54 protein-coding genes and 1 pseudogene (1 of these 55 only partly in view) are annotated in these 55,914 nt (G+C 68.9%); 29 read left to right on the top strand and 26 right to left on the bottom strand.

Annotated elements, in window-relative coordinates:
- Together ACLJRL_RS34425 and ACLJRL_RS34420 are read left to right on the top strand one after the other, a co-directional pair.
- Positions 1 to 2,524, top strand: the 3' portion of a protein-coding gene (locus ACLJRL_RS34425) for an SDR family NAD(P)-dependent oxidoreductase (protein ID WP_410660536.1). Its footprint begins 1,238 nt before the window's first position; only the last 2,524 of its 3,762 coding nucleotides appear in the window; its start codon lies off the left edge, out of view; the stop codon is at positions 2,522 to 2,524.
- Between the two features lie 98 nt (positions 2,525 to 2,622).
- Positions 2,623 to 3,162: a DinB family protein gene (locus tag ACLJRL_RS34420; protein WP_410660535.1), complete on the top strand. Its 540-nt coding sequence runs from the start codon at positions 2,623 to 2,625 to the stop codon at positions 3,160 to 3,162.
- Positions 3,163 to 3,413: 251 nt separating this feature from the next.
- On the opposite strand, the gene ACLJRL_RS34415 is transcribed toward ACLJRL_RS34420, so the two are convergent.
- Together ACLJRL_RS34415 and ACLJRL_RS34410 are read right to left on the bottom strand one after the other, a co-directional pair.
- Positions 3,414 to 4,451 carry a DUF222 domain-containing protein gene (locus tag ACLJRL_RS34415; RefSeq protein ID WP_410660534.1) on the bottom strand — a complete coding sequence of 346 codons (1,038 nt, stop codon included), beginning with the start codon at positions 4,449 to 4,451 and terminating at the stop codon, positions 3,414 to 3,416.
- Between the two features lie 212 nt (positions 4,452 to 4,663).
- Positions 4,664 to 5,257, bottom strand: coding sequence for a methyltransferase domain-containing protein (locus tag ACLJRL_RS34410; protein WP_410660533.1), 594 nt, complete (start codon positions 5,255 to 5,257; stop codon positions 4,664 to 4,666).
- On the opposite strand from ACLJRL_RS34410, the gene ACLJRL_RS34405 reads away from it, so the two are divergent.
- Positions 5,176 to 5,595, top strand: a complete 420-nt coding sequence (locus ACLJRL_RS34405) for a MerR family DNA-binding protein (protein ID WP_410660627.1) — start codon at positions 5,176 to 5,178, stop codon at positions 5,593 to 5,595. The two genes, ACLJRL_RS34410 and ACLJRL_RS34405, sit on opposite strands and share 82 nt — an antisense overlap.
- A gap of 22 nt (positions 5,596 to 5,617) precedes the next feature.
- Here the strand turns inward: ACLJRL_RS34405 and ACLJRL_RS34400 are convergent, their stop codons facing one another.
- From ACLJRL_RS34400 to ACLJRL_RS34390, 3 genes are read right to left on the bottom strand one after another with little or no spacing between them, the layout of a single operon-like run.
- On the bottom strand, positions 5,618 to 6,142 hold the full coding sequence (locus ACLJRL_RS34400; RefSeq protein ID WP_410660532.1) for a DUF305 domain-containing protein: 525 nt from the start codon (positions 6,140 to 6,142) through the stop codon (positions 5,618 to 5,620).
- Between the two features lie 50 nt (positions 6,143 to 6,192).
- Complete coding sequence (locus tag ACLJRL_RS34395) at positions 6,193 to 6,573, bottom strand: hypothetical protein (protein ID WP_410660531.1); 381 nt, start codon at positions 6,571 to 6,573, stop codon at positions 6,193 to 6,195.
- 19 nt (positions 6,574 to 6,592) lie between these two features.
- Positions 6,593 to 6,964, bottom strand: a complete 372-nt coding sequence (locus ACLJRL_RS34390; protein WP_410660530.1) for an ArsR/SmtB family transcription factor — start codon at positions 6,962 to 6,964, stop codon at positions 6,593 to 6,595.
- An 85-nt stretch (positions 6,965 to 7,049) separates the two neighbouring features.
- Here ACLJRL_RS34390 and ACLJRL_RS34385 point away from each other — a divergent pair, with 85 nt between their 5' ends.
- Both ACLJRL_RS34385 and ACLJRL_RS34380 read left to right on the top strand, forming a co-directional pair.
- Positions 7,050 to 8,042, top strand: coding sequence for a cation diffusion facilitator family transporter (locus ACLJRL_RS34385; protein ID WP_410660529.1), 993 nt, complete (start codon positions 7,050 to 7,052; stop codon positions 8,040 to 8,042).
- Positions 8,039 to 9,082: a winged helix DNA-binding domain-containing protein gene (locus ACLJRL_RS34380; RefSeq protein WP_410660528.1), complete on the top strand. Its 1,044-nt coding sequence runs from the start codon at positions 8,039 to 8,041 to the stop codon at positions 9,080 to 9,082. Before ACLJRL_RS34385 ends, ACLJRL_RS34380 begins: the two co-directional genes overlap by 4 nt.
- Here the strand turns inward: ACLJRL_RS34380 and ACLJRL_RS34375 are convergent.
- Positions 9,075 to 10,232 carry an epoxide hydrolase family protein gene (locus tag ACLJRL_RS34375; RefSeq protein WP_410660527.1) on the bottom strand — a complete coding sequence of 386 codons (1,158 nt, stop codon included), beginning with the start codon at positions 10,230 to 10,232 and terminating at the stop codon, positions 9,075 to 9,077. The two genes, ACLJRL_RS34380 and ACLJRL_RS34375, sit on opposite strands and share 8 nt — an antisense overlap.
- 78 nt (positions 10,233 to 10,310) lie before the next feature.
- Between ACLJRL_RS34375 and ACLJRL_RS34370 the strand changes: the two genes are divergently transcribed.
- Positions 10,311 to 10,703 (top strand): NUDIX hydrolase, encoded by a 393-nt coding sequence (locus ACLJRL_RS34370; RefSeq protein ID WP_410660526.1) that lies wholly within the window; start codon positions 10,311 to 10,313, stop codon positions 10,701 to 10,703.
- 41 nt (positions 10,704 to 10,744) lie between these two features.
- On the top strand, positions 10,745 to 11,233 hold the full coding sequence (locus ACLJRL_RS34365) for a hypothetical protein (protein WP_410660525.1): 489 nt from the start codon (positions 10,745 to 10,747) through the stop codon (positions 11,231 to 11,233).
- Here the strand turns inward: ACLJRL_RS34365 and ACLJRL_RS34360 are convergent.
- Positions 11,214 to 12,443, bottom strand: a complete 1,230-nt coding sequence (locus tag ACLJRL_RS34360) for an MFS transporter (RefSeq protein ID WP_410660524.1) — start codon at positions 12,441 to 12,443, stop codon at positions 11,214 to 11,216. The two genes, ACLJRL_RS34365 and ACLJRL_RS34360, sit on opposite strands and share 20 nt — an antisense overlap.
- 80 nt (positions 12,444 to 12,523) lie before the next feature.
- On the opposite strand from ACLJRL_RS34360, the pseudogene ACLJRL_RS34355 reads away from it, so the two are divergent.
- From ACLJRL_RS34355 to ACLJRL_RS34335, 5 genes and pseudogenes are all read left to right on the top strand, one after another.
- Positions 12,524 to 13,917 (top strand): annotated as a pseudogene (locus ACLJRL_RS34355) (PLP-dependent aminotransferase family protein).
- A gap of 156 nt (positions 13,918 to 14,073) precedes the next feature.
- A complete protein-coding gene (locus ACLJRL_RS34350; RefSeq protein WP_410660523.1) occupies positions 14,074 to 14,517 on the top strand; it encodes a single-stranded DNA-binding protein in 444 nt (147 codons plus the stop codon).
- A gap of 88 nt (positions 14,518 to 14,605) precedes the next feature.
- Positions 14,606 to 15,634 (top strand): polyprenyl synthetase family protein, encoded by a 1,029-nt coding sequence (locus ACLJRL_RS34345; RefSeq protein WP_410660522.1) that lies wholly within the window; start codon positions 14,606 to 14,608, stop codon positions 15,632 to 15,634.
- Between the two features lie 36 nt (positions 15,635 to 15,670).
- On the top strand, positions 15,671 to 15,979 hold the full coding sequence (locus ACLJRL_RS34340; protein ID WP_410660521.1) for a cupin domain-containing protein: 309 nt from the start codon (positions 15,671 to 15,673) through the stop codon (positions 15,977 to 15,979).
- A gap of 92 nt (positions 15,980 to 16,071) precedes the next feature.
- Entirely contained in the window at positions 16,072 to 16,671 is a 600-nt protein-coding gene (locus tag ACLJRL_RS34335) for a TetR/AcrR family transcriptional regulator (RefSeq protein ID WP_410660520.1), read from the top strand.
- On the opposite strand, the gene ACLJRL_RS34330 is transcribed toward ACLJRL_RS34335, so the two are convergent.
- The 3 genes from ACLJRL_RS34330 to ACLJRL_RS34320 form a co-directional block, all read right to left on the bottom strand.
- On the bottom strand, positions 16,661 to 17,611 hold the full coding sequence (locus ACLJRL_RS34330; RefSeq protein WP_410660519.1) for a hypothetical protein: 951 nt from the start codon (positions 17,609 to 17,611) through the stop codon (positions 16,661 to 16,663). The two genes, ACLJRL_RS34335 and ACLJRL_RS34330, sit on opposite strands and share 11 nt — an antisense overlap.
- A gap of 364 nt (positions 17,612 to 17,975) precedes the next feature.
- Entirely contained in the window at positions 17,976 to 18,845 is an 870-nt protein-coding gene (locus tag ACLJRL_RS34325) for a hypothetical protein (protein ID WP_410660518.1), read from the bottom strand.
- A 17-nt stretch (positions 18,846 to 18,862) separates the two neighbouring features.
- Positions 18,863 to 20,029: an OmpA family protein gene (locus ACLJRL_RS34320; protein WP_410660517.1), complete on the bottom strand. Its 1,167-nt coding sequence runs from the start codon at positions 20,027 to 20,029 to the stop codon at positions 18,863 to 18,865.
- A 289-nt stretch (positions 20,030 to 20,318) separates the two neighbouring features.
- Here ACLJRL_RS34320 and ACLJRL_RS34315 point away from each other — a divergent pair, with 289 nt between their 5' ends.
- Genes ACLJRL_RS34315 through ACLJRL_RS34305 form a run of 3 tightly spaced genes read left to right on the top strand, consistent with a single transcriptional unit; the run spans position 20,319 to position 23,292 of the window.
- On the top strand, positions 20,319 to 21,803 hold the full coding sequence (locus ACLJRL_RS34315) for a PfkB family carbohydrate kinase (protein ID WP_410660516.1): 1,485 nt from the start codon (positions 20,319 to 20,321) through the stop codon (positions 21,801 to 21,803).
- Positions 21,800 to 22,399 (top strand): GTP cyclohydrolase II, encoded by a 600-nt coding sequence (locus tag ACLJRL_RS34310; protein ID WP_410660515.1) that lies wholly within the window; start codon positions 21,800 to 21,802, stop codon positions 22,397 to 22,399. Before ACLJRL_RS34315 ends, ACLJRL_RS34310 begins: the two co-directional genes overlap by 4 nt.
- Positions 22,400 to 22,419: 20 nt before the next feature.
- Positions 22,420 to 23,292: a hypothetical protein gene (locus tag ACLJRL_RS34305; protein ID WP_410660514.1), complete on the top strand. Its 873-nt coding sequence runs from the start codon at positions 22,420 to 22,422 to the stop codon at positions 23,290 to 23,292.
- A 3-nt stretch (positions 23,293 to 23,295) separates the two neighbouring features.
- Here the strand turns inward: ACLJRL_RS34305 and ACLJRL_RS34300 are convergent, their stop codons facing one another.
- Positions 23,296 to 23,856 (bottom strand): hypothetical protein, encoded by a 561-nt coding sequence (locus ACLJRL_RS34300; protein WP_410660513.1) that lies wholly within the window; start codon positions 23,854 to 23,856, stop codon positions 23,296 to 23,298.
- A 57-nt stretch (positions 23,857 to 23,913) separates the two neighbouring features.
- Positions 23,914 to 24,426, bottom strand: a complete 513-nt coding sequence (locus ACLJRL_RS34295) for a mycothiol transferase (protein WP_410660512.1) — start codon at positions 24,424 to 24,426, stop codon at positions 23,914 to 23,916.
- A 131-nt stretch (positions 24,427 to 24,557) separates the two neighbouring features.
- Between ACLJRL_RS34295 and ACLJRL_RS34290 the strand changes: the two genes are divergently transcribed.
- Both ACLJRL_RS34290 and recQ read left to right on the top strand, forming a co-directional pair.
- A complete protein-coding gene (locus tag ACLJRL_RS34290; RefSeq protein ID WP_410660511.1) occupies positions 24,558 to 24,914 on the top strand; it encodes an ArsR/SmtB family transcription factor in 357 nt (118 codons plus the stop codon).
- A 30-nt stretch (positions 24,915 to 24,944) separates the two neighbouring features.
- On the top strand, positions 24,945 to 26,780 hold the full coding sequence (gene recQ, locus ACLJRL_RS34285; protein WP_410660510.1) for a DNA helicase RecQ: 1,836 nt from the start codon (positions 24,945 to 24,947) through the stop codon (positions 26,778 to 26,780).
- Between the two features lie 9 nt (positions 26,781 to 26,789).
- Here the strand turns inward: recQ and ACLJRL_RS34280 are convergent, their stop codons facing one another.
- A complete protein-coding gene (locus tag ACLJRL_RS34280) occupies positions 26,790 to 27,005 on the bottom strand; it encodes an antitoxin (protein ID WP_410660509.1) in 216 nt (71 codons plus the stop codon).
- Positions 27,006 to 27,170: 165 nt separating this feature from the next.
- On the opposite strand from ACLJRL_RS34280, the gene add reads away from it, so the two are divergent.
- Positions 27,171 to 28,145 (top strand): adenosine deaminase, encoded by a 975-nt coding sequence (add, locus tag ACLJRL_RS34275; protein WP_410660508.1) that lies wholly within the window; start codon positions 27,171 to 27,173, stop codon positions 28,143 to 28,145.
- A 133-nt stretch (positions 28,146 to 28,278) separates the two neighbouring features.
- Positions 28,279 to 29,100: a lytic transglycosylase domain-containing protein gene (locus tag ACLJRL_RS34270; RefSeq protein WP_410660507.1), complete on the top strand. Its 822-nt coding sequence runs from the start codon at positions 28,279 to 28,281 to the stop codon at positions 29,098 to 29,100.
- Here ACLJRL_RS34270 and ACLJRL_RS34265 read toward each other — a convergent pair.
- Genes ACLJRL_RS34265 through ACLJRL_RS34255 form a run of 3 tightly spaced genes read right to left on the bottom strand, consistent with a single transcriptional unit; the run spans position 29,097 to position 32,806 of the window.
- The gene (locus ACLJRL_RS34265; RefSeq protein WP_410660506.1) at positions 29,097 to 30,446 is read right to left on the bottom strand and encodes a vWA domain-containing protein; all 1,350 of its coding nucleotides are present in this window, start codon (positions 30,444 to 30,446) and stop codon (positions 29,097 to 29,099) included. The genes ACLJRL_RS34270 and ACLJRL_RS34265 overlap by 4 nt on opposite strands.
- Positions 30,443 to 31,324 (bottom strand): AAA family ATPase, encoded by an 882-nt coding sequence (locus ACLJRL_RS34260; RefSeq protein WP_410660505.1) that lies wholly within the window; start codon positions 31,322 to 31,324, stop codon positions 30,443 to 30,445. The genes ACLJRL_RS34265 and ACLJRL_RS34260 overlap by 4 nt, the downstream gene beginning before the upstream one ends.
- A 21-nt stretch (positions 31,325 to 31,345) precedes the next feature.
- Positions 31,346 to 32,806 (bottom strand): MFS transporter, encoded by a 1,461-nt coding sequence (locus tag ACLJRL_RS34255; protein ID WP_410660504.1) that lies wholly within the window; start codon positions 32,804 to 32,806, stop codon positions 31,346 to 31,348.
- Between the two features lie 62 nt (positions 32,807 to 32,868).
- On the opposite strand from ACLJRL_RS34255, the gene ACLJRL_RS34250 reads away from it, so the two are divergent.
- From ACLJRL_RS34250 to ACLJRL_RS34240, 3 genes are all read left to right on the top strand, one after another.
- The gene (locus tag ACLJRL_RS34250; RefSeq protein WP_410660503.1) at positions 32,869 to 33,825 is read left to right on the top strand and encodes a helix-turn-helix transcriptional regulator; all 957 of its coding nucleotides are present in this window, start codon (positions 32,869 to 32,871) and stop codon (positions 33,823 to 33,825) included.
- Between the two features lie 10 nt (positions 33,826 to 33,835).
- Positions 33,836 to 34,870, top strand: coding sequence for an L-glyceraldehyde 3-phosphate reductase (gene mgrA, locus ACLJRL_RS34245; protein ID WP_410660502.1), 1,035 nt, complete (start codon positions 33,836 to 33,838; stop codon positions 34,868 to 34,870).
- Between the two features lie 112 nt (positions 34,871 to 34,982).
- On the top strand, positions 34,983 to 35,729 hold the full coding sequence (locus ACLJRL_RS34240; protein ID WP_410660501.1) for a class I SAM-dependent methyltransferase: 747 nt from the start codon (positions 34,983 to 34,985) through the stop codon (positions 35,727 to 35,729).
- A gap of 214 nt (positions 35,730 to 35,943) precedes the next feature.
- Here ACLJRL_RS34240 and ACLJRL_RS34235 read toward each other — a convergent pair whose 3' ends face one another.
- From ACLJRL_RS34235 to sigC, 5 genes are all read right to left on the bottom strand, one after another.
- Entirely contained in the window at positions 35,944 to 36,753 is an 810-nt protein-coding gene (locus ACLJRL_RS34235) for an aldo/keto reductase (protein ID WP_410660500.1), read from the bottom strand.
- Positions 36,754 to 37,026: 273 nt separating this feature from the next.
- Entirely contained in the window at positions 37,027 to 38,268 is a 1,242-nt protein-coding gene (locus tag ACLJRL_RS34230) for a PucR family transcriptional regulator (RefSeq protein ID WP_410660499.1), read from the bottom strand.
- 139 nt (positions 38,269 to 38,407) lie between these two features.
- Positions 38,408 to 38,863: a (2Fe-2S)-binding protein gene (locus ACLJRL_RS34225; protein WP_410660498.1), complete on the bottom strand. Its 456-nt coding sequence runs from the start codon at positions 38,861 to 38,863 to the stop codon at positions 38,408 to 38,410.
- Positions 38,864 to 38,889: 26 nt separating this feature from the next.
- Positions 38,890 to 41,145 carry a molybdopterin cofactor-binding domain-containing protein gene (locus ACLJRL_RS34220; RefSeq protein WP_410660497.1) on the bottom strand — a complete coding sequence of 752 codons (2,256 nt, stop codon included), beginning with the start codon at positions 41,143 to 41,145 and terminating at the stop codon, positions 38,890 to 38,892.
- Positions 41,146 to 41,336: 191 nt separating this feature from the next.
- Positions 41,337 to 41,906 carry an RNA polymerase sigma factor SigC gene (gene sigC, locus ACLJRL_RS34215; RefSeq protein WP_410660496.1) on the bottom strand — a complete coding sequence of 190 codons (570 nt, stop codon included), beginning with the start codon at positions 41,904 to 41,906 and terminating at the stop codon, positions 41,337 to 41,339.
- 58 nt (positions 41,907 to 41,964) lie between these two features.
- Between sigC and ACLJRL_RS34210 the strand changes: the two genes are divergently transcribed.
- Positions 41,965 to 42,693 (top strand): zf-HC2 domain-containing protein, encoded by a 729-nt coding sequence (locus ACLJRL_RS34210; RefSeq protein WP_410660495.1) that lies wholly within the window; start codon positions 41,965 to 41,967, stop codon positions 42,691 to 42,693.
- A gap of 233 nt (positions 42,694 to 42,926) precedes the next feature.
- Complete coding sequence (locus ACLJRL_RS34205) at positions 42,927 to 44,129, top strand: ROK family protein (RefSeq protein WP_410660494.1); 1,203 nt, start codon at positions 42,927 to 42,929, stop codon at positions 44,127 to 44,129.
- 28 nt (positions 44,130 to 44,157) lie between these two features.
- On the opposite strand, the gene ACLJRL_RS34200 is transcribed toward ACLJRL_RS34205, so the two are convergent.
- Positions 44,158 to 44,664: a PaaI family thioesterase gene (locus ACLJRL_RS34200; RefSeq protein ID WP_410660493.1), complete on the bottom strand. Its 507-nt coding sequence runs from the start codon at positions 44,662 to 44,664 to the stop codon at positions 44,158 to 44,160.
- Between the two features lie 80 nt (positions 44,665 to 44,744).
- On the opposite strand from ACLJRL_RS34200, the gene ACLJRL_RS34195 reads away from it, so the two are divergent.
- Genes ACLJRL_RS34195 through ACLJRL_RS34180 form a run of 4 tightly spaced genes read left to right on the top strand, consistent with a single transcriptional unit; the run spans position 44,745 to position 48,785 of the window.
- Positions 44,745 to 45,308, top strand: coding sequence for a TetR/AcrR family transcriptional regulator (locus ACLJRL_RS34195; protein WP_410660492.1), 564 nt, complete (start codon positions 44,745 to 44,747; stop codon positions 45,306 to 45,308).
- Between the two features lie 51 nt (positions 45,309 to 45,359).
- Complete coding sequence (locus ACLJRL_RS34190; protein WP_410660626.1) at positions 45,360 to 45,647, top strand: ArsR/SmtB family transcription factor; 288 nt, start codon at positions 45,360 to 45,362, stop codon at positions 45,645 to 45,647.
- A 46-nt stretch (positions 45,648 to 45,693) separates the two neighbouring features.
- Positions 45,694 to 46,428 carry an HAD family hydrolase gene (locus ACLJRL_RS34185; protein WP_410660491.1) on the top strand — a complete coding sequence of 245 codons (735 nt, stop codon included), beginning with the start codon at positions 45,694 to 45,696 and terminating at the stop codon, positions 46,426 to 46,428.
- A 56-nt stretch (positions 46,429 to 46,484) separates the two neighbouring features.
- Positions 46,485 to 48,785: a glycoside hydrolase family 65 protein gene (locus ACLJRL_RS34180; RefSeq protein WP_410660625.1), complete on the top strand. Its 2,301-nt coding sequence runs from the start codon at positions 46,485 to 46,487 to the stop codon at positions 48,783 to 48,785.
- A 13-nt stretch (positions 48,786 to 48,798) separates the two neighbouring features.
- On the opposite strand, the gene ACLJRL_RS34175 is transcribed toward ACLJRL_RS34180, so the two are convergent.
- The 4 genes from ACLJRL_RS34175 to ACLJRL_RS34160 all read right to left on the bottom strand — a co-directional run bounded on the left by ACLJRL_RS34175 (position 48,799) and on the right by ACLJRL_RS34160 (position 54,631).
- Positions 48,799 to 48,978, bottom strand: coding sequence for a hypothetical protein (locus ACLJRL_RS34175; RefSeq protein ID WP_410660490.1), 180 nt, complete (start codon positions 48,976 to 48,978; stop codon positions 48,799 to 48,801).
- Positions 48,979 to 49,017: 39 nt separating this feature from the next.
- Positions 49,018 to 49,974, bottom strand: coding sequence for a Ppx/GppA phosphatase family protein (locus ACLJRL_RS34170; protein WP_410660489.1), 957 nt, complete (start codon positions 49,972 to 49,974; stop codon positions 49,018 to 49,020).
- A gap of 210 nt (positions 49,975 to 50,184) precedes the next feature.
- Positions 50,185 to 51,225, bottom strand: a complete 1,041-nt coding sequence (locus ACLJRL_RS34165; protein WP_410660488.1) for an LLM class F420-dependent oxidoreductase — start codon at positions 51,223 to 51,225, stop codon at positions 50,185 to 50,187.
- A gap of 94 nt (positions 51,226 to 51,319) precedes the next feature.
- Positions 51,320 to 54,631 carry a DUF885 domain-containing protein gene (locus tag ACLJRL_RS34160; protein WP_410660487.1) on the bottom strand — a complete coding sequence of 1,104 codons (3,312 nt, stop codon included), beginning with the start codon at positions 54,629 to 54,631 and terminating at the stop codon, positions 51,320 to 51,322.
- Between the two features lie 134 nt (positions 54,632 to 54,765).
- On the opposite strand from ACLJRL_RS34160, the gene ACLJRL_RS34155 reads away from it, so the two are divergent.
- Positions 54,766 to 55,797: an AsnC family protein gene (locus tag ACLJRL_RS34155; protein WP_410660486.1), complete on the top strand. Its 1,032-nt coding sequence runs from the start codon at positions 54,766 to 54,768 to the stop codon at positions 55,795 to 55,797.
- Positions 55,798 to 55,914: the final 117 nt, after the last annotated feature.

Raw genomic sequence — 55,914 nt, 5'->3', positions numbered from 1 at the left:
GATGGTCGTCGTCGCGCCGTCGTCGATGACCGGCGAGATCCGGTACGTCGAGGCGAGCGAGCAGGACGCCGTGCCGTTTTCCGAAGTGGGACCGCCGATCCCCGGGTTCGGGGTGCGCATCGTCGACGACGCCGGCGCGACGCTGCCCCAGGACCGGATGGGCGAACTGGAGGTCCGCGGTGGCGCGATGATGAGCGGCTACCACAACAACCCGGACGCCAACCGCGATTCCTACACCGGCGACGGCTGGTTCCGTACCGGCGATCTCGCGTTCGTCCACAATGGATCGGTGGTGATCTGCGGGCGCAAGAAGGACCAGATCGTGGTGCGCGGGATCAACTTCATCGCGCACGAGATCGAAGCCGTGGTCGAGCAGGCCGACGGCGTGCGCGTCACCTTCAGCGCGGCCGCGGGGATTCGCGAACCCGGTGAGGGTTCGGACCAGCTGGTCATCTTCTACGTCCCGACGAGCTGGGACGCCGACGCGCTCGCCAAGACCACGCAGGAGGTCCGGGCCGCGCTGGTGCGCGAGATCGGTATCGGGCCGGACCTTCTGGTCCCGGTGACCGACGCCGAGTTCCCCAAGACCGGCAGCGGAAAGATCCAGCGGGGTCAGCTGGTCGGCGAACTCAAGGCCGGCCGGTTCGCCGACCGGATCGCCGACGAGGCCTCCGGCGAAGACGACACCTGGTTCTTCCGCCGCCAGTGGTCTCCCCTGCCCGGCGTGAGCGAGTCCACTGAGGACGGTGTCCGCCTGGTCTTCGCCGAAGATCGGCAACTGCTGCAGCTGGGTCTCGAAGGCCCGGTCGTCGCGGTGCGCAAGGGCGACGAGTTCGCGGAAGAGGCACCGGACCGGTTCCGTGCGACGCCGGCTGACTTCCGGCAGGTCCTGGAGAAGGTGACCTCGCACCACGGCGCGATCTCGACCGTCGTGTTCGCCTGGCCTCTCGACACCTCGTTGCCCGACCCGGCGGCCCGGCTCTCGGCGGTGACGGAGCAGCTCACGGCACTGCTGAAGGCGTTGACGGACTTCGGCGGGCCACGTCTGCTGGTGCTCACCTCGGGTGCGGTGCACGCGCGGCCCGGGGACAAGGTCGATCTCGGCACCTGCGCGCTGCCCGGCCTGATCCGCACGGCGGTGACCGAGGCTCCGCTGCCGGTGATCCGGCAGGTGGACCTGCCCGGGGACAAGTCGGGCTGGTCGGCCGTGCTCCGCACCGAACTGGCCGACCGCGTCAGCACCGGCGTCGTCGCGGCGCGGAACGGAGAGCGGCTGCGAGCCCGCTTGCGTCCCGTGCAGGAATCCGAGGCAGACGGTGCCGGTGCTCCGGTGGTCCCGGGCGGGCTGTACCTGGTGACCGGCGGGCTGGGCGGGATCGCCTACGACCTCGCCGGATATCTGGTCGCGACCTATGGTGTCCGCCTGCTGCTGGTCGGCCGTTCGGCGGCCACCGGCGAGAAGGCCGAGCGCCTCGAGGATCTCTCGCTGTTCGGCGGGGTGACCTACGCGCAGCTCGACATCACCGACGAGCAGGCTCTGCGCGAGGCTGCCGAGGCCGCCGAGACCCGGTGGGGCCGGCCGTTGGACGGTGTCCTGCATCTGGCGGGCGCGGACCCGACCGGGCAGTGGCAGAACCTCGAAGAGCACACCCTGGTGCGCGAGACGTCGTCGGTGTTCGAGGAGCTGTACAGCGCCAAGGTCTCGGGCACACTGGCGATCGCCGGGATGCTGGAGGACCGCCCGGAGGCGTCGCTGGTGCTGTTCGGCTCGGTCAACGGCGAGTTCGGCGGGCACTCGTTCGGGGCCTACTCGGCGGCGAACACGTTCCTGGTGGGCTTCGCGGACCACTGGCGGCATGACCGCGGGCGTGCTGTGCGGTGTCTCGCGTGGAGTATGTGGACCGGTGTCGGCATGAACCGGAGCCAGCCTTCCGGGCCCGCGAAACACCGCGGCTTCCGCTCGATCGAACCGGCGGAGGGGCTGCGTTCGTTCCTGACCGCGACCGCGGTGCCGTATCACTACGTCATCATCGGGCTGGACCTGGCGAACCCACTGATCCTGTCCGAAATGGACTCGGATGAGCTGCAAGCCCACGAGATCCTCGTGGCTTATACGACGGAGGACACGGACGCCGCGACCGTCCACAAGGCACTGGAACCGGTGCTCCGGTCGTGCCCGGTGCCGGTCCGGTTCCTGGCCGTGCCGCGGATCCCGACGGATGTCCACGGCGCCGTCGACACGGCCCAGCTCCTGCTGGACGCGGCACCGAAACGGCCGAGCCGCAAGGAATCCACGCCGCCCGCCACGGATCTGGAGCGGCGGATCGCGGTGATCTGGTCCGATGTGCTCAACCGGCCGTCCATCGGGCGGGACGACTCGTTCTTCGAACTGGGCGGCAACTCGCTGCGCGCGACGCGGCTGCTGGCCATGGTCGGGGACGTGCTGGAAGTGCGGCTGACGACGCACGAGCTGTATCAGAACCCGACCGTCGCCGGCCTGGCCGCGGCGATTTCGGAGGGCTGAGCTCTGACCGGGTGGCGGTGAGATGCCCCCGCCACCCGGTCAGGTCCACTTCGCCTAAATCGTTTGGTGCCGCAGGCGCGGCCACCCATGATGACCCGATGTCGATCGCACTGTTCACCACCGAGAACAAAGACCGCCGCACCGAGCCGCCCGGCCAAGCCGACGAACGCGCGACCCTCTCCGCGTTCCTGCGCTGGCAACGGGACACGATGGCCCTGAAATGCGAGGGCCTCGACCCCGAAGCCCTGTCTCGGCGATCCGTGCCGCCGTCCTCGCTGTCGCTGCTCGGGATGATCCGGCATCTCGCCGAGGTCGAGCACATGTGGTTCCGGCAAGTACTGGCCGGACAAGACGTGCCCCCACTCTATTACTCCGATACCGACCCCGACGGCGATTTCGACGGCGCCGTAGCGGACGCCGAAGTGGTCGCCGAGGCGTGGAAGACGTGGCGCGACGAGGTCGCTTTCGCGGAGTCTTTCGTTGCCGCCGCGCCCGATCTGGAAGTCAGCGGGAACGAGGCGCGGCGTGGCCCGATCTCGCTGCGATGGGTACTCGTGCACATGATCGAGGAGTACGCGCGGCACAACGGTCATATCGATCTGTTGCGTGAACAGATCGACGGGGCTGTCGGGCAGTAGTTCGCGCTCTTGCAGGCGCTGTGGGCGGCCGTTTGGTGAACGTGACAGACCACGGAGTGGTCGGCCCTCCCCAGGCGAAGCTCGCCCTGCATCCGCGGAGCACCGTCAGTGCCCCAGAACGGCCATGGACCTCAGTGATCACCCCGGTCAGCCACTGCCCGCTCGACAGCCTTCAGTCGAAGCGTCGAGACGTGTTTCTGCCGTCCCGCAGCCATAAACGGCTGCGGGGCCACGGTTTGGCGGCATCCGGATCAGAAGGGCGGTGGCTCTTCGTTGGACTCGGGTCGTGGGTCGTGCAGCGGTTCGGGTGTCGCGTCGTAGTTGTGGCCGCTGGGAGTCGTGATCGTCATCCCGCCGTTCCCGGTCGGCTCTGCGGACCAGCCGGGTTCGTTGCGGAGCAGGTTGTGGATCTTGCAATAGCCGTGACAGTTGTGGTGGTTGGTCTTCCCGTTCTGCGCCCACGTCACGATGTGATCGATCTCCGAGAACTCCGCCGGACGATGACAACCGGGCTGAGTGCACTCACGATCCCGTGCCTTGATCAACCGTGTCAGCGAGGCCGGTGATCGATACTTGTCGGCGCCCGCCTCCAAGACCTGACCAGTGGCGGGATCAGTGATCAACCGCGACCACGTCGACTTAGGGTCGGAGGCGATCTCCCGGACCAGCCAGTCGGGAATGTGCCCATATCCGGCGAGGAACGCCGGGTCGTTACGGGCGTCGGTCAGGGTCAGGAAATCGACATACACGTGGATGTGGGCCTTCGGCTTGCCGTGTCCGTCTTCGGCGAGGAGACGTTCGGCGAACAGATCGGCCCGATGCTGATCCAACGTCTTGGACTTGTCAGTGTCCCGCCGAGTGTGTGCTCCGCGGTCGAGCGAGGCATAGACGGAACTGGCGACTTCCGAGGGGAGATACCCGGAGATCGTGGACATGGTCTCGCCCTCATGCTGCAGGGACACATGCCGCAATGCGCGTTTCTTCTTGGCCCGGTCGCGATAGCCGTCGGGGTCGTACTTCTTGACCGCCCAATCGACCGAACTACGAATCGCACCCGGGTCCCGGTCGGCCAGGCGAGACGACATGTGCTCATCGACCAGCCCGGCGACCTCGTCGGAGACTTCGCGCGTCAGCTGCGTGACCTTGGATGCCTTGAACAGGTCAATGTCTCCACAGTCCAACGCCGCCAACGTCTTCGGCAACCGCGACACCAGCGCACAGGAGATTTCGAGCAACAGGAACGCTTGATTACGAGAGACCGAGAAGCGCAAAGCGACCTCCTCGGTCACCGATCTTCGCGACCCACCGATTCCAGCGAACTCCGCTAACGCACGCACCTGACGACCCTGCGCCCGCCGAAGCACCAACTCCTCGGCAAACGAGGCCTCAAGGAAACGCGCGGCCTGAGTTTGATAGACAAGCTTAAGGTTCATAGCAATGATCATACTCGAACTTACGTTCGACTTCCAGACCTCTTCTTATCGAATCAGAGGTCAGTTCATTACGCGAGCCTGACTACCGAATCTGGACCGATGCCCCACTCACCCCACCTCAAACCACCCTGCAAGCCAAGAACTGCGGCACAGCAAAAACCATCCCACCCCCGGCCTGCTCCTCCAGCCAGACCTCCCCCTCCTCCACCGAAGAACCCGACGACCGCCTCAACCGAAACCTCACACAACCCGCAACGGGAAAGCAACCGCCGAAATCCCCGAGCCGCCCGTGGCGCGGTGACCACCGAAGCCCGCGCCCGCACGATCTCCCGCGTCAACGCCGGATACGAAGAATCGATCACCAGCGCTTCCCAGTCATGCCCTGCCAGCACGACCCGCCCGCCCGGAACCAGAATCCGCCGCGCCTCCGAAACGGCACGCTCCGGCTCGGCCAGTTCATGGAACACCTTATCCACCCGATACCCGGAAAACCCACCCGGGACAGCCAACTCGTAGGCATCACCGACCAGGAACTCCGTCCCGGGCGACCGCCGGCGAGCCTCCTCGATCATCTCCGGCGATATGTCGACACCGACGGCGCGGAACCCCGAGGACGACAACTCCGAGACGGCCCGCCCGGAACCGCAGCCGACGTCGATCACCGACGAACCGGGTTCGAGGCGGAGCAACTCATAGGTCCGGGCACGAAACTCGGCGGCACCGGGCAGAGCATCGGCGTCGCTACGCCGAAGCCGACCTGACCCGGATCGCGATCATCCTGCGCGCCAAGGAAGCGGGCCTCAGCCTCAACGGGATCCGTGAGATGTTCCGGAAACCCGGCGAACGCGACGCCGTTCTCCGTCACCACAAGGAAGAACTCACCCGACATATCGCGGCCGAGCAGGCCTCACTCGCGCTCATCGACTGTGCTCTCGGCTGCGAGCACGACGATTTCACCCAGTGCGCGCATTTCCGGGCGGCGGTCGCGCGGGCCGGGTGACCTGGCCCGCGCGACCAAGGGCTCAGCCGAGCAGCGTCCGCATCTCGGTGATCTCGGCCTGCTGACCGTCGATCACCTTCTGCGCCAGCGCTTTCGCCTCGGCGTTCTGCCCCTGCTGCAACTCGGTCTTCGCCATCGCGAGGGCGCCCTCGTGGTGCTTGACCATCATCTCGAGCCACTGCCGGTCGAAGGCCGCGTCCTTGGCCTGACCGAGTTTCCCGAGGTCGTCATCGGTCATCATCCCGTGCGCGGAGTGCTCACTCGACGGCGTCGCTCCCCATTTCTCGAGCAACCCGGTGAGCTGCTGGATCTCCGGGTTCTGGGCCCGCTCGACCCGCGCGGCGAGGTCGACGACCTTCACGTCGGCGGTGCGGCCGTCGACGAGTTTCGCCATCGCGAGCGCCTGTTCGTGATGCGGGATCATGCCTTGCGCGAACGTGACGTCGGCCTGGTTGTGGTCATCGCCGCCGGAGCCGGAGCAGCCGGCGAGCACGGCGAAGGAGGTCAGGACGGCAAGCGCCGCCCTGACCAGTTTCTTGCTGGTCATGGGTCTTCCTCAGATCGGTTTCGGGTATGACGGCGAAGGGCGTACGCCCGTCACACCCGCAACACGCAGAGAGAAGCCAATCGCTCCGGAACCGGTCTCCAGCGCGGTGGATCACGTCCGGAAGGCGAACCGCTTCCGGGAGAAGACTTCCACGCCACCGTGAACCGTCCACTTCGGACAAGCAGCCAGGTGACGATCAGCAGGAACGCCGCCGCGAGGACCGCGAGACACAGGTGCAGCGCGTCATGCGCGGGCGCGGGAGTGTCCGAAGGGGACTCCTGGCAGCACGGGGCTTCCACGGAAACCGAGGCGACCTCGTGCGTCCCGCCGTGACCGGACTCGGCGGTGACGTGGTGCATGCCGACCAGACCCAGTGCCACCACGCACAACAACAGCCACCGCGCGGCGGCCGGGTACGAGGACTGGGTCACGGCTCCACCGTAGCCGGAATCAGCGAGCCGCCGGATGGTGGGGTTTCGCCCCCGAATGGAGCGCCGGAATGTCGCGATCGATGTGGTCGGCGTGGAACAACGCCTGCGCGAGCAGCCCGCGGACGTGGTCGTTGGCCGCCGAGTAGTAGACGAACGTCCCCTCGCGACGCCCCTTGACGAGCCCGGCGAGCCGCAGTTTCGCCAGATGCTGACTGACGGCCGTCGGAGCCGCACCCGCCAGATCCGCGAGACAGGCGACCGAGGACTCGCCCTGCAGGAGCGCCCAGAGGACCTTGATCCGCGTCGGGTCGGCGAGCAGCCGGAACGTCTCCGCGGCCAGGTGGACCTGCTCCTCGGTGGGCATCTCGAACTCCGGAACCGACTCGTGCATACCGCGAGAATACCCGCTATCCTCCTACCTGCGTATCTGCATGACTGCGCAGATACTACTACAGCCACCACCAGTGAGGCGGGCGATGACCGGACACGGGCATGGACACGGCCACGGACACCAGCGGGGCAAGAGCCGGATCCGGCACCTTCTGACCCCGCACAGCCACGACAGCGCCGACCGGGTGGACACCGCGCTGGAGACCAGCAAACGCGGTGTCCGCACGCTGATCTGGTCGTTCACCGCCCTGTTCGTCACCGCGGTCGCCCAGCTCGCGCTCGTGCTGATCACCGGATCGGTGGCTCTGCTCGGCGACACGATCCACAACTTCGCCGACGCGCTGACGGCGGTCCCGCTCGGCATCGCCTTCGTGCTCGGCCGCCGCGCCGCCACTCGCCGCTACACCTATGGTCTCGGCCGCGCCGAAGATCTCGCCGGCGTCCTCGTGGTGGTGCTCATCGCCGCGTCGGCCTTCCTCGCCGGATACGAGTCGGTCGAGCGGCTGCTCGATCCGCGCCCGGTCCAGCATCTCTGGGCGGTCGCGGCGGCGGGGGTCATCGGCTTCGCGGGCAACGAACTCGTGGCCCGCTACCGGATCACCGTCGGCCGTGAGATCGGGTCGGCCGCGCTGGTCGCCGACGGCCTGCACGCGCGCACGGACGGCTTCACCTCGCTCGCGGTCGTCCTCGGCGCCGCCGGCGTCGCGTTCGGCTTCCCCTTGGCCGACCCGATCATCGGCCTCGCCATCACGGTCGCGATCCTGTTCGTCCTGCGTGACGCCGCCAGGGAGGTCTTCCGCCGGTTGATGGACGCCGTCGACCCGGCCGACGTCGATCGCGCCGAACTCGCGGCCGCCGAGGTGCCCGGGGTACTCGGCACGCGGGACCTGCGGATCCGCTGGATCGGGCACAGTCAGCGCGCGGAACTCGCGGTGTCGGTCGAGCCCGGTCTCACCGTCACCGAAGCACACCACTTGGCCCACCGCGTCGAACAACGGCTGCGTCAGGTCCTGCCGCGGCTCGCGGAAGCGGTCGTCCACACGGAACCGGCGAACGCCCATGAGATCGTCAGCGGGTGACACTGTCCGACAACGACATCCGCGCCGTCCGCGCCCGCGCCCAGCTCCTCGGTGCTGCTGGGTCCACCGACGTGCTCACCGTGGCCCGCTCCGTCGCCGCGATCCAGGCGCAGTCGAGCCCCGCCGCCCGGCTCGCGGTCCGGGTTCGCAGCCGCGGGCTGACCGCGCAGGACGTCGACTCGTCCCGAGTCGTGGTGCGCACCTGGCTGATGCGCAAGACGCTCCATCTGGTCCCCACGGCCGATCTCCGGTGGCTGAACCGGCTGTTCGGCCCGCGCAACGCCCAGGCCGGTCAGGGACGTCGTAGGCAGTTGGACCTCACCGACGACCTCTGCGAACGAGCGCTGACCCACCTCCAGGACCTCCTGCCCGGCAAGGCACTCACCCGGCACGAGATCCTGGAAGGCCTGGCGGGCAACGGGATCGCGCTCGACGCGGGATCGCAAGCCCCGGCCCACCTGCTGGCGTACGCGGCGAACCGAGGCCTCATCTGCCGAGGCCCGGACGACGGACCGGAGCCGACCTACGTTCTGCTCGACGAGTGGGCCACCGAGCAGAACGAACCGGACGACCCGCACGCGGAGCTCGCCCACCGGTATCTGACCGCGTACGGCATCGCGACGACCGAAGACTTCAGCGCCTGGTCCGGGCTCCCGCTCGGCGCCTGTCGCAAGGCTTTCGACGCACTGGATCTCACGACCGTCGGCACCGGGTTCGCCCTCGCGGCAACGGATCTGACCGCGCCGCCCTGCCCGCCGCGTCTGCTCGGCGCCTTCGACACCTATCTGCTCGGCTACCGCGACCGCGATCTGCTCCTCGATCCCGCGCACGCGAAGCGGGTCAATTCCGGCGGCGGCATGATCGCGCCCACGGTGCTGGTGGACGGCCGGATCGCCGGAACCTGGCACACCAAGCGGACCGCGAAGCAGACGAAGGTCGTCATCGAACCCTTCACGACACTCCCCCGCGCCGGTCTGGAGTCCGAAGTGGACGATTACGGCCGCTTCCTCGGGGAAGCGGCCGTCCTCGTGATCACTTGAGGGAGCGGAAGAACTCCCGGACGTCGGCGACCAGGGTCTCGGGCTCCTCCAGCGCGGCGAAGTGCCCACCGCGGTCGACGTCGGTCCACCGCACGATCGTGTGGGCCTCCTCCGAATACCGCCGGATCCCGACGTCGTGCGCGAAGATCAGCGCAGCCGTCGGCACCCCGGAGTTCTTCTCCACCGCGCCCCAAGTCTCCGCCTGCGCGTACCCGACGTACGCGGACGAAGCCGCCGTTCCGGTGAGCCAGGTGAACATGACGTTGGTGAGCAGCGTGTCGCGGTCGATGATCTCGTCCGGCAGCGTCGGGCGCGGATGCGTCCACTCGCGGAACTTGTCCATGATCCAGGCCAGCTGCGCGACCGGGGAGTCGATCAGCCCGTAGCCCAGTGTCTGCGGCCGCGTCGACTGGATCGAGATGTACCCGAACTCCTCCTGCATGAACGCCCCGATCCGCTGGATGCGGTCGCGTTCGAGGTCGGTCAGCGAGGCAAGCTCCTCTTCGGACATCGACATCGGGGGCATCGGCGTCAGACCACCGTTGACGTGCACGCCGATCACCTTGTCCGGTGCGAAGCGACCCACCTCCGGCGACACCGAAGCGCCGAGATCGCCGCCCTGCACGCCGTAGCGCTCGTAGCCGAGCCGGTTCATGAGCTCCGCCCAAGCCCTGGCGATCCGCTGCATCGTCCAGCCGGAATCCGAGACGGGGCCCGAGAAACCGAATCCGGGCAGCGACGGGATGACGACGTGGAACGCGTCCGCGGCGTCTCCGCCATACGCCTTCGGGTCGGTCAGAGGGCCGATGACGTCGAGGAATTCGACCACCGATCCGGGCCAGCCGTGCGTGAGCATCAGCGGGGTCGCGCCGGCTTCCGCCGAGCGGATATGCAGGAAGTGAATGTTCTGCCCGTCGATTTCCGTGGTGAACTGCGGGAAGCGGTTGATTTCACGCTCGACGGCGCGCCAGTCGTAGCCGTCGCGCCAGTACTCGGCGAGACCGCGCAGCCACGCCACCGGCACGCCGGTGTCCCACCCGTCACCGGGAAGCGGAGCGGGCCAGCGCACGCTGTCGAGCTTCGCGTGCAGCTCGTCCAGCTGCTCCTGGGGGATGTCGAGGCGGAAGGGGCGGATCTCGGTGTTCGTCATGATGCTCACGCTATTCAGGATTGCGGACAGTTTCGGTCCTCAATCGGAAAAGATCGCCGAGTACGGGAAGATGCGCTCGTGACCGACAAGTACTTGGCCTACGGCAGGCTCACCCGCGACGGCAAGGTCCTGTTCGTCCGGAGGCGGCCTGGCTCGTTCCTCGGCGGGCACTGGGAGATGCCGGGCGGGACGGTCGAACCGGGCGAGGCACCGGAGGAGACGGTGGTGCGCGAGGTCGCCGAAGAAACCGGGCTGACCGTGCGGGTCGCGAAGGAATGCGGCAGCCACAGCTGGGACGACGTCGCCGGACGGCCGATGCGGATTCACGCCGTCGTGTACTCGATCACCGAAGGCGGGCCGGGCGCCGTCGTGCTCAACCCGGACGAGCACGACGAATTCGCCTGGTACCGGCCGGAAGAGACCACCGTGCTCGACCTCGCCGAGCACTTCCGCCAAGCACTCGAGCCGTGATCCGGGACCAGTCCCGAATGGACCTCCCTACCCTCTGCGCCATGTTCCGACGTGTGCTCGTCCCGCTCGCCGCCCTCGTCCTCGCGGCCGGTTGCAGTTCCGGCGAAGGCAAGACTGCCGACCCGCAGGCTCCCGCGCCGCCTGCGTCGTCGTCGGCTCCGTCGACATCGGCAGCGTCGCCGAGCGAGGAGGCTCCGAAGGCCGCGGACGGCACGGATCTCGCGGCCTGCTCCGACGGCACCTGCGAAGTGAGCGCGCCGGCGGGCGCGAAGATGACCTTCCCCGCCAAGACCCGCGTCGAGTACTTCACCGTGCAGTCGATCGACGCCGACACTGTCGTGCTGGCCGGCCGAGGCATCGGAAGCCGGCAGGGCGGCAGCTGTACCGGGAAGAAGTGCGAGTCCTCGGGCAGCGGCAAGGACTACAAGGTCACCTTGGGCCCGAGCAGCACAGCCACCTTCAACGACCTGTCGATCACGCTGCGGGCGATCACCGGCGGCGCCGCCGTCCTCAAGATCGAACCCCGGTAGCTCCCAACGCGGGCAGAGGCGCGCGGCGGGTCCGTTCCGCCCAGCGGACCGCGGGCAGGGTGAGCGAACCGGCCAGCAGGAACAGGCCGCCCAGCACGATCCAGCCCACCGCGCCGCCCACCAGGATCAGGCCGGTCAGCAACACCGGGCCGAGCATCCGGGCGATGGCCGTCCCGGCGCCGAAAAGTCCTTGGTACTGCCCCTGTTTGCCGTCGGGAGCGAGGCCGAACCCGATCTCCCACGAACCCGCCGCCTGCGCCATCTCCCCGGCCACCTGCAGCGCGGCCCCCGCGAGCAGGACCAGTGCCGCGAGCCACGCCGAGTCGCTCAGGGCGGAGAACGAGAAGATCAGGCAGGAGACGAACAGCAGCATCCCCGCGTACCGGGCGTAGCGGGAGGCGCTGCGCAGACCGGTCACCCCGCGGGCGACCCGCACCTGGAAGACCACGACACTCGCCGTGTTGAGCACCAGCATCGCCGAAACCAGCCAGCTCGGGGCCGCGGTCCGGGTCGAGATCCACAGCGGCAGCACCAGGCTGAACAGCGGCATGTAGAGCAGCATGATCATGTTGAGCAGCGCCAAAAGCGCGTACGGGCGGTCGCGGAGGACAGCGACCGACGGCTCGCCGGTCCGGACGGGTAACGCCGCCACCGAAGGAGCCTGACGGAGCACGAGTGCGGCGACGGCGAAGCTGAGCGCGTCGATGACGAAGACGGTCAGGAAGGCCTCTCGCGTACCGAGGGCCAGCGCGATCCCGCCGAGTGCCGCGCCGACCGCGATACCCGCGTTGGACATCGCCTGCAGGCGGGCCCGGAACGTCGTGCGCCCGGCGGGGTCGATCAGCCCGGCGAGCAGCGCCTGCCTGGCCGCGCCGAGACCGCACTGGAAGCAGGCGTAGACGCAGGCCGCGATCACGAACGCGACGACCGTGCTGACGAAGAGGAACGCCGAGACGGCCACGGCCGTCCCGAGGGCCAGCAGCACCGCCGTCCCCTTCGGCCCGCGACGGTCGGCCAGATGCCCCAGCGCGATCCCGGCCACCGAACCCACCGCCCAGCCGACGGTCAGGCCGAGACCGACCTGCGCGGGTGAGAGCCCGACGATCAGTGTGAAGTAGAGGGCCGAGCTGACGTAGTAGGCGCCGTCGCCGACGGAGCTGATCAGCTGCGCCAGGGTCAGCACCCGTGCCGAGGCGTTCGTGAACTCCATGGACTCAAGTTAGGCGGCAGATTGGCCGCGTCCCAGTTCCAATTTCCGACACTTTGATCGGGCCAATGTAAGCTCGGCGGGTGCCGTTCCACATCAGCCTCGACGGCCACACCGACCTGGCCGCGCGGATCTACCGCCAGCTCCGCGACGGGATCCTCGACGGGCGCCTGCGGTCCGGCGAGCGCCTGCCGCCGACCAGGGAACTGGCCCGCGAACTCGACGTCTCGCGCAACACCGTCGCGGTCGCCTACGAACGGCTCACCGCGGAAGGTTTCCTCAGCGGTCACGTCGGGCGCGGCACTTTCGTCAGCACCGGCCCGGTAGGCCGGGCGGATCGCGCCGCGCCCGCCGGGGCCGGGCTGCGGCCTGTGGAGCGCTGGCGTTCGCTTCCCGCTCCGCTCGGCGCCGAGAAGTCCGCGCCCGCCTTCGACTTCCGCGTCGGCGTCCCGGACCCGGGCCTGTTCCCGCTGCGGACGTGGCGTCGACTGGTGAGCCAGGCGCTGCGGCCCGCACTGCTGCCACTATCGGGGTACGCCGATCCCGCCGGGCTCGAGGAACTGCGGGTGGCGATCGCCCGGCATGTCGGCGCCGCCCGTTCGGTGCGAGCCAGTGCGGAAGACATCCTTGTCACCCAAGGGGCGCAACAGGCCCTCGACCTGATCGGCCGGGTCCTGATCGAACCCGGCACGCGCGTCGCCGTCGAGGATCCCGGCTATCCCCCGGCCGCAAGGCTTTTCGCTTCCCTCGGCGCGCGGGTCACGAAAGTGCCGGTGGACGCCGAAGGCCTGGACGTCACGGCGCTCGCGAAGGGCACCCGATTGATCTATACGACGCCGTCCCATCAGTTCCCGCTCGGCACGCCGATGTCACTCGCGAGGAGGACGGCGTTGCTGGCGTGGGCGGAGCGGAACGACGCGGTGATCGTCGAGGACGACTACGACAGCGAGTACCGGTTCTCCGACCGGCCGCTGGAACCGCTTCAAAGCCTGGACCGCGGTGGGCGGGTGCTCTACGTCGGCTCGTTCTCGAAGACGTTGCTTCCCTTGCTGCGTCTTGGTTTTCTCGTCGCGCCCGCTTCACTCCGCCCGGCGCTGCGGCAGGCGAAGCAGCTGATGGACTGGCATGGCGACCTCGTCACCCAAGCGGCGTTGGCGAGCTTCATCGACGAGGGTCTGCTCGCGCGGCACGTCCGCAAGGCGACCCGTTCGTGCGCGAAGAACTCCAGGACGTGCTGGAAATCGTCCCTTCGAGCGCCGGGCTTCACCTGTGCGCACCGGTCGCTCCCCATGCGACGGTCACTGTGGACGGTGCCATCGAGGCCGCGGCGCGGGCCGGGGTCGCCGTCGAAAGCCTGACCACGTACGGAGGAACACGCGGCGGGCTGGTGATCGGTTACGGGCTGGTCGGCGCCGACCGGATCGACGATGGGCTCGCGCGGCTCGGCGAGTGCGTTTCGGCCTCTCGGGTGTCATGAAAGGGTCTTTCAAGACGAAAAGTGTCTTGAAAGACCCTTTCATGACACCCCCTGTGCCGCGGGGCGACCGAAATTGTCGTACCCCGGTGTTCTCCTCTTTCTCAGGCGACAGCGGGCCCGGACGGGGCCCGCGCGCAGGAATGAGGAGGAAGTCCCATGGCCGGCGAAACGGTGCTCACGGTGATCGGCAACCTGACGACCGATCCGGAGCTGAGGTTCACCCCGTCGGGGGCCGCGGTCGCGAACTTCACGGTCGCGTCGACGCCGCGTGTATTGGACCGGGAAAGCGGGGAATGGCGCGACGGCGACCCGCTGTTCCTGCGCTGCTCACTGTGGAAGCAGGCGGCGGAGAACCTGACCGAGTCACTCACCCGGGGTACGAGGGTGATCGTGCAGGGCAGGCTCAAACAGCGGTCGTACGAGACCAAGGAAGGCGAGAAACGCACGGTGGTGGAACTGGACGTCGACGAGATCGGTCCCTCGCTCCGGTATGCCACGGCCAAGGTGAACAAGGCGGGCCGAAGTGCGAACGGCGCCCCGTCGGACAGCACGTGGGAGCGAACGCCGGTGGCCGCCGGCGTCCCGGAGCCGCCCTTCTGAGCCATCCCCCGGTTTCCCTCCTGGGAGGGAGCGATCTCCCCCTCCGGCCCCATGCGGAACCCGGGCCGCTGCTCGGATGCTGGAGGTCGTGAACACGACCACGATCGTCACGGAACTCGGGCTGGACCCGGCCGACGAACGGCACGCGGCGTTCGCCGCCGAACTCCGCACCGGCCTCGCCGAGGTCGAAGACAGACTCCAGGAGGTGCTGCACAACCCCGGCTACCCGGAACTCACCGAGGCCGCCACCCACCTCGTGCGGGCGGGCGGGAAACGGCTCAGACCGCTGATGGCCCTGACCGGAGCAGCGTTCGGCACTCGCTCGGACGCGGCGGTTTCGGCCGCCGTGATCGTCGAGCTCGTCCATGTCGCGACGCTGTATCACGACGACGTCATGGACGAGGCCCCGATACGGCACGGTGTGGCGAGCGCGAATTCCTTGTGGGGCAACAAGAAGGCCATCCTGATCGGCGACTACGTCCTCGCGTGCGCGGCGCGGGTCGGAGCCGAACTCGGTGACTACGCGTTGCGGCTGCAGGCGAAGACGTTCAGCAGGCTCGTCCGGGGCCAGTTCCTCGAAACCACCGGGCCGTTCGAAGACTGCGGGAAACACGCGCCCTACGAACACCACATCCAGGTGATGGCCGACAAATCCGCGTCGCTGATCGCCATGGCGGGCCGGCTCGGCGCGCAGGTCTCGGGCGCGGATGAGCGGATCATCGAAACATTGGGCCACTACGGGGAACTGATCGGCGTCGCGTTCCAGATCTCCGACGACGTCCTCGACATCTCCGCCTCCACCACGGATCTGGGCAAATCGGCCGGTACCGATCTCCGGGAAGGCATCGTCACGCTGCCGATGCTCCACGCGCTCGACGATCCGGGACCCGGCGCCGCGCGGTTGCGCGAAATCATCGGCCACGGCCCGGTTTCCGATCCGGCGTCGCTGGACGAAGCACTCGAGATCCTTCGAGCCGCACCCGGTACCGAACGCGCTCTCGCCGAGGCTCACAGCTACGCGGCCAAAGCCCTGGACCTCGCGCTCAGCCTCCCCGAGTGCCCGGCGAGGGCACTGCTGGCCGGCTTGACGGCGTTCGTGGTCGACCGTGGCCAATAGCCCCACGACGCCCGCTGCCGGGGTTAGGGTGGCGCCATGACCGCCGAAGCCCTGGAAACCTTCGAAGGCCGCGACACCGGCTCCGGGATCTCGATCATCCGCGAACGGACCGACGTTGACGGCTCCGGACCGAGGCTGCATCAGCACCCGTACCGCGAAACGTTCGTGATCACCCGCGGCCGGGCCAGGTTCACCATCGGTGACGGCGAACGCGAAGGCGGCGCGGGCGATGTCCTGGTCGTGCCCGCGAACACTCCGCACAAGTTCGCCGTGATCGGGCCGGAAATCTACGAGGCCGTCCACATCCACGAAAGCGACCACTTCATCACCGAGTGGCTCGAATAGATTCTGTCCAGCGCTCGAAAACCCTTCCTGGGGCTAGAATCCGACGACGTGCCGGTGCCGGGCGGGCACCCGAGGCGACGGGAACGGCGACGGTGACCGACGTGGCGGTGGACAGATTCGACCAGCGGCGCGCGCAACTGGCGATGTCGGCGCTGGTGACGTTGTCCGAGCTGGGCTATGCCCGCACGAGCCTGCGGGAGATCGCGCAGAACTCCGAGTTCTCCCACGGGGTGCTGCACTACTACTTCCGGAACAAGGTCGAGCTGATCACCTACTGCGTCAAGCAGTACAAGACCGAATGCGTCACCCGGTACGACCGGATAGTCGAAACCGCGGAGACCGCCGAAGAACTGCGGCTGGCTTTCGGCGCCGCGATGGCGACCACCTTGAGCGAAGACGCGCGGCTGCACCGGCTCTGGTACGACCTGCGCAACCAGAGCCTGTTCGAGAAGGCGTTCCGGGCCGACGTCCTCGCCATCGACGAGACACTGGAACTGATGATCTGGCGGATCGTGTGCCGGTACGCGGAACTGCTCGGCAAACCACCGGACATGGCCTCGTCGACGGCGTACGCGCTCTTCGATGGGCTGTTCCAGCAAGGCCTGCTGAGATACCTCGCCGGTCAGGACGACGCGGCGAGGCACCTTCAGAGTTCGGTCGAGCAGGTCTTGGCGCGGATCTTCACCACTTGATGGTCGGGTACCAGATGATCCCGGTCCGCCCGAGCACCCGCAGATCCCAGTACAGCAGCGTGAAAGTGCCCGCGACCAGGAGCGCGGCACCGGTCACCACGGCGATCCTGGCCGGTTTGGCGAGCATCCACCGCTGCAGTCTGCCGCCCGTCCCGTTCGTGAGGACGAGGAACAGCAGGGCCATCACCAGGATGTTGCCGACCGACTGCAGCGCGAACGCGGCCGCGCCGTAGAAGACGTTGTGGCTTTCGGCCGCGCTGCGGAACATCATCCGGAACAGCGGGAACGGCCGGCCGATCAGGAAACCGCCGATGAGCACGCCCATCAGCACCAGCGGGGCCGGCGGGAAACGGCGGGCCAGGCCGGCGATCGGATTGGGGATCAGACCGACGGAAGCCAGCCCCAGCACGATGAACACGATGCCGATCACGCCGTAGACGATCATCGACTGGATGCTCCGCGGCGAAAGCCCGCCGCCGCTGGCCGCGGTCGAGAACTGCGGCATCCGTGTGCCGACGAGCGCGACGATCACGCCGTACACCAAGGAAACGGTCAGCATGCCCGCCGAGATCCACGCCAGCGGCTTCAGGGTGTTGACGAACTTCGGCCGTCCCGCGGTCTCGCCACCGACCAGTGGAGCGACGGCGCCGAAAGCGGCGATGTTGCACGCGGTGAACGTCCCGGCGAGGCCCGAGACGAACGCGAAGAACGTCCCGGCGAGCACGCCGTCGATCGGCGTCTCCTTGGCGTTGTGGCCCAACAGGGTATTGGCCACGCTGTCGCCGATGACACTGTCCACAAAGGGCGCGGACCAGATCACCGTCAGGGCGAACCCGGCGATGACGGACCAGACGACCACCCGCCACTTGTGTTCGGGATACGGCCCCGAACCGAGATAATTCGCTTGCGGGGAAACGGGAACGCGTTCGGAGACGGACATCGGCCCTCCAGTGGTTGATGATCCCCTGGGACTCGCGGCCGAGATCCCTAGGTGCTCATCGTTGTTCCCGGAACGGGGGTGCGCCACCTCCAAAGTGCCGATCTTGCCTTGGGCCGGACGGCCCCGGGTAGTCCCGGGTTCACCGGTCCGGCGGGTGCCGCCGAGCGGCCAGATGCGCTACGGCGGCCCCAGGGCGGGCTAGGCGCTGCCGGAGTAAGTCTGCTCGATGGGCTTCGTGATCCAGGTGGTTCCTGACGGTGCGGGCGGGTCACCCTCGTACCGGGTCGTACTCGGGTGATCCCGCCCGTGCCGTCAGGGACCACCTGGGCGCGAAGACCGCGAGCACGACTTACTCCGGCAGCGGCTAGATATCCGCTGTGGCACGGAAACCCGGGTGCTCTCCTTCGAGGCGCTGCAGTTGCGACGTCAGCTCACCGATGCGGACCTCGTGCTCCCGGTGCAGCGATTCGTAGCGCAGGATGATCGCGCTGTAGACCCGCAGATCTTCCTGTTCGAGCGAGCCGTCACGGAAGGCCGTCCAGAACACCAGCGCGGCCGAAATGAGCATCACGAAGGCGACCAGCACCGCCAGCAGGAAGGCGAGGCTGGTCAGTCCGCTCAGTTCGCCTTCGGTGTAGACCCGGACGAACATCACCGCCGCGATCAGCCCCACCAGGATCACCGCGGCCAGCATGCTCAGTTTCGAGCCGCGGGACAACGTGCGCCAGGTGAGCCGTCGCCGGTCGTCCTTGTTCTCCCGCTGGTCGTGCCCGAGGTGGTACAGCGCCGCCGCCGCGCCGCCGGTGGCCAGCACCGAGATCACGACGCTGATCACCAGTTGCAGCCCGAGCGGGTTCGTCCAGTCGACGTTGAACACCGAGCCGGCCAGCCACAGCATCACCGGGAAGTCGATCACCACCAGCCCGAGGAGGGTGAGCACCTTCGCCGACCGCGACACGCGGTAGTGCCGCAGGCTGCCGCGCAGTTCGTCGGTGTCGATCCGCTCCGTCAGCATCTCCGCGCGGTGTTTGGCCTCGTGCACGGTCATGAACTGCCCGCGAGGACCGATCACCGGGGTGCGCGGCACGCGGTCCGCGGCGAGCTTCAGTTCCGCGATCCGCGCGCCCAGCCTGCCTCGCGTCCCGGCGGCGGCCCGGTGATAGTCGTCGTGGTACTCCTCCGTCACCGTCCGCTGCAGGGGCAGACGGGGCGTGATCCGATCCAAGCCGTCCATGACCTTCCTCCCTCGTTTCAGTACGTGATGTCCACCCGGCGCATCTTCACGGCGACGCCCTCGTCGAAGACGCCGCCGGACATCGCCGTCATCCCTGGCGCGGTCCCTCCTCCACTCGATTCGATCGGGACGGCCACTCCGGCCGCCTTGAGCGCACCGGCCACCGCACCGGCCCTCGCCGCCGACAGGTCCGCCCTGCCCTGTCCGGTCGAGCCGGGCGGGTCCGCCGTGAAGCCGCGGACGACGACCCTCGCCGCGGGTCTTGCCGCGATCCTCAGGGCCAGCTCCGCCAGGACACCCTGTGCCGCGGGGGAAAGCGCGGCGGAGTCCCCGGCGAACCCGAGGACGTCGTTGGTCAAGGTCGTCTTGGTGGTCCCGTCCGGTCCGCTGACCGAGACGATCCCCGGCACCGGGACGTCGGGGGTGGCAACGTTCCCGTTCGGCGGCCGCGGGTCGAGCCTGGCCTCGTCGAAGAGGCATTCGGCGGCGCCGGCCGCGCGGCAGATCTCCCGCCAGTACGCGACGAGCCGTTCCCTGGTCGGCAGCGAGAGCGGCGGCTGCGTGCCCGCGGTGGCGCCGATCCCGCTCAGCACGACCCGCCAGCCGTCGAGCTCGGGCAGCAGGCCGCGTGTCTTCAGTTCCGCGGCGAGCGCCGCCGGTTCGACCTGCCATCCCGCGCGCCGCAGGTCGAGCCCGCCCGCTGTCGAGAGCCCGCTGCTCAGCACGACGAGGGTCCCGGGACCGACGCCGCGGACAGCGTTATCGATACCCGACAGCAGGTCGACTCCCGGGCGGATGGCGGCCAGTCCGCCGACCGCGTCGGAGACCCGTTGGACGTTGGCGTCGATGAGGTTTTCACGCTGCAACCCGTGCTCGACGGCTCCGTTGGCCCGGCGCGGCGTCAGCGGGAGGGTCCGCGCGGTCACCCCGTCGGCCGAGGTCACGATCGCGAGGCTGCCCTTGCCGTTCTTCCCGTCGGTGGCGTTCTCGCTGTGAGCGGCCTCCGCGAGGCGGCTTTCGATCCCCGGAGGCAGTGAAGGACGGGGCTCGTTGGTGCTGGCGGAAGCGAGGACGACGATCCGCTCGCCGTCGCCTCCCGCCGCTCCGGCGTGCGCACCACAGGCGCTGACCAGCACCGCGACGGCCAGAAAGAGGATCGGTGGTGCGGCTTGCGAACGCTTCATGGTGACCTCCCCGACTTGAAGGCAAGCCAAGTGTGGCAGTTGCCGCCAGTTCACGTCAATTGCCACACTGCAACGGCAGTTGGCAGTGATGAACTTGGGATATACCCACCCAATCCCGAGGTCACACTGGTTCGAATGAGTGAATGACCCCTGCAGGGAGTCGTGACCGGGCCACGAGGGCGCGGAGGTATGCTCCCGCCAAGAATTACCTGGAGTAACGTGCGGCAATAGCCACACGAAAGACCCAGCGCGATGGCAACTGCCGATGCGAACGGAGTAATCTATTCCGATGAGTGGTCCGGTTCCCGGCGTGGACGGTGTCCGCAGTGCTCTGGTGAGACTGCGGACGCGTACCGGACTGAGCGCCGAGAGGTTGCGCTCCACCGAGGTGGGTGTCCGGCCGATCCTGGATCTCCCCGTGGTCCGGCAGATCGTGAGCACCACGAACCACTCCGAGCCGGAAGCCGCGCTCGAGGCCGTCCGGCGGATCGCCGGCCAGCTGCCGACCGAGGAACTCGTGATCGTCGACATGGCGCTCTCCCTCGGGCTCCTCGCCGAACGGTTCCCCGACGAACCCGAGATCGAGACCCTGTACGCGGCCGACGTCGGTGAACGCCGCGAGCGTCTCGTGGAGCTCTGGGAACCGATCCACCGGTTACTCGGCGTGAAGGTTCCGGAGCGGCCGCTGACCGTCCGGGCCCTCCGGTCCGCCTTGGAAAGCACCGCCATCACCAAGCTGGCCGAACTCTGCGTCAGCAGTTCCGTTCTCGACGTCGCCGACCCCGAACCCGGTACGGCGAAGGACGCGGCGACCCGCGCGGCGACGGTGAGCGTGATCGGCTCCGCCGTGGTCGACCACATCTACGTCGTCGACCACATCCCGTCCCCGGGATCGTCGACCCCGCTCATCTCCTTCGAGACCCACCCCGGCGGGAAAGGGCTCAACCACGCGGTGGCCAACGCCCGGCTGGGCATGGACGTGCACATGGTCACCGCGGTCGGCGACGATCTGCCCGGCCAGACGCTGCTGGACTACATGGCCTCCCAGGGACTCCGGCTGAACCTGGTCAAGGTGGTCCCGAACGCCAAGACGCCGGTGGTCGGGGTGTTCATGACCCGCAACGGCGGCGCGGTCCTGCTGCCGTGGATGAACGAAGGCGAGATCCGGCTCGACCCGGCCGACTTCCACACCCATTCGCTGCGAAACGTGCTCGAAGCGTCGGACGCGATCGTCATCACCTTCGAACAGCCCATGGCCGCGACCCGCGAGATGCTGCGCGTGGTGAGCACCTTGAAGAACCGGCCGCTGGTCGTGGTCCGGCCTTCCCCGCCGATCGCCAGCCCACAGTTCCTCTATGAGCATTTCGCCAACATCGACTATCTGATCGGTACGCAGTGGGAGCTGCGGGAACTGCTGGCGGGAGCCACCGACGAGATCACGATGGAGGCGCTGGCGTCGAGCCTGCTCGTGCTCGGCGTCCACGGGGTGTGCATCACCGAAGAATTCGGCTGCATGCTGCGCTCGGAGCACCTCCAAGCGGATATCGCCCGCTTCCCGACGGCTTTGCGTGACACGCCCGGGGCCCGAGAGGCGTTCAGTGCCGCGCTGATCCACCGTCTGCTGCTGAAGAACCGCAAGATCGACCACTCCGACCTCGAATGGGCGACCGCGGCGATGACCGCCGCGCAGTCCTTCGGCGGTGTCGCCGAGTCGATGCCGAAGGCCCAGCAGGTCGACCGCGTTCTGGAAGTCACTCCGGAGCACAGACCATGACCGAGCAACTTTTCGTCGAACACTCGCTCAGCCGGATCGGCGGGACCGGGTTCCGTGTCCGGGTCCTGGACGACGCGCTGAGCACCGGCAATCCCCCGGTCGCCGCCATCTACGGCGAACCGGCCGACGACTGCCTGGTCCGGATCCATTCGCGCTGCGTCTATTCCGAGGTCCTCGGGTCGGTGGACTGCGACTGTCACGACCAGTTGCGCCAGGCCAAGGAACTGATCCTCGAAGAAGGCGCCGGGGTGATCGTCTATCTCGATCAGGAGGGCCGCGGCGCCGGGCTTTTGGCCAAGGCCCGCGGATACGTCTACAGCCAGGAGAACCAGGCGGACACCTTCGCCAGCTACCGGGCCCTGCATCTGCCCGACGACTCTCGTGACTACGCCTCCGCCGCCGACCTGCTCGAAGGCCTCGGCCTGACCCGCCTCAAACTGCTGACCAACAACCCCGAAAAGATGAAGGCCCTGGAACTTCGTGGGATCGTGGTCAAGCGAGTGGCTTCGATCGTCCCGGTGAGTGAGGCGGCCGAGGCGTATCTCGAGGCGAAACGACGGCGTGGCCACATGATCCCGACGCTGGACGATCACTGACCTTCGGCCGGTGGAGGACGATGGACTTCGACGACGTCGCGGACGAGCTCTATGCCGGCGATCCGGCGGAGTTCGTCTCGCTGCGCAACCAGCGGGCGAAAGAGGCCAAGGCGTCCGGTGACGCCGCGCTGGCCGAACGTATCCGCGCGCTCCGGAAACCCACCCTCGCGGCCACGATCATCAACCGGCGGGCCGGTTCCCCCGAACTGGAGGAACTGGCCCGGCTGGGCGAAGACCTGCGCAAGGCCCACTCCGCGCTGGCAGGCCCGGAACTGCGCAAACTCACCAAGCGGCGCCAGGAACTGGTGAACCAGGTGCTGCAGGCCGAACGTTCGACGAGCGAGTCCATCGCCCGCGAAGTCGAGGCGACCCTCGAGGCCGTCGCGGCCGATCCGGAGGTGGCTGCGCTCGCGCTGGCCGGGCGGCTCAGCACCGGCGCGGACAGCGCGGGCGACCAGTGGCTCACGAGCGGGTTCACGCCGCCGCTGCCGAAGCGGAAACCCGCTGTCGAGCAGGAAAAGGCCGCCACCGTGTCGCATTTGGACGATCGGCGGAAGGCGAAGAAGAAGGCCGCGGAGGACGCCGACCAGGAGCGGTTCGCCAAGGCCCGCGAAGAGGCCGAGCGCGAGCAGGAGCGGTTGGCGGAGTTCAACCGGCTCCGGCGCGAGGCGGCCGACCTGGCGAAGGCCTGCAAGCAGGCGGAAATCGACGTCTCCCGCGCCGAACGCAAAGCCGAGAAGGCCACGGAGAAGGCGAACGATCTCCGCCGGAGGCTCGCCGACGCCGAACTCGAAGAGGAGGCGGCGAACGGTGAGACCATCGCCGCCCAAGCCACCCTCGACGATCTGCGCGGCGAAGCGGAGCGCGTCGACGAAGACCTCGAGCAGTACTGAGTCCTAGGGCGTGCGCTCACGGACCCGGGTGGCCGTCACCCGGCGTCCGTACCGGGTCTTACCGCCCGGTTTGTACACCGACAGCACCGTCATCGTCAGGTACATCGACGTCGAAACGACGATCGGATAGAACCCGTCCGCGCTCCGGCCCGCCTCCACGAAGACGCCGTCCACAGTGGACTCGACGGCCGCGGCCAGTTCCCGGATCCCCGGCAGCAGGATGAACCACGTCAGCCCGGTCGCGATCAGGGTCAGCACGAGTTTGATCGCGACCCATTTGTAGCGCACCAGCCCCCATTTCGTGCCGACACTGAGCACCAGCCCGCTGACCAGGGCGAGCAGGCTGACCGGCAGCAGCAGGTACCCGCCGATCTGGTCCATCATCAGGATGGCCGCGTGCTGGCGCCGGGGATCGTCGGTGAACACGGAGGTGAAGGTCAGGACCGCGTTCACCAGGGTGATCCCGAGCCAGCCGAGGGACGACACGATATGGACGACGAGCACGAGTTTCCGCCACCTCGGGGTGAGCGTCTTCGGAGGTCGCCGCACTGGGGAAGTACTCATGCGACCAGTGTTTCCGCGGGCGGCGCTCCCGTCGTCCGGCGTGGAGCGGCACTCGGCCTACGTAGCCCGGAGTACGAGACCTCGCACGTAGGCCGCCTGCCCGGCGTGCTGAAGATCGTCGGAAAGCACGCTGACCAGGCGTACGCCGAGGGTGACCGGCGGATCCCAGGCCTCGTCGACGATACGGTCGAGAGCGGCCTCGTCGAGACCGGCGGCCCACGCCGTGGTCGCCTCGTGCACCGCGTCGTGGTACCCGGTCAGCAGATCGGCTGAATCGACCCGGACGGCGACGACGTCCTCGGGCCGGTGCCCGTACCCGATGTCCGACGCCGGGAAGGGCAGTTCGAACCGGTCGAGCCAGCCCTGCGCGGTCCAGATCTGCTCGGTGTCCCTGAGGCCGGCGATGTGGTCGTCCTGGACCCTGGTCAGATGCCAGACCAGCCAGGCGATCGTGTTCGCCTCCGGCGCCGGGCTCGCGGCCAGCTGTTCGGGACTCAGGCCTTCGACTGCCTCGTGCACGACCTCACGGATGCGGTCGAACCCGTCGACCACCACTTCGGCCAGTTTCATCGCACGCCCTTCCGACGGTTGCCTTCCGGTGCGGACTACCCGCGAGCCGCTCACCGGAAACGATGCCACCACCCGGTGAGCCGGGCCTGGCAACCTTGACTTATATAAGCCCAGGCCTTGATAGTTGCCGGATGCACGCGTTCGACGTCCTGGGGGATCCGGTACGCCGCCGGATCCTGGAGCTGCTGGCGGGCGGGGAACAGAGCTCCGGCGACGTGACCACCGTGGTCCGCGCGGAGTTCGGGATCTCGCAGCCCGCGGTCTCCCAGCATCTGCGCGTACTGCGCGAGAACGGCTTCACCACCGTCCGCGCCGAAGGTGCGCGCCGCCTCTACTCGGTGGATCCCGGGCCGCTCAAGGAGATCGATGGCTGGCTGGAGCAGTACCGGCGGTTCTGGACGGGCCCGCTCGACGCCCTTGCCACCGAGATCGCTCGCGGCCGCCGCGAACGCCGCCGGGTCGCCGAGGAAGAGGCCGCCGAAAAATAGCTGTCGGACCCCGCCCCTAGAATCGGCCGGGTGGCAGCCCCCGACATCGGTACCTCGGAAGCCCTCGAAACGCTGAACCGCGTTTTCGGCTACGACAGTTTCCGCGGCGAACAGCACGCGATCGTCGAACACGTCATCTCCGGCGGTGACGCGCTCGTCCTCATGCCCACCGGTGGCGGCAAATCGCTGTGCTACCAGATCCCCGCGCTGGTGCGGCCCGGTGTCGGCGTGGTCATCTCGCCGCTGATCGCGTTGATGCAGGACCAGGTCGACGCGCTGCGCAACGTCGGCGTGCGGGCGGGGTACCTCAACTCGACGCAGGACTACGCCGAGCGCAACCGGATCGAGGCCGCGTTCCTCGCCGGCGACCTGGACCTGCTGTACCTGGCGCCGGAACGGCTGTCGGTCGAATCGACCGTGCGGCTGCTGGACCGCGGCAAGATCTCGCTGTTCGCGATCGACGAGGCGCACTGTGTCTCCCAGTGGGGCCACGACTTCCGACCCGACTACCTCATGCTGTCCGCGGTGCACGAGCGCTGGCCGGACGTGCCGCGGATCGCGCTCACCGCGACGGCCACCGAGACGACGCACGCCGAGATCGCGTCCCGGCTGAATCTCGAGGACGCGCGGCACTTCGTCGCGAGTTTCGACCGTCCGAACATCCAGTACCGGATCGTCGGGAAGAACTCGCCGCAGCGCCAGTTGCTCGAACTGCTGCGCACCGAGCACAAGGGCGACGCGGGCATCGTCTACTGCCTGTCGAGGAACTCGGTCGAGAAGACCGCGGACTTCCTGGTGGAGAACGGGATCCCGGCGGTGCCCTACCACGCGGGGCTGGACGCGCGGACGCGGGCGAAACACCAGTCGCGGTTCCTGCGCGAGGACGGGCTGACCGTCGTCGCCACCATCGCGTTCGGCATGGGCATCGACAAACCGGACGTGCGGTTCGTCGCGCATCTGGACCTGCCGAAGTCCGTCGAGGGCTACTACCAGGAGACCGGCCGCGCGGGCCGCGACGGGCTGCCGTCGACGGCGTGGCTGGCCTATGGGCTGCAGGACGTCGTCCAGCAGCGCAAGATGATCGACACGTCGGAGGGCTCCGAGGCCCACAAGCGGCAGCTGAGTGCCCACCTCAACGCGATGCTGGCGCTGTGCGAGACGGTGTCATGCCGTCGCGTGCAGGTCCTGAGCTACTTCGGGCAGCCGAGTGCGCCGTGCGGCAACTGCGACACCTGCCTGTCGCCGCCGGAGACCTGGGACGGCACGATCCCGGCGCAGAAGTTCCTCTCCACCATCGTCCGGCTGCAGAACGAGCGGCGGCAGAAGTTCGGCGCCGGGCAGATCGTCGACATCCTGCTCGGGAAGTCGACGCCGAAGGTGACCCAGCATCGCCACGACTCGCTGAAGGTCTTCGGGATCGGCACGGAACTGAAGGAGCCCGAGTGGCGGGCCGTGGTCCGGCAACTGCTGGCGCAGGGGCTCGCCGCCGTCGAGGGCGACTACGGGTCGCTCGTGCTCACCGAGGCCAGCGCCGAGGTGCTGAACGGGGCGCGGAAGGTCCAGCTACGGCGTGAGCCCGAGCGCGCGGCCAAGGCGGCGGCGCGGTCCAGCGCGAAGAAGGCGGCTGTCGCCGACATGCCCGCGGAGGCGGCGCCGATGTTCGAACTGCTGCGTTCGTGGCGCGCCGCGGCGGCGAAGGAGCAGGGAGTGCCCGCGTACGTGATCTTCCACGACGCGACCCTGCGCCAGATCGCCACCCGGCGGCCTTCCACGCTGGCGGAACTGGGAACCGTCAGCGGCGTCGGCGAGAACAAGCTGGCCAAGTACGGCGAGCAGATCCTCGAGACGCTCGCTGAACAGTCCTGATCAGCGGCTTCAGTGCTCGTGGGGGCGGCGGGGCTTCCCGGTCATCCCGTCGACCTTGCGCACGGCGCCGCCGATCTGGTTGTGGTACTTGCCCTTCGTCTTGTGGTCGACGAAGGTCGCGGCCTTGTTCACCGCCTTCGAAACCTTCTCAGGGTTCTTCCGCACGTAGGCGCGCACGGCCCCGGCGGTGCCGGCCAGGGCGGTCAACTTCCGCAGTAGAGCCACGGTGGGTCCCTTTCCTCGGGGTCGTCTGGTTGTCCTGCTCAACGACCGATGACACCGACCTGGTTCCCCGTAGCGCGCCAAATCACTCATTCCGGATATCGGCGCTGCTCAGGCCACCGGAAAACCGGGAGCGCCCGGTGGTGCCGGGCCGCTAGGTTCGGGCTCATGCGGGATCTGTCACTACTGCCGAAGGCTCATCTGCACGTCCACCTGGAGAGCACCATCCGGCCGGACACGCTCCGTGAGCTCGGCGAGGCGAACGGCATCGCCGTACCCGCCGAGCAGCCCGTGTTCGACGGATTCCGGGCGTTCGGTGACTACAACGGGCTGATCCGCTCCTGCCTGCGCCGGCCGGAGGACTTCGAACGGGTGGCGCGCGAGTTCTGCGAGGACGAAGTCGCCCAGGGCACCCGCTACGCCGAAGTCACCTTCACGGCGGCATCGCACGGCGAGCGGCTCGGTGAGCCGGACATGCCACTGGAGTCCGTCCTCAAAGGACTTTCCGCGGGCGCTGCCGAGCACGGTCTCACCTGGCGGGTGATCCTGGACCACTCGCGCCGCCGGTCCGTCGAGCGGGCCCGGCTGACCCTCGACCTCGCCCGCCGTCACGCGCCGGACGGGGTGATCGCGATCGGCCTGGCCGGCGAGGAGAAGTACCCGCTCGCGCCGTTCGCGGGGATCTGCGACGAGGCCGAAGAGGCCGGTCTGCACCTCATCCACCACGCGGGTGAGGACGCCGGACCGGACAGCATCCGCGAGGCGCTCGACCTCGGTCACGCCGAACGGATCGGGCACGGCATCCGGATCCTGGAGGACGTCGCCCTCGTCGCCGAGGTACGCGAACGCGGTATCGCGCTGGAGGTCTGCCCGTCGTCGAACGTGACGCTCGGGCTGGTGCCGTCCTTCGAGGAGCACCCGCTCCCCCGGCTGGTCGACGCCGGGCTGGTGGTCACCCTCAGCACCGACGTCCCGTCGATCACCGGCACGACGTTGCCCGACGAGTTCCTGCGCGCCCGGGAGGCGTTCGCCTACGACGACGTCGCGCTCGCCGGCCTGGCGCGGGCGTCCGTGGACGCCTCCTTCGCGCCCGCTGATCTGAAACGCTCCATCCACCAGGAGATCGACGCCTGGCTCACCTGACGCAATTCGTCCTCTAGTTGCGGTAGTTGCGCACGCAAGGACCGCCCGTAGAGGACGAATTGCGTCAGGGCAGGGTGGCACCTCGGGCACCGGCTCCACATCTTCTCCACAACCGTCACGTACCGTGGAACCGGTGACCGCTTCGTCCCCTTCGACCCTGGACCTGATGGGCCAGTGGCAGCCCCCGCCCCCCAAGCGCGGCCCTCGCGGCTGCGTGATGCTCGCGTTGCTGGTGGTGGGCGCTTTGGTGGCTGGTGCGGTGTGGGTGGTGGTCAGCCTCAACGACCGCGAATCGGTGCCGGTCAAACCGGAGTTCACCGTCCCCGCGCTCCAGCCCGCCCCGCGTTCGGCGATCCCCGGCGACGCCGGAGCGGTGCCCGCGGAGGCTGCGAAGGCCGCCTGGATCGCGAAGGTGTCGGAGAACACGGACATCCCGTCACGCACGTTGCGCGCCTACGTGAACGCGGCCGCGAAGACCGCCTCGACCTCTCCTCGCTGCAACATCACCTGGGCGACCATCGCCGGGATCGGCCGGACCGAATCCCAGCACGCCCGGCACGACGGCTCCCGGGCCGGTGAAGACGGCGTCGTGACGCCGCCGATCATCGGTATCCCGCTCGACGGCTCCCCCGGTGTGCTGGCGGTCATCGACACCGACAAGGGCGTGCTGGACGGCGACACGAAATGGGATCGCGCCGTCGGGCCGATGCAGTTCCTGCCCGCCACGTGGAAGCGGTACGGCGTCCGCGCGAGCGGTGACGGCGTCGCGCCGAACCCCCAGAACATCGACGACGCCGCGATGACCACGGCGCGCTACATGTGCGCGCGGGGCGGCGACCTCGGCAAGCCCGCCGGGTGGTGGACCGCGGTGCTGACCTACAACAACTCCACCGAGTACGGGCAGGAAGTGTTCAGCAACGCCGACGCCTATGGCAAGGCCGCGCTGAAGCCTTAAGCAGGCAAGAGCCGGGTGACCAGGCGGGTCAGCTGGTGCACGTTCCGGCATTCGTGCATCTCGACGACTTCCGCGTAGGCGTGCGCCTCGGAGTCCCCGGTGGACCACAGAGCCGTTCGCTCCGGGTTGAGCCAGTACGTATGCCTTGCGGCGGAAGCGATTCCGCGCACCGCGGCGAGGTTCGGGTCGCCGCCGTTGGTCCTGGCGTCGCCGAGGATGAGCATAGAGGTCTTGGGGCCCACGGCATCCGAGTACCGCTCGACGAATTCGCCGAGCGCGTGGCCGTAGTCGCTGTGCCCGTCCCACCGCGTCAGTTCCGCGTCGGCGAGGATGCGAGCGCCGAGGTCTTCGGGATCGGCGGCGCCGGTGTCGACGAGGTGGGTGATCTCGTCGCAGGCGTCGATGAACGCGAACACCCGCACCTTGCTGAACTGGTCGCGCAGGGCCTGCACGAGCAGCATGGTGAAGTTCGCGAACCCGGCCACGGAGCCCGACATGTCGCACAGCAGAACGATTTCCGGTCTGCCCGGCCGGTGGCGGCGGAACGACGGCCGCATCGGCACGCCGCCGGTGGACAGCGAACGCCGCAAGGTCCGGCGCAGGTCGATCTGGCCGCGGGCGTGCCGGCGACGGCGGGCGGCGAGCCGGGTGGCGAGCTTGCGCGACAACGGTTGCACGACCCGGCGGAGTTCGGCGAGTTGCGCGCGGCTCGCCAGCAGGAAGTCGACACGGTCCGCGGCGGGCGGGACGGCGTGCCGCGAAACCCTTTCCCTGCCACGGACTTCCGCCACCCGACGTCGTGCTTCGGTGCGGACGAGCCCGCGGAACCCTTCAACCCGGCGGCGGACGTCGTCACGGTCGAGCCGATCGGTGAAGTCCTCCTGCACGCCCGCGCGGATCGCTTCGAGCACCCGTACGACCAGCGTCTGCGGCTGAAGGCGTTCCAGCGTCTGGTGCGCCGACCAGCCGCCGGTGCCCGCCGTCCCGCCGTATTCCCCCAGCATGTCGACGGCGAGCCCGGCCAGCTGCGTCAAATCCGTCTGGTCGTTGGCCGCCAGCGCCGAGGCGAGCCGGTCGCGCAGGGTCGCGAGGTCGTCGACCGGGTCCTGTGAGGGGGCGCCGACGCCGAGCGGGAAGTAAATGTCGAAGGTCGCGTCGAATACCGCGCGCTGCCCGCCGCGCCGGACCAGCGCCGCCGCGAGGCCCTCCCGCATCTGCTCGCGCGAAGCCAGGCCCAGGACTTCGAGTGCCGCGGCGGCGTCGACAGTCTCGCTGGGACCACACGGGATCCCGTGTTCCCGCAACGCTTCCACGAACTCGACGAGCCTGCCCGGCACCCCGGTCACGGTTCGAGGACCTTGCCGAGTTCCAGCCGCGCGTCCGCCTTCACGACGTCGTCCTGGTGCTTGAGGATGACGCCGAGGCTGGCGCGGACGACGTCTTCGCTGAGGCTGTCGGCGCCGAGCGCGAGCAGCGTGTGGGCCCAGTCGATGGTCTCGGCGACCGAAGGCGCCTTTCGCAGTTCCATCGCCCGCAGCGCGGTGATCACCTTGATCACGGACGCGGCGAGCGCGTCGTCGACGCCCGGCACCTTGAGCCGCACGATGCGCTGTTCCAGTGCCGCGTCGGGGAAATCGATGTGCAGGAACAGGCATCGCCGCCGCAGCGCTTCCGAAAGCTCCCGTGTGGCGTTGGAAGTGAGGACCACGAACGGTTTCCGCTCGGCGGTGATGGTGCCGAGTTCCGGGACGGTGATCTGGAAGTCGCCGAGGACCTCCAGCAGCAGGCCCTCGATCTCGACGTCGGCCTTGTCGGTCTCGTCGATGAGCAGGACCGTCGGCTCTTCGCCCTTGATCGCCGTCAGCAGCGGCCGGGCCAGCAGGAACTCTTCGCCGAAGATGTCGTTGCGGGCTTCGTCCCACGTCTCGTCTCGGCCGGCGGTGATGCGCAGAAGCTGCTTCGCGTGGTTCCACTCGTACAGCGCGCGGGACTCGTCGACGCCTTCGTAGCACTGCAGCCGCACAAGCCGGGAGCCGCTCGCCTGCGCGACCGCCTTCGCCAGTTCGGTCTTACCGACCCCCGCGGGGCCCTCGATCAGCAACGGCTTGCCGAGGGCGTCCGCGAGGAACACCGTGGTGGCGACGGCCGCGGAGGCCAGGTAGCCGGTGTCGGCGAGTTTCGCCGTCACGTCTTCCACCGATGTGAAGTACCCGGTCCCAGCCACGCGGCCTCCCAGCTCGATCGCCTACCCGGCCGACTCTACGTCGCGCACCGGCTTGGGCAGCAGGAACCCGGCCGCGAAGGTCAACACGACCATCACCGCGACCACCCAGAACGTGCGCTGGGCGGCGGCCGTCGGATCGGCGGTGCTCGCGTCGAAGAACACGGTGCCGAGCAGTGCCAGCCCGAGCGCGCCGCCGACCTGCTGCAACGAGGTCAGCGCACCCGACGCCGACCCGGCCTCCGACGGCTCCACACCGGACAGTGCGATCTCGAAGTACGGCCCCATGATCAGGCCGGAGCCGATCCCGACCACCAGCAGCGCCGGGGCGAGCTGCCACGGACCGGCCTCCGGGCCGAGGATCAGCAGCAGGGCGACCACTCCGGCGGCCATGATCAGCGCGCCGGTGTGCAGGACCCGGCGGCCGTGTTTGCGGACGGCCTGCACCAGACCCATCCCGACGATCATGCCCAGCGACATCGGCACCCCGGAAAGCCCGGCCTTGAGCGGCGAGAAACCGAGCCCGAGCTGCAGGTACAACGCGAACACGAAGCCGAAGCCGGAGAACGCCGCGAAGTAGATCGTCCCGGTCGCCATCCCGGCGAGGAAGCTGCGCTTGCGGAACAGGCCGGGCTCCACCAGCGGGTCGCCGCCGAGACGGCTCTTGCGCTTCTCGAACCAGGCGAAGACGACGAACACCACGACAGCGGCGGCCATCATCGCGAACGCCCACAGCGGCCAGCCGTACTCGCGGCCCTGGACCAGCGGGAAGACGATCAGCAGCGCACCGGTGGTGGCGAGCAGCGCGCCCGGGATGTCGAGCGTGAGCGAGCCGCCGGGGCGGGACTCGGGCAGGAACTTCAGCGCCGCCAGCACGGCGAGCGCGCCGATCGGGAGGTTGATCAGGAAGATCATCCGCCAGCCGGTGCCGAAGAGGTCGGCGTCGACCAGCGAGCCGGCGAGGATCGGGCCGCCGATCGCGGCGAGCCCCATCACCGGGCCGAACATGCCGAACGCGGACTGCAGTTCCTTGCCGGTGAACATCTCCTTCATCATCCCGAGGCCCTGCGGGACCATCGCGGCGCCGAAGAGGCCCTGCACCACCCGCGCGGTGATGATCATTTCCGGGCTCACCGCGATCGCGCAGAACAGCGAACCGACGACGAAGCCGATCGCGCCGATCAGGAACATGCGTTTGCGGCCGAAGATGTCACCGAGCCGCCCGCCGGTGAGCAGGCCGGACACCATCGCGAGGGTGTAGGCGACGCCGAGCCACTGGATCATCGACGTGCTGCCGCCGAGCGAGGCCTGCATGACCGGGCCGGCGATGCTCGTGACCGTCATGTCGAGCAGTTCCATCACCGAACCGGTCAGGATCACGAACAGCGCGGGCCAGCGCCAGCGGTACGGCGTCCCGGCGAGCTGCTCGGCGTTTTCCGCGGCCGCCGCGGTCTCGGTGCCCGGGTTTTCCAGTGTCGTCGTCATGAGAACAACGCTAAAGTCCATTCCGGCCACTTTCTGACCGGAATAGGAGCGAATCTGGATTCATGGCGAATACGAGTGCGCGGATGCTGCGGCTGCTGTCCCTGCTGCAGACACACCGCTTCTGGGCGGGGATCGAACTGAGCGACCGGCTCGAGGTCAGCGAGCGGACGCTGCGGCGCGACGTCGAGCGCCTGCGTGAACTGGGTTATCCGGTCAACGCGAGCCGAGGCGTCGCGGGCGGCTACCAGCTGCGGTCGGGGACGGTCATGCCGCCGCTGCTGCTGGACGACGAGGAGGCCGTGGCGATCGCGGTCGGCCTGCGGACGGCGGCGGGCGGCTCGGTGGAGGGGATCGAGGAGACCTCGGTCCGGGCGCTGACCAAGGTCGTCCAGGTGATGCCGCCGCGGCTGCGCAGGCGCGTCGACGCTCTCCAGGCGTACACGACGCCGGCGGCCGTCACCGGTCCGAGGGTGAACGCCGCCAGCCTGACGGTGATCGCGCAGGCCTGCCGGGACGACGAGCGGCTCAAGTTCGACTACGCGGCGCGTGGCGGCGAGGAGTCCGCGCGGCTGGTCGAACCCCATCGGCTCGTTTCGCTCGGCCGCCGCTGGTACCTGGTGGCCTGGGATCTCGACCGCGTCGACTGGCGCACCTTCCGTGTCGACAGGCTGAGCGCGCCGCGGCCCACCGGTGCCCGCTACCGGCCGCGGGAGGTCCCGGGCGGCGACGCCGTCGAGTTCGTCCAGGCCCAGATCAAGGCCCGGCCGACCACGCACACGCTCGTCGTCCGGATCAGCGCGCCGAAGTCGCAGGTCGAGTCCGCGGTGCGGTACGTCGGCGGCGGGCTCGAAACGATCGACGAGGGATCCTGCCGGCTGACGATGAACGTCGACACCTTCGACTGGCCCGTGCTGATCCTCGCCGCGATCGGCGCGCCCTTCGAGGTCGAGGCGCCCTCGTCGTTCAAAGATCACCTCGCGTCCGTCGCCACCCTCTTCACCGCGGCTTCCGGCGGCTAGCATCGGCCCGGTGAGCACCTATGTCGCGGCCGAGGGCCGATACGAGAGCATCCCCTACCGCCGCACCGGGCGCAGCGGACTGAAGCTGCCCGCGATCTCGCTGGGCCTGTGGCACAACTTCGGGCACGACAAGCCGCTGGGCACGCAGCGGGCGATCGCGCGGCGGGCGTTCGACCTGGGCATCACCCATTTCGACCTCGCCAACAACTACGGGCCGCCCTACGGCTCGGCCGAGGAGAACTTCGGCAGGCTGCTGGCCACGGACTTCAAGCCGTACCGCGACGAACTGGTCGTTTCGACCAAGGCGGGCTACGACATGTGGCCGGGTCCGTACGGCGAGTGGGGTTCGCGCAAGTACCTGCTGTCCTCTTTGGACCAGTCGCTCGGCCGGATGGGCCTGGATTACGTCGACATCTTCTACTCGCACCGCTTCGACCCGGAGACCCCGCTCGAAGAGACCGTCGGCGCGCTCGACACCGCCGTCCGCTCCGGTAAGGCACTGTACGTCGGCATCTCGTCGTACTCCTCGGAGAAGACCGCCGAAGCGGCCCGGCTGCTGAGGGAACTCGGCACGCCCCTGCTGATCCACCAGCCGTCGTACTCGATGTTCAACCGGTGGCTCGAAGGCGACAAGCTGCTCGACACCCTCGAAACCGAAGGCGCGGGCTGCATCGCGTTCTCACCGCTGGCGCAGGGGCTGCTCACCAGCCGCTACCTCGACGGCGTCCCGGAGAATTCCCGTGCCGCGCAAGGAAAGTCGCTCAACCCGGACACGATCACCGAGAACACCCTCGGCAAGATCCGGGCGCTGAACGAGATCGCGCGGCGTCGCGGACAGACACTGGCCCAGCTCGCGCTGGCATGGGGACTGCGTGACCCGCGGATGACGTCGGTGCTGATCGGCGCGAGCAGTGTCGCGCAGCTGGAGGACAACGTCGGCGCGCTGAAGAACCTGCACTTCACCAACCAAGAACTGGCCGAGATCGACCGCTACGCCACCGAGGCCCACATCAATCTGTGGAAGCGCTCGACTGACGGCGCCTGACCGCGCGCAGGACGAGGAAACCGACGTAAAGCGGGAAACGGAAGCCGCCACGTTCGGGGACGGGTCCCGAAAACGCGTTGCCCCGCCGGGCGGGTGGGCCGAGACTGCGGACATGACGTTCGAAGATCTGCTCGCCGAAGGAGAGGCCGTCCCGGTCGAAGGCTGGGACTTCTCGTGGTTCGAAGGCCGCGCCACCGAGGAACGGCCGCCGTGGGGCTACTCGCGGCTGCTCGGCGAACGCATGGCGGCGGCCTCGGCGGGGCTGGATCTGCAGACCGGCGGTGGTGAGGTGCTCGCGGGCATCCCGAAACCGCCGCCGGTCCTCGCCGCCACCGAAGGCTGGCCGCCGAATGTCGAGGTCGCCCGCAAGAACCTCGCTCCGGTCGGCGGCGAAGTGGTCGAGGCGGAACACGACGCGCCGTTGCCCTACCCCGACGAGTCCTTCGATGTGGTGAGCAGCCGCCATCCGATCGAGAACCCGTGGCGCGAGATCGCCCGGGTGCTCCGTCCGGACGGAACCTTTCTGTCGCAACAGATCGGCGCCGGCACCGTCCGTGAGCTGAAGGAGTTCTTCCTCGGCCCACAGGACTACGGCGACTGGACGCCCGAGGTGCTGCGCGGCGAGGCGGAAGCCGTCGGGCTGACGATCCGACGGCTCGAACCCGCGAAGCTGCGGATGGAGTTCTTCGACCTCGCCGCGGTGGTGCACTTCCTCCGCAAGGTGATCTGGATCGTCCCCGGCTTCGAAGTGGAGAAGTACCGGGACAAGCTCGCGGAACTCCATCGGATGATCGAGGCCGAGGGCAAGTTCGTCGCGCACTCCCGGCGGGTGCTCGTGGAGGCCGTCAAGCCGTCGTGACTGATTCGGGTCGTTCTAACCGATCCAGATTCGAATACCCACCGGGACGGTCCTCGCACGATGCGGAAAGCGGCGTCGCACCCGGCTCGAGGCCCTGAGCGGGGAAGATTCCCCTGGTTGTCGCGTGATCTTAGGCGGACACGCGTGACTGGATGGAGATCACGCGTGTCCAGCCGGAGAACTTGCGTGATTGGACGCGGAACACTGACGTTACTCACCCCAGCCGCTTCAGGTGTTCAGCCGTCAGCTCGACGGCACCGGCCGCGAAGTTCTCCTCCAGGTGCGCGATGTTCGCCGTCCCCGGGATCGGCAGGATCACCGGTGACCGGGCGAGCAGCCACGCGAGCCCGACCTGCGCCGTCGTCACCCCGAGTTCGCCCGCGACGGCGGTGATCTCGGCGGTGGCGTTCGACGCGGAACCGAGCACCGGACGCCAAGGCAGGAAAGCGATCCCGGCCGCTTCACAGGCGTCCAGGACGGCTTCGTACTCGCGGTCGACGAGGCTGTAGCGGTTCTGCACGCTGGCGATGTCGACGATCTCGCGAGCCCGCGCCAGTTCGTCGACGGTGACCTCGGACAGCCCGATCCGGCCGATCTTGCCCTCGTCACGCAGGTCCCGCAGCGCGCCGAGCTGGTCGGCCAGCGGGGTCTCCGGATCGAGACGGTGCAACTGAAGCAGCTCGACACGCTCGACGCGGAGACGCCGCAATCCGTCGTCCACCTGGACGCGCAGGGACTCCGGCCGTGCGTCGTACTTCCAGTCGTCCCCGGTCCGGACGACGCCGACCTTGGTGGTGACCACCAGATCGTCCGGATACGGATACAACGCCTCGGCGAGGAGTTCCTCGTTGGCTCCCCAGCCGTACAAATGTGCGGTGTCGATCAGCGTGATGCCGAGTTCGACGGCCCTTCGCGCGACCGCGATCGACGCTTCACGGTCGGGCCCGGCTTCGGTCGGCAGCCGCATCGCGCCGAACCCGAGCCGGTGCACGGTCAAGTCTCCGCCGACGGCGAACGTGTTCATCGGATTTCCCCTCGGTCAAGGAAACCCTAGCAGCGTTCAGCGTTGCGGATCCCGAGGGGAAGGAAGGCCCTCGCCTTCGCCGAGAAGCTCAAGCCCGTCTTTCGAGACCGCTGACCCCAGACTCGCGTGATTGAACGCGTAACTCGCGTGATCAGACGGACGACACAGTGATGCCCGTCTGGACACGCGTGTCGTCCGTTCAATCACGCGTGATCGCCGTTCAATCACGCGAGTTCTGCTTCGGGGACGCGGTGACCGGCCTAGTGGCAGCGTTCAGCGTTGCGGGTCCCGAGGCGAAGGAAGGTGCGAGGTGTCCGGGAACAGGTGAAGCGCCCGCAGGGCCGCGCCGAGTTCGGCGATGTCGGCCGGGTCGGTCAGCGAACGGCCCAGTTCCTCGCTGATCCGCTTCAAGCGGTGCCGGATCGTGTTGGGGTGGCAGAACATCCGCTCGGACGTCAGTTTCGTGGAGCCCTGGCATTCGAACCACGCCCGCAACGTCAGCAGGAGCACGTTCCGGTCGTCGCCGGACAGGTCGAGGATGGGCCGCAGCACGTGGTGCGCGAGCTGCACCGATGCCTCGGGCGCGCTGGCGACCAGTCCGGCGAGCGGGGATTCGTTGAACTGCACCATTCCCGAGGTCCCCGGCGACATACTGGAGAGCGCGACCCTGGCCAGATGCAGTGCCCGGGCGGTGTTCCCGAGTCCGGTGAACACCGGGCTGACGCCGATGCGGCCGATCGAGTTCTCCCGCAACAGCTCGATGATCACCTGTGACGCCAAGGGATCCCGCATCGAGACGACGCCGACCTGGAGGTCAGGCGTGAGCCGCCAGGCCGAAGCGTGATGGCGGTCGCGGAGCCGGTTTTCTATCTGCGGCAACGGTTCGTGCCCGACGCGCGGGGTTTCCGCGGCGACGACCACGTAGGTGCCGTCGAGCGAGAGTTCGAGCACGCGCGCGATGTCCCACAGCGTGCCCTCGGTGGCGGCGCCGCCGGCGAACAACGCCTCGACGAGCGCCGAGCGTCTGCTTTGGTGCGCCAGCATGACTTCGGCCGTGGTGTCGCGGTAGGTCGTCGTCAGCGCCTCGGCGTAGTCGTCGACCAGCGCCCAGATGGCCGACGTCGCGGCGACCAGCCCGCGGAGGTCCTGATGGTCACCTTCGGCGGTCAGTTCGACGAACCGGTTCCACACCTCGGTGAGCCCGATCCGGTACGCCCGCAGGAGTTCCGGCAACGGCGCGCCCTGCAACGCCCGAGCCCGCCCGGTGGCCCGTGCCTGCGCGAGGTCGGGTTCGTCCGCGCCGCGCAGGGTCCGCATGACGAACTCGAGGTTGTGCCGAACCGACGTCCGTAGTTCGGCGAGCGAAACGAACTGCGCGTCGCGGTACACCGGCATCTCGGCGCGGATCTGCTCGACGGTGGTTTCGATCAGGTCGGGCAGTTTGCGTTCGACCTCGACGGCGAGTCCGGCGACGACGGCGGCCGATCCTTCGCGGAGCACAGTTCGGTAGTGCATGGACGTCCTCCGGGCCGGAGACTCCTCGTCGAGCCCCCGGGGAAGTCATCTAACACGACTTACCCGGACGTGGCCTGCTGGAGCGGAAAAGCTCCGCCGGTGCGGCGAAAAACAGGTGTTTTCGCCGCACCGGCGGGGATTACATCTTCGCTGCCGCGCTCTTGATGGCCTCACGGATCCGGAAATAGGTACCGCACCGGCAGACGTTCTCGATCGCGTCGATCTCGGCGTCCGTCGGGTTCTTCGTCTTCTTCAGCAACGCCACCGCGGCCATGATCTGCCCCGGCTGACAGTAGCCGCACTGCGCGACGTCCTGCTCCAGCCAGGCCTCCTGCACCGGGTGCAGGTCTTCGCCGTCGGCGAGGCCTTCGATCGTGGTGACGTCACGGCCGGAACAAGCGGACACCGGCGTCACGCAAGGGTTGAACGCCTCGCCGTCGAGGTGGCTGGTGCAGGCCTTGCAAACGTTGATCCCGCAGCCGTACTTCGGGCCGCGGACACCGAGTTTGTCCCGCAGCGCCCACAGCATCGGCAGATTCGCGGGCGCGTCGACGGTGACGGTCTTCCCGTTCACCGTGAAGGTGTAATTGGGCATCGAAACTCCTTGGCGGGGAAGGAAAGTCAGCGGGGGAACGGCTCGAAGTCGACCGGGAAGTTGATCGGGAAGCTGCGCGGCTTGATACCGGTTGCCCGCGCATAGGCGTTCGCGATCGCGCCGACCGGGGCGGGTACGCCGAGTTCACCGGCACCACCGATCTCGCCCGTCTCCGGCATCACGAACACCTTGACGTCGGTGGGCGAGTTCTTCTGCCGCGCGTAGTGGAACTGCGAGTAACTTCCTTCCAGCGGAAGGCCCTTGTCGATGTGCAGGCCGGCGGTCAGCGTGGTGGCGATCCCGTCGGTCAGCCCGCCGAGCATCTGCGCCTCGATCCCGCGGGGGTTGATCGGCTTGCCGACGTCGACCGCGATGGTCGCCTTGGTGACCCGCGGTTTCTTCGGGTCGCGGCCGTCGAGTTCGACGAGGCAGGCCGTGTAGGACTTGTACTCGCCGTGCACCGCGACGCCCTGCGCGAACCCCTTGGGCATCTTCTTGCCCCACTGGCCGAGTTCGGCGACCTTGTCCAGCACGGCGCGCTGCCGCTCGTTCTTGATGAACTCCCGCCGGAACGCCACCGGGTCCTTGCCGAGCTTCGCGGCGATCTCGTCGACCATGATCTCTTCCGCGCCGCGAGTGCTCGACGAATACACCGACCGCCAGGCGCCGGTGTGGAAGTCCACCGGGACCTCGTTGAGCAGCTGCGTGGTGACGCCGAAGTTGTACGGCGACTTCACCGTCAGCAGGAACACCGTCTGCGCGAAGCTCAGGTTCCCGGCCACCGGCAGTTCCGCGGCGAAGGCGGTGAGGACCTCGCCGAGCCCGTGGCTCCAGTCGGTCTCGACGCTGGCGACACGGTGTTCGAAGGTGAGCACCTGGCCGAGCGCGAAGGTGGCGCGGATCTTGTGGTGGCTCGCGGCACGGGCGCGGCCGTGGCGCATGTCGTCGATCCGGCTCCACATCAGCCGCACCGGCCGCTTCATCGCCTTCGAGACGCGGGCGGCCTCGATCGCGCCGTCGGAGAACAGGCGGCGCCCGAACGACCCGCCCGCCTGCTGGACGTGCACGGTGACCTTGTTCTCCGGCAGGCCGAGTTCCTGCGCGATGTTCTGCTTCGCGAGGATCGGGACCTTGAGGCCGGACCAGATGGTCGCGCTGTCCTCGCGGACGTCGGCGACCGCGGAGTTGGTCTCCAGCGGCGCGTGGCTGGCGAAGGCGAAGTCGAACTCGCCGTCGACGTACTGGGTCAGCAGCGGCGGCACGAGGAACGGGAGCGCCGCACCCTGCAGTTTCTTCTTGATCGACGAGTTGTTCTCGCCGTCGACGGTGCCGCCGTTCCAGGTGACCTCGAGCGCGTTCTTGCCGTCGAGCGCCTGGCCGAAGGTCTCCGCCATCACCGCGACCCCGGTTTTGATGACGGCGATGTCGATGATGCCGGGCATCGCGCGCACGGCGGCTTCGTTGGTGACCTTCTTGACCGTGCCGTTGATCGACGGCGGACGGCGGACCATCACCGGCTTCGCGTCGGGGATGTCCAGGTCGAGCGTGTATTTCAGCTGCCCGGTGACCATCGCGCGGGCGTCCTTGCGCGACGTCGGCGTGCCGACCAGCTTGTGCGCGGACTCGGCCTTCGGCGTCACCGTGTACTTCGGGAGGCTGGCCCGGGCCGCAGGCTTGGCCAGCGCGCCGTAGTCCGTCCGGCGGCCGTCCGGGGCGAGCACCGCACCGTCCCTTGTGGACAGCCGGTCGGGTTTGACGCCCCACTGCTGCGCGGCCGTCCCGACCATCCGGGCGCGGGCGGTGGCCGCCGCCAGCCGGACCGGGGTGTAGAGCGAGCGCATCGTGTTGGAGCCGCCGGTCAGCTGGTTGAACAGCAGTTCCGAGCGGGCGTCCGAGAGCACAACGTCGACACGGTCGAGCGGCAGGTCCATCTCCTCGGCGACCAGCATCGCGTTGGCGGTGGTGATGCCCTGGCCGACCTCGGTCCGCGGCAGTTCGAGCCGCACGCGGCCGTCTTCGCGGACTTCGAGCACGAGCAGGCCGGCGGTCGGGGCGTTCGAAAGGATCAGCACGTCGCCGAGGTCGAGGATCTCGGCAGGGCCGGGCAAGGTCGGGATGACGGCCTCGGCCTCTTCGGGCGCGAAGCTGTCGATACCGATCTTCGTGGCGATCGTGAGGGTGGGGGCGGCGACGAGGAAGCTCAGGAACCGGCGGCGGCCGAGGCCACCCGATTCGGGGTTCTCGCCGCCGTGGCCTTGGGCGTGCGTGGTGGGACTGGCCATCGGGAAGATCCCTTCGAGAGCGCGCGGTGAAGGCGGGGACCCTCGCGCGGCCTGAGGTCGGATGGCGACACGCTAGGCAGCGGCATTCGGCCTAGTCAACGCGGAGTAGTCGTGTCGGGCGATCTCTGTGACGAGGTGACAGCGAAGAGGCCCTAATGTGTGCCGCGCCACAGCAGGCACTAGATCGGGGACTAGATGGAGTCGCGCTCCCGGCCCGCTTCGAGCAGGTCTTCGCGGGCTCGCGCGATCCGCGAGCGCACGGTGCCGACCGGGCAGCCGCAGATCTCGGCGGCCTCGGCGTAGGACAGTCCCAGCACCTGGGTGAGCACGAGGACCTCGCGCCGTTCGGGGTCGAGCCCGTCGAGCAGCATCCGCAGTTCCACCAGGTCCTCGAACCCGGCGACCCCCTCGGCCTGGCGGGCGCCACGGCGTTCGGCGGTGGCTTCCCAGTCGACGTCGGCGAGCTTCGGGCGGGCCGAAGCGGCCCGGATGCGGTCCACGACCACGCGTCGCGCGATCGACAGGAGCCAGGTCCGCGAGGACGACCGGCCGGCGAAGCGGCGAAGGCTGCCGAAGGCCCGCAGGTACGTCTCCTGAGTGAGATCGTCGGCGGAACTGACGTCCGCGAGGTGGGCGACGAACCGCCAGACGTCGGCTTGAGTGGACCGGACCCACTCTTCGAGCGCCCGCCGGTCACCGCGGGCGGCGGCGAGAGCGAGCTCGGTCACCCGTTCGTCGTCGGAGTTACGCGGCCCGGCCATACGAGAAACGTAGCAGCGTCCCGGGAACCCGGGCAGGCCCGCGCCCGACAAGTGAGACGTGAAGTGCGAGACCTGCCGCGAGGCCCTGTCGGCCCGGCTCGACGGCGAAACCGAACCCGCCCCGCCCGAGACGGTGGACCGGCATCTGGCCGGCTGCGCCGCCTGCCGGTCGTGGTTCAGCCGCGCCGAGCGGCTGCACCGGACCATCCTGCTGCGTCCCGCGCCGCCGGTCCCGGACCTCACCGCCGTCATCCTGGAACGCACTCCCGCCCCGCCCAGCGAGGGCTGGCCGGTCCGGATCGCGCTCGCCCTGGTCGCGATCGCCCAGCTCGGCCTGGCCTTCGCCCAGCTGATGGGGGTGGAGGACCACGCCGCCGGCCACGGCGCGGAGTCGCTGGTCGGGCACCTTTCCCACGAGAGCAGCGCGTGGAACCTCGCGGTCGGCGTCGGCCTCGGCTGGGCGGCCGTCCGCACGAAGGCGGCGGCCGGGCAACTGCCCGCACTGACCGGGTTCGTCGCCCTGCTCCTGGCGCTGTCCGCGGGCGACCTCGTCGCGGGCACGGTCACCGCCGGGCGGGTGCTCACCCACGGGCTGGTGGTCCTCGGCCTGGTGCTGCTCTTCGTGGTGCACCGGCAGCATCGCCTGCGCAACCGGCCCAGCCCGGCGACGACGGCCGACGTGCCGGATTCGCTGTCCGCCGCGGACGACCACGACACGAGCGACACCCCCGAACGACCCCGCCAGCACAGGGGATTCCGGCGACCGGCCAGCCGTCACGTCGCCTGACCCACTTGATCGCCCGCTTGATCGCCCTCTTGGTCTAGACCATTTCCGGTCACTGGGAGCATCCATCCGGACACCGGGTGAATCACCGGGTTTTTGCGCGCGCCATGCGCGATTTGCGCCGAGAACACGTTTATCGTCGCCGGGAACCACCGAATGTAAACCTTCTTGCCCTTTTCGGGCCGGACCCGGATAGCTTTGGTGGGAACACCTTGGTTCGACAGGAGGCGAAGCTCGTGGTTGGCGCAGAAAGTCCGCCCGTCGGCACACCCGCCGGGATGCGGAAGATCAATCAGCGCGCCGTGCTGGACCTCCTGCGCCGCAGCGGCCCCGCCACGCGGCCGCAGGTCGCCAAGGACACCGGTCTGTCGAAACCGACGGTGAGCCAAGCGTTGCTGGCCCTCGAAGCGGCGGGCCTCGCCAGGGCGACCGGCCACACCTCGACCGGCACCGGCCGCTCCGCCGTCCTCTACGAAGCCGATCCCACCGCCGGGTACGTCCTCGGCGTCGACATCGGCCGCGAGCACCTCCGCGTCGCCGTCTCGGATCTCGGCCACACCGTGGTCGCCCGCCGTGACGAGCGGAACAGTTCCCGTTCGGGTACCGCGCTGGTCAGCGCCGTGGGAGCGCTCGCGGCGGCGACCGTGCGCGAAGCGGGACTGAGCCAGGCGGACATCATCGTGCGGGTGCTGGGCTCCCCCGGCGTCGCCGACCCGGTCAAACGCTGCTTCCGGCACGCGCCGAACCTGCCCGGCTGGGGCAAGGCCGGTCTGCTCGACGAACTCGAAGGCGTACTCGGCCCCGACCTCATGGTGGAGAACGACGCGAACCTCACCGCCGTCGGCGAATGGGAACGCGGTGCCGCGCGCGGCGCGTCCGTGTTCGGCTGCATCACCATCGGCACCGGTGTCGGCATGGGCGTGATGGTCAACGGCGAGGTCTTCCGCGGCGCGGCCGGCGCGGCGGGCGAGATCGGCTACCTGCCCTACGGCCAGTCGCACACGGGAGGCCACGGCGACGACGCCCCACCGGTCCGCGGTCACCTCGAAGAGGCGACCGCCGCACAGTCGGTGGTCCGCGGCGCACGGGAACTCGGGCTGGGCACGGCGAAATCGGCCCGCGAGGTCTTCCGGCTCGCCCGCGACGGCGACGAACTCGCGATGCGCGCCGTCGAGGCGGAGGCCGACAGGCTCGCCTACACGGTGGCGTCGGTGGCCGCGGTGATCGACCCCGAACTCATCGTGCTCGGCGGCGGTATCGGCACCGCGGCCGATCTGCTGCTCGACCCGATCGACCGCGCGCTGCGCTCGTTCACCCCGCTCGTCCCGTCGGTCGTCCAGGGTGAACTGGGCGACGACGGCGTGCTGACCGGCGCGATCAGCGTCGGCCTTCGCGCCGCCGAGGGCCTGGTGTTCGAACGGCGGGTCGGCGCGGCCTGAGCACGGCCACAGCCCGGGTATCGCTGAATCAGGGCGCGATGATCAGGCAGGTGCTCGACGCCGTCGCGAGCACCTTGCCCTGCGCGTCGCGGATGTCGCCTTCCGCGAAAGCCACGCGCGAACCGGCCTTCACGATCCATCCGTGCGCGCGGATCTCCCCCACCGAACCGGAGATGGCCCGCAGGTAGCTGACCTTCAGTTCGACCGACGTGTACCCGACCCCGGCGGGCAGGGTCGAATGCACCGCGCAGCCGACCGCCGAGTCCAGCAGGGTCGCCGCGACGCCGCCGTGCACCGTGCCGATCGGGTTGTACAGCGACTCGTCCGGCGTCGCCGCGAGCACGACGTCGCCCTCGGCCACGCTCACCCAGCGCATGCCGAAATGCGCGGAGATCGGGGGCGGCGGGATACGGCCGTCGGCGATCCCGCTCAGGTACTCCAGCCCGGACAGCTCGCGGCCGAGCCGGGCGGTGGGCATCGGGTCCTGCCAGGTCACGGTCTTCTGCCTGGTCTGCCCGGTGATGTCGACGGTCATGCCGCCCTCCTCGCTGACTAAGACGATCGTCCTAGGCTTGACTAAGACGGCCGTCCTAGTCAAGGGGGTACGCTGTGGACGTGTCCGATGCCACCACCCGCGAGCGGATGATCTCGACCGCGATGACCCTGTTCCGACGCGAGGGCTACCAGGCCACCTCGTGGCGACGGCTGGTCGAACAGGCCGGGACGCCGTGGGGGTCGGCGTACCACCACTTCCCCGGCGGCAAGGAACAGCTGGCGGTGGCCGCGATCGAACTCGGCACCACCGTCGTGGCGAAGACGGTCCGCCGCGCGTTCGAGCGCAACGACACCGTCGAGGACGCCGTGAGCTGGTGGTATCGCAAGGCCGGCGAGGCACTGGCGGCCGACGACTACCGCGGCGGCTGCCCGCTCGCCACTATCACCCTGGAGATGGCGCACGCGTCCCCCGCGATCACCAAGGCGTGTCAGGACGCGTTCGCCGCCTGGCATGTGCTGCTGGTGGAACTGCTCGGCGGCCACGGTGTCGACGACGCCGAAGACATCGCGGTGGCCATCATGAACAACCTCGAAGGCGCGCTGCTGGTCAGCCGCGTCCGGCGGTCCCCCGATCCGCTGGACCGGGCCGCGCGGCACGTCGCACTCGTGGTGCGCGCCGCCTAACATCGCGGTGTGAGCATCGAGCCGGACCGCGTGGACGCCGCCGTCGCCGGAATGGGCGACCGGGAGGCGATCACCGAATGGGCGCAACGGTTCTCGCTCGTCGCGGATCCGTCGCGGCTCGCGCTGCTCGTCTCCATCCACTACGCGCGCGAGATCAGTGTCACCGATCTCGCCGCCGCCACCGGGATGACCGACACCGCGGTCTCGCAGGCGTTGCGGCTGCTGCGCGCACACGGTCTGGTGGCGACCAGGCGCGACGGCCGGATCGTCCGCTACAGCCTCGCCGACGCGACCGTGCACGAACTCATCCACCTCGTCCGGCCGCACCCCGGAACCTGAGCGAGACCCCTGCGAACGCCGTCCCGCGCGGGTAGCGTGCGGAGACATGATCGGTCTGCCGGACACCATCACGGCCTGTCTCTTCGACCTGGACGGAGTGCTGACCGGAACAGCGGCGCAGCACCGCGAGGCGTGGAGGCGCACGTTCGACGACTTCCTGCGCACCCGGGACGGCGACTCGTTCTCGCCGTTCACCGACACCGACTACGCGGCCTACGTCGACGGGAGGCCGCGGGCCGACGGCGTCCGCACCTTCCTCACCTCGCGCGGGATCGAACTGCCCGAAGGAAAACCGGACGACGGCATCGACGCCCCCACCGTCAACGGCGTCGGGAACCGCAAGAACCAGCTGGTCCTGAAGATCATCGACGAAGAAGGTGTCAGCCCGTACCCCGGTTCCGTGCGGTACCTGGAGGCGGCGAAAGCGGCCGGATTGCGCATCGGTGTCGTCACCTCGTCGGCCAACGGCGCGAAGGTCCTCGACGCCGCCGATCTGACGCGCTTCGTCGAGACGCGGATCGACGGGATCGTGCTCGCCGAGAAAGGCTTACGCGGCAAGCCCGCACCCGATTCGTTCCTCGCCGGCGCCGAGGCGCTCGGTGTCGCACCGCGGAACGCGGTCGTGTTCGAGGACGCGCTCGCGGGCGTGCAAGCGGGTAAGGACGGCGGTTTCGGTTACGTGGTCGGGGTGAACCGCGCGCACCAGGCGGGCGAACTGCTCGCGCACGGCGCCGACGTCGTGGTCGACGACCTCGCCGAACTCCTGGAGGACAAGAAGTGACCGACTCGCTTTTGCGCGGCTACGAAGTCTCGCCCTGGGAGCTGCGCTGGCACGGCATGGACGTCGATGCCCTGCAGCGCACCGAATCGGCGTTCGCGGTGTCCAACGGGCACATCGGGCTGCGCGGCACGCTGGAGGAGGCCGAACCCCGCGGCCTGCCGGGTACCTATCTCAACGGTTTCTACGAGCAGCACGATCTGCCGTACGCCGAAACCGGCTACGGCTACCCGGAAGAGGGACAGACCGTCGTCAACGTGACCGACGGCAAGATCATCCGGCTGCTGGTCGAGGACGAACCGCTCGACATGCGCTACGGCCAGGCCACCGACCACGACCGCGTCCTCGACTTCCGCAAGGGCACCCTGGCGCGCACCACCGTCTGGTCGTCGCCGACCGGGCGCCGCGTGCGGGTGAAGACCGAACGCCTGGTCTCCTTCACCCAGCGGTCCGTGGCCGCGATCCGGTACGAGGTCGAACCGCTCGACGAGGAACTGCAACTGGTCGCGCAGTCGGATCTGCTGGCGAACGAGCCCGTCGAATCCGACACCCGCGACCCGCGGGTCGCCGCCGCCATCGAATCGCCGTTGGTGGCGCTGTTCCAGCATTGCGAGGCCATGCACGCGGTGCTGGTGCACCAGACGCGTAACTCCGGGCTGCGGATGGCCGCGGCGATGGACCACAAGATCGACGTCACCGACGGGGTCCGCACGCATATCCAGGCCGAAGAAGACCTGGCGCGGCTCACCATCGCCGTCGACGTGCCGAAGGGCGGGAAGCTGCGCATCACCAAGTTCCTCGCCTACGGCTGGTCCGCGCAGCGCTCGGTGCCCGCGGTGCGCGCGCAGGTCGACGCCGCGCTCGCCGGCGCGCGGCAGACCGGCTGGAAGGGCCTGCTCGCCGAACAGCGCGAATTCCTCGACGACTTCTGGGAAACCTCCGACATCGAGATCGACGGCGATCCGGAACTGCAGCAGGCCGTCCGGTTCTCGCTCTTCCATCTCCTGCAGGCCGGCGCCCGCGGGGAGACGAGGGCACTGGCGGGCAAGGGGCTGACCGGCCCGGGCTACGACGGGCACGCGTTCTGGGACACCGAGACCTTCGTCCTGCCCGTGCTCACCTACAGCATGCCGGACGCGGCCCGCGACGCGCTGCGCTGGCGTCACTCCACTTTGGACAAAGCGAGGGAGCGGGCGACCCAGCTCGGTCTACGCGGTGCCGCCTTCCCCTGGCGTTCCATCAACGGCGCGGAATGCTCGGCGTACTGGCCGGCGGGCACGGCGGCGTTCCACGTCAGCGCGGACATCTCCGACGCCGTGGTGCGCTACCTCAACGCCACCGGCGACGACGAGTTCATGCGGACCTGCGGCGCGGAACTGCTGCTCGAAACCGCGCGGATGTGGCTGTCGCTGGGGCATTTCGACCGCCGGGGCCGGTTCCGGATCGACGGCGTGACCGGGCCCGACGAGTACTCCGCGGTGGCGGACAACAACGTCTACACGAACCTGATGGCGCGGCGGAACCTGTTCTACGCCGCCGAAATCTGTGAACAGCACGAGGACGTGGCGAGTGCGTTCGGAGTGGACGCGGAAGAGACCGCGTTGTGGCGCAAGGCCTCCGAAGCGATGCTGGTGCCCTACGACGAGGATCTCGGCGTCCACCCGCAGTCCGAAGGATTCCTGGAACACGACGACTGGGATTTCGAAGCCACCGAACAGGATTTCTACCCGCTGCTGCTGAATTTCCCGTACTTCGACCTCTATCGCAAGCAGGTGGTCAAGCAGGCGGACCTCGTGCTCGCGCTGCACCTGTGCGGGGATTCCTTCACCCCGGAGGAAAAGGCCCGCAACTTCGCCTACTACGAAGCCCGGACGGTGCGGGATTCCTCGCTGTCGGCGGGAACGCAAGCCGTGGTGGCGGCCGAATGCGGCCACCTCGAACTGGCTTACGACTACCTCGCCGAAGCCGCGCTCACCGACCTGCACGACGTCCACAACAACGTCCGCAACGGCCTGCACATGGCATCACTGGCCGGCGCGTGGCAAGGCACCGTCGCGGGCTTCGGCGGGTTGCGCGATTACGGCGGACGGCTGACCTTCGCCCCAAGGCTGCCGCCCCAGTTGCGGCGGATCGCCTTCCGCCTGACCTTCCGCGGCACCCGGTTCCAGGTCGAGGTCGACGGCGAGGGCGCGACGTACCACGTGATCACCGGGGAACCGCTGGAGCTGGTCCATCACGGGGACGCGTTCACGGTCACCTCGGAACCGGTGCGGCTGCCGATCCCGTCGATCGACCCGGGACCGGCGCCGGTCCAGCCCGTCGGGCGGACTCCGGTGCGGAGGAAGCCGAAGGACGCCTGAGCCCTACGAGTGCTCAGTCCGGCGGCTCCGCCGGAGCCTCGCCGCTGCCCGGCACCCCGTCGACCTCTTCGGTCCCGTGCGGCCCGATGTCACGGTGGGGCGCGCCGGGCACGTCGGTCTTCGGCTGGAGCTTGCGGAGATCGTCGAGATCGTCGTCCTCGTCGTTCCCGAGGCCCTTCTTGCTTTCCCTCATGACTCCGGGGTACCCGCTCGCGGCCCGAAGCGCCAGTCTTCAGGCCGCTTTCGCCGTTTTGCCGTCGACGGTGACCAAGCCGTCGAGCATGTTCAGCAGGAGACCGTCACGGGTCGACCAGGGGCAGATCGCGACCCGGCTGCCCGACAACGTCAGCAACGCCTCGGCGACGATCGCGCCCGCCAGCGCCTGGTGCGAACGCTGCCGTGAGATGCCCGGCAGCTCGGCGCGGCGTTTCGCGGGCAGCTTCGCCAGCCGCGGGATCCACGCGCGGAGGTCGTCGAGGTGCAGTTCGCGCGCCCTGGACGGCCGATCACCGGCGAGCCTGGCGAGCTGTTGCAGAACCTTGGAACAACCGACGGCCTGGTGGTCGCGGATCTCCGGCAGCACGTCCTGCATCGCGTCGCGGACCTCGTCGAGGACGTGATCCCGCATGGCCGCCACCACCTTGGGCGACGGGCATTCGCTGGACATCCAGTCGCGCGTCAGTGAACGGGCGCCGAGCGGAAGCGAGTGCGCGAAGCCGGCCTCTTCGGCCTTGCCCGCGGCGAGTTCGACGGTCCCGCCGCCGATGTCGAGCACCAGCAGCCCGCCCGCGGAAGCCCCGTACCACCGGCGCGCGCCGACGTAGGCCAGTTCGGCCTCCCGGCGGCCGGTGAGGAACTGGAGCTTGACGCCGGTGGCCTTCGCGACGTCACAGACGACCTGCTTCACGTTGGCCGCGTCGCGGATCGAAGACGTCGCGAGCGGGTAGACGTCCTCGACGCCGTGCTTGGCCGCCGTCGTCATTCCCGCTTCGACCGCGGAGGAGACCGCGTCGATGCCTCGCCGGGACAGCTTTCCGTCGTCGTCCAGCTCCCGGTCGAGACGGAGCCGCGTCTGATGGCTCAGCACCGGGTCGAGAGGGGTGCCGCCCTTGGCGAGCACCACGAGCCGGGCGCTGAACGAGCCGACGTCGAGGACGGCGGCGGTCGGTTCCCCGTTCCGTTTGCGCACGCGAGGACACCTCACCTTCGTCGCGAACGTATTCCCCCGAGATCTCGGTTTCACTCCTGATAATGGCGGATTTCCCTGCCGTTCAGGTGCGGTTTACGTTCTCTTTCCCTCCGAGGGCCGCATTTTGACCCCGCGGAAGGTATACCGGCGCAGGTAGAGGATACCGTATCGATACAGGTGAGAGTTTCGCCTCCCCCCCCGCTCGTCGGGCTAGCCGACGAGTTCGCGCAATTTCGAAACCTGCGCGACGCGCGCCTCGCGGCCGGGAAGCAGCGGATTGACCACCAGCGTGGTCGCCCCGGCCTCGCGGAACGCGGCCAGCCGCTCCTTGATGTAGCCCTCGGGTCCGACCAGCGAAATCGCCCTGATCAGCTCCTTCGGCACCGCCGCGGCCGCCTCGTCCTTCTTGCCGTCGAGGTAGAGGTCCTGGATGAGCTTCGCTTCGGCCTCGTAGCCGTAGCGCTGCGCAAGACTGTTGTAGAAGTTCTTGCCGCGCGCGCCCATGCCGCCGATGTACAGCGCGAGGTGGCCGCGCAGGTGGTCCAGCAGGCCGTCGACATCGTCGCCGATGGCCAGCGCGGTCCCGACGAAGGTGTCGAGCTCGCCCAGCGCCGGGTCACGCTTCGCCTTGCCCTCGGCGAGCGACGCTCCCCAGACCTCGGCGGCCTTCTCGGGGTGGAAGAAGATCGGCTCCCAGCCCTCGGCGAGTTCGGCGGTGAGCGCGACGTTCTTCGGGCCGATCGAGGCGAGCAGGATCGGGATCCGCTCCCGCACCGGGTGGTTGATCAGCTTCAGTGGTTTGCCCAGGCCCGTGCCCTGCTCGGGCGGCAGCGGGATCGTGTAGTGCGCACCTGAGTGCACCACCTTCTCCCGCCGCCACACCTGACGGCAGATGTCGATGATCTCGCGGGTCCGGGCGAGCGGCGCGTCGTACTTCACGCCGTGGAAACCCTCGATGACCTGCGGGCCCGACGCGCCGATTCCCAGGGTGAACCGGCCGTCGGAGACGAAGTCGAGCCCGGCGGCGGTCATCGCGGTCAACGTCGGCGTGCGCGTGTAGATCTGGAAGATGCCGGAGGCGATCTGGACCCGCTCGGTCTTCGCCGCGACGTAGCCGAGCTGGCTGACCGCGTCGAAGGAGTAGGCCTCGGGGACGAAGACGATGTCCAGGCCGGCCTTCTCCAGCTCGACGATGTCCGCCACACTTTCGGCGAAACCACCGGCGTAGTTGATCGCGGTCCCGATCCTCATCCGCATCTCCTCACAAAGCTACTGAGCGTTCGCTTAGCGATAGTATGCCCAGTGCACACCTTCACCGCGAACGCTCCGCGCCCTGTGCGTCAGATCACTGGCCGGCCACCCACTCCTTGACCACGTTGTCCAGCACCCGCAGCGGCAGGATGCCGTTGCCCAGCACGACCTCGTGGAAACCCTTGATGTCGAACCGGTCGCCGAGCGCGGCCTCGGCCTCGGCGCGGATCCGCTCGATCTCCAGGCGTCCCACCATGTACGACAGCGCCTGCCCGGGGACCGCGGCGTACCGGTCGATCTCGGCCTCGATCTCCACCTGCGCCATCGGCGTGTTCTTCGCGAGGAAGTCGACGGCCTGCTGCCTGCTCCAGCCGAGCGCGTGCATACCGGTGTCGACCACCAGCCGTCCGGCGCGCATCGAATCCTGGGTGAGCATGCCGAACCGGGTCAGGTCGCTGGAGTACAGGCCCATCTCGTCGGCGAGCCGCTCGGAGTACAGCCCCCAGCCTTCGGTGTAGGCGTTGACGTCCGCGTGGCTCCGCAGCATCGGCAGGCCCTTGAGCTTGTGCGCGATGCAGATCTGGAAGTGGTGCCCGGGAACGGCTTCGTGGAAGGCGATCGCCTCGCTCGTGTGCTTCGGGCGCTGCTCCGCCTCGTAGGTGTTCGCGTAGTAGGTACCCGGCCGTGAGCCGTCGAGGGCGGCCTCCATGTAGTACGCGAGCGTGCCGCCCGGAGCCTCCGCCGGCGGCACCGGCTCGACCTCGCAGCGTTCCTCGGGGATGGTCGAGAACCAGTGCGGGGCAACGGCTTCGGCGCGGGCGATGGCTTCGCGCGCGGCGTCGAGCAGTTCGTCGCCGTCGCGCCAGCGCAGCGCCGGGTCGGTGCGGAGCTGCTCGAAGATCTTGTCGAGATCCTTGGTACCGAAGATCTTCTCGCCCAGATCGCGGTACTGGCCTGCCAGTTTCGCGATCATGTCGAGCCCGGTGTCGTGCAGGTCCTGCGCGGTGCGCTCGGTGGAGGTGTGCGCCCGGATCAGCGCGGCGTACTTCTCCTGCCCGCCGGGAAGCGCGCACAGCCCCGGCTCTTCCTGGGTCTTCGCCAGGGGCCGCAACTCGGCGGCGAGGAAGTCGCGGTACCGCACGTAGGCGGGGCGGACCACTTCGGCCAGCAACCGGTCTCGTTCGGCTTCGTAGCCCTCGACGGACACGGACGCGGTGAGCGCGAGCGGGTCGGTCGACACGTCACCGAGATACCGCTCCACGTAAGCGATTCCGCCTTCGACGAGGAAGTCGGGCGGAACCAGGCCCTCGGCGGCCGCGGCGCGCTGACGGACGATCAAGGTGTCGAGGTAGGCGCCCAGGCCCTCCAGCCGCTTCAGGTAACCGCGGACCTTCTCCTCGTCGTTCAGGGTCAACACCGAAAGCTCGTTGAGCATGAACAACGCGGGCGAAGCCAGCCCATCGCTGACCGAGAAGTCGGCGGCCCGGGCGTCGACCACGTCGACCACCGCCTTGGCCTGCTGGATCACCACTTCGCGGGTGACGGCCTCGGCCGGGGAAAGGCCTTCCACACCGAGGGCTTCGGCCCGCTCGGCGATGGCGACCGCCGCGGCGCGGTGCGCGGCCGCGGCCTCCGCGCTCGGATCCGGCATCGCGCCGTGGTCGCCCGGGAGCCCGAGCAGCGACGGCCACAGCGGGAACTCGGCGAATTTGAGCGCCATCAGTTCCTCGGCCAGCCCGTTCGCGGTGTCGCCGTGGCCGGCGACCCAGTCGCGGACCGCGCCGTCCAGCACCGAAAGCGGCAACGCTCCGCCGCCGAGCACGACGTCGTGGAAGGCCTTGATGTCGAAGCGGCTGCCCAGCGTCAGCTCGGCCTCGGCGCGGATCCGCTGGATCTCCAGGCGCCCCACCATGTACGACAGCGCCTGACCGGGGAAGGCGATGTACCGGTCCACTTCGGACTCGATCTCGACGACCGCCATCGGCGTGTTCTCGGTGAGGAAGTCGATCGCCTGACGGCGGCTCCAGCCCAGCGCGTGCAGACCGGTGTCGACGACCAGGCGGCCGGCGCGCATCGAGTCCATGGTGAGCATGCCGAGCAGCGAGACGTCGTCGGAGTACAGCCCCATCTCGTCGGCGAGGCGCTCGGTGTAGAGACCCCAGCCCTCGGCGTACGCGGTGAAGTCGCCGATGCGGCGCAGCAGCGGGAGTTCGGTGAGTCCCTGCGCGAGGCTCAGCTGGAAGTGGTGGCCGGGGATGGCCTCGTGGAACGCCGTCGCCTCGGCCGCGTGCCGGAAGCGCTCCTCGGCCTTGTGGGTGTTGGCGAAGTAGATCCCCGGCCGGGAACCGTCGACCGCGGGCCACATGTAGTAGGCGGCGGGCGCCCCGGGCGCGGATTCGGCCGGGACCGGCTCGACCTTCCACGGCTGGGGCGGGATCCGGCCGAACCAGTTCGGCGCCTCGGCTTCGGCCCTGGTGATGGCCGCACGGGCGGAATCGAGCATTTCGTCGGCACCGGACCAGCGCAACGCCGGGTCACTGCGGAGCTTGGTGAAGATCTCGGCGAGATCGGTCGTGCCGAACACGCGGGAGCCGTATTCGCGGTACTCACCGGCGAGGTTCGCGATCACGTCGAGCCCGGTCTGGTGCAGCTCACGCGGGGTGCGGTCGGTGGTGGTGTGCATCTCGGCCAGCAGGGCGTAGATGCGCTCGCCGTCGGGCAGCCAGCAGACACCGGGCTTGTCTTCGGGGCGGCCGTGCGGCGCGATCTCCTTGGCGAGCACCTCTCGGTACTCCTCGATCGCGGGCCGGACGACGTCGCGCAGCAGTGCGGCACGGCGGGTCTCGAAGTCCTCGTCCGGCGCGGGCTGGCGCAGCAGCGGGTCGGCCGAGGGCTCGGCGAGATGGCGGTCGAGGTAGGCGACGGCGGCGTCGACGAGGTAGGCCACCGGGAACAGCCCGCGCGCCACGCCGTCGCGGTGCCGCTGCGCGGCCTGCCGCAGGTACTCGGGGATCGCGGCGATCCGCCCGAGATGCGCCTCGGCCTGCGTGCCCGTGCCGACCGACATCATCGGCAGCACGGTGAGCACCTCGGCCGCGGGCGAGATGAACAGATCGCTGATGGTGAACTCGACGAACCGCGAATCGAGCAGCGCGATCCTCGCCCGCGCCATCGCGACCAGGACGTCCCGGGTGGTCTTCTCTTCCGCGCTCAGCCCGGCCTCGTCGATCACTTCGGCGCGCTCGGCGATGTCGGCCAGCCGTGCGCGGAAGGCGTCTCCCGCGGCCTCGCTGAGATCGGTGAGGCCGGTCGAATCCGGTCGGAAGCCCTGCAAAGCAGGCATAACCGGCTCGGTGTCGAAGAGGACTTCGACGAACTCGTCGGCGAGGGCGGAAACTTCGGTCATGTTCATTTCCCCAGGGTCGGTGGAGGCGCGGTGACTCCGACCCTAATGGAGACCACTCCCTACCGAAGCCGGGTTTCGCGGCGCGCGGACGGCCTTCGCACGGCGCCGGGGGCGAGACGGTAGCGTTCCCGGACGTGGCTGTGACCGATCCCGTGGATATCCGCCTGCTCGCCGCCCTCGCGGACCTGGGCAAGGCCGCCGTTCACGAGCTCGCGGCCAAGGTGGGCATGGACCCGCGCGAGGTCGCGTACCGCTTGGTCGCCCTTTCCGGCAGCGGATTGCCGCTGCTCGTGGGCGTGGAAAGCGACCCGGCCGGGCTCCGGGCCGCCATCGCGAGCTCGCCGCCTTCATGGGCACAGCAGCCACAGCAGCCCCAACAACCTCAGCAGCAGCAGCCGCACCAGCGTCCGTCCGGTCCGCCGGGCCAGGGTTCCGGGCCGTACAACGTCCAGGGCACGCCGTCAGGGCCGTACAACGTCCAGGGAACACCCTCGGGCCCGTACAACGTCCAGGGCACGCCGTCGGGGCGTTACCCCGGGCCGCCGTCCGCCCCGGTGCGCCAGCCGATGGCGCCGCCGCAGCAGCAGCCCCCACAGCAGCGTCCGCCCGCCCCGCCGCAGCAGCAGTTCGCGCCCCCGATGGCACCCGCCGACCCGGTGATGAGCACCTGGGGAGTCCCGCAGAGCTCGTCGTGGGCCCGCGGTGACGAGCAGCCGGCCGCGGCGCCGCAGCCGGTTCCGGAGGGCAAGAAGGGCCGGACCGGCGACGTCATGGAAACGCACGGGCTGGAGGGCGAGCAGCTCAGCGTGCAGTTGCTCGAGGTGCAGGACCCGGCCGACTACCTGTTCAGCGCGGCGGGCTACTCGCTGGAGAGCGGCGAGCGGTCGGTCGTGGTGCACACGGAGATCACCAACCGCGGGAACATCCCGTTCATCTCGCTGCCGGACAACTACCTCGAACTGCTCACCGCGGACGGCGAACCGGTCATCAAGGCGCCGGTTTCGCTGACGTCGCGCCCGCCGCACAAGATCGGCGTCCGCCCCGGGGAGACCCTGGGCGGCCACACCGTCTACGTCCTGCCGGACGCCACCCGGGTGGTCGCCGTCCGCTGGTCGCCCCGGCCGGAACCCGACGAGCGCACGCTCACCTGGTCCATCGACGACTAGGGCGTGTCCTGCGGATCTTCATCGGAGGTGCAGGATGATGCAGGCGAGGATGATCTCGGCGCGGTGGTAGGCAGCTCGTTTGGCGTATCGGGTCGCTAGGCCTCGGAATTGTTTGAG

The sequence above is a fragment of the Amycolatopsis sp. lyj-112 genome (assembly GCF_046549055.1).
In the GTDB taxonomy this organism is placed as follows: domain Bacteria; phylum Actinomycetota; class Actinomycetes; order Mycobacteriales; family Pseudonocardiaceae; genus Amycolatopsis.
The sequence above is the reverse complement of the archived record's forward strand: the minus strand, read 5'-3'. Positions and strand labels throughout refer to the sequence as shown.

Bases quoted from the DNA above. Each gene is read 5' to 3' on its own strand.
- add (WP_410660508.1), top strand. From the start codon at position 27,171: ATGCGGGATCTGTCACTACTGCCGAAGGCTCATCTGCACGTCCACCTG.
- ACLJRL_RS34290 (WP_410660511.1), top strand. From the start codon at position 24,558: ATGCACGCGTTCGACGTCCTGGGGGATCCGGTACGCCGCCGGATCCTG.
- ACLJRL_RS34185 (WP_410660491.1), top strand. From the start codon at position 45,694: ATGATCGGTCTGCCGGACACCATCACGGCCTGTCTCTTCGACCTGGAC.
- ACLJRL_RS34315 (WP_410660516.1), top strand. From the start codon at position 20,319: ATGAGTGGTCCGGTTCCCGGCGTGGACGGTGTCCGCAGTGCTCTGGTG.
- ACLJRL_RS34250 (WP_410660503.1), top strand. From the start codon at position 32,869: ATGGCGAATACGAGTGCGCGGATGCTGCGGCTGCTGTCCCTGCTGCAG.
- ACLJRL_RS34220 (WP_410660497.1), bottom strand. From the start codon at position 41,145: ATGGCCAGTCCCACCACGCACGCCCAAGGCCACGGCGGCGAGAACCCC.
- ACLJRL_RS34320 (WP_410660517.1), bottom strand. From the start codon at position 20,029: ATGAAGCGTTCGCAAGCCGCACCACCGATCCTCTTTCTGGCCGTCGCG.
- ACLJRL_RS34350 (WP_410660523.1), top strand. From the start codon at position 14,074: ATGGCCGGCGAAACGGTGCTCACGGTGATCGGCAACCTGACGACCGAT.
- ACLJRL_RS34325 (WP_410660518.1), bottom strand. From the start codon at position 18,845: ATGGACGGCTTGGATCGGATCACGCCCCGTCTGCCCCTGCAGCGGACG.
- ACLJRL_RS34375 (WP_410660527.1), bottom strand. From the start codon at position 10,232: ATGACGAACACCGAGATCCGCCCCTTCCGCCTCGACATCCCCCAGGAG.
- ACLJRL_RS34330 (WP_410660519.1), bottom strand. From the start codon at position 17,611: ATGTCCGTCTCCGAACGCGTTCCCGTTTCCCCGCAAGCGAATTATCTC.
- ACLJRL_RS34230 (WP_410660499.1), bottom strand. From the start codon at position 38,268: ATGCACTACCGAACTGTGCTCCGCGAAGGATCGGCCGCCGTCGTCGCC.
- ACLJRL_RS34190 (WP_410660626.1), top strand. From the start codon at position 45,360: ATGGGCGACCGGGAGGCGATCACCGAATGGGCGCAACGGTTCTCGCTC.
- sigC (WP_410660496.1), bottom strand. From the start codon at position 41,906: ATGGCCGGGCCGCGTAACTCCGACGACGAACGGGTGACCGAGCTCGCT.
- ACLJRL_RS34305 (WP_410660514.1), top strand. From the start codon at position 22,420: ATGGACTTCGACGACGTCGCGGACGAGCTCTATGCCGGCGATCCGGCG.
- ACLJRL_RS34295 (WP_410660512.1), bottom strand. From the start codon at position 24,426: ATGAAACTGGCCGAAGTGGTGGTCGACGGGTTCGACCGCATCCGTGAG.
- ACLJRL_RS34180 (WP_410660625.1), top strand. From the start codon at position 46,485: ATGGACGTCGATGCCCTGCAGCGCACCGAATCGGCGTTCGCGGTGTCC.
- ACLJRL_RS34160 (WP_410660487.1), bottom strand. From the start codon at position 54,631: ATGACCGAAGTTTCCGCCCTCGCCGACGAGTTCGTCGAAGTCCTCTTC.
- ACLJRL_RS34340 (WP_410660521.1), top strand. From the start codon at position 15,671: ATGACCGCCGAAGCCCTGGAAACCTTCGAAGGCCGCGACACCGGCTCC.
- ACLJRL_RS34235 (WP_410660500.1), bottom strand. From the start codon at position 36,753: ATGAACACGTTCGCCGTCGGCGGAGACTTGACCGTGCACCGGCTCGGG.
- ACLJRL_RS34255 (WP_410660504.1), bottom strand. From the start codon at position 32,806: ATGACGACGACACTGGAAAACCCGGGCACCGAGACCGCGGCGGCCGCG.
- ACLJRL_RS34240 (WP_410660501.1), top strand. From the start codon at position 34,983: ATGACGTTCGAAGATCTGCTCGCCGAAGGAGAGGCCGTCCCGGTCGAA.
- ACLJRL_RS34420 (WP_410660535.1), top strand. From the start codon at position 2,623: ATGTCGATCGCACTGTTCACCACCGAGAACAAAGACCGCCGCACCGAG.
- ACLJRL_RS34165 (WP_410660488.1), bottom strand. From the start codon at position 51,225: ATGAGGATCGGGACCGCGATCAACTACGCCGGTGGTTTCGCCGAAAGT.
- ACLJRL_RS34310 (WP_410660515.1), top strand. From the start codon at position 21,800: ATGACCGAGCAACTTTTCGTCGAACACTCGCTCAGCCGGATCGGCGGG.
- ACLJRL_RS34300 (WP_410660513.1), bottom strand. From the start codon at position 23,856: ATGAGTACTTCCCCAGTGCGGCGACCTCCGAAGACGCTCACCCCGAGG.
- ACLJRL_RS34365 (WP_410660525.1), top strand. From the start codon at position 10,745: ATGTTCCGACGTGTGCTCGTCCCGCTCGCCGCCCTCGTCCTCGCGGCC.
- ACLJRL_RS34360 (WP_410660524.1), bottom strand. From the start codon at position 12,443: ATGGAGTTCACGAACGCCTCGGCACGGGTGCTGACCCTGGCGCAGCTG.
- ACLJRL_RS34200 (WP_410660493.1), bottom strand. From the start codon at position 44,664: ATGACCGTCGACATCACCGGGCAGACCAGGCAGAAGACCGTGACCTGG.
- ACLJRL_RS34385 (WP_410660529.1), top strand. From the start codon at position 7,050: ATGACCGGACACGGGCATGGACACGGCCACGGACACCAGCGGGGCAAG.
- ACLJRL_RS34390 (WP_410660530.1), bottom strand. From the start codon at position 6,964: ATGCACGAGTCGGTTCCGGAGTTCGAGATGCCCACCGAGGAGCAGGTC.
- ACLJRL_RS34225 (WP_410660498.1), bottom strand. From the start codon at position 38,863: ATGCCCAATTACACCTTCACGGTGAACGGGAAGACCGTCACCGTCGAC.
- ACLJRL_RS34400 (WP_410660532.1), bottom strand. From the start codon at position 6,142: ATGACCAGCAAGAAACTGGTCAGGGCGGCGCTTGCCGTCCTGACCTCC.
- ACLJRL_RS34175 (WP_410660490.1), bottom strand. From the start codon at position 48,978: ATGAGGGAAAGCAAGAAGGGCCTCGGGAACGACGAGGACGACGATCTC.